We start from the raw sequence: 55,614 nt of genomic DNA on the forward strand, positions 1-55,614 counted from the left end.
CGGCAGCCGCCCGCCGAGCGGGAGGGGAGGCTCGCGGTCGCGGCCGGGCGGCTCGTCGGGCAGAAGGGGTTCGACCTGCTGATCCCCGCGTTCCGGCAGGTCGTCGACCGCCACCCGGACTGGCGGCTGCGCATCTACGGCACCGGCCCGAAGAAGGACAGGCTGCGCGAGCTCCTGAAGGAGCACGCGCTGGGGGACAACGTCACCTTGATGGGACGGACCGAGCACCTCGACGAGGAGCTGGCCAAGGCGTCCTTCTACGTGCTCAGCTCGCGGTTCGAGGGGTTGCCGATGGTGATGATCGAGGCGATGGCCCAGGCGCTGCCCGTGGTCGCCTTCGACTGCCCGACCGGCCCGGCCGACGTGCTCACTCCCGGCGTCGACGGGCTGCTCGTCCCGCCCAAGGACGTCGACGCGCTGGCGGCGGCGATGGTCCGGCTCATCGAGGACCGGGAGTTGCGGGAGCGGATCGGGGCCGCCGCGATCGTCACCGCGCGCGACTACACGCCCGAGGTGGTCATGCCGCTCTGGGAGAACCTGTTCGCCGAGCTTCTGGACCGCGCGCCGGAACGGTAATACTTACCTGCTTTGCCCGACTTTCCGCTTTTAAGGGAAATGTCGCTCTGGTTCATATTTCACATTTTTCGTCGCTGTGCCGTCGCGTTTTCGTGCGAGGCCGCGGGTGTGTCCGGGCGCCCGGGATATGGGCGTGTCCGGGACGACCGGGGAGCGTCCGGGATCGGCCGCCGGCCTGTCCGGGGCGCGCCCAGGTCGCGAGGACGTGACCTGGGCCCGTTTCGCGCGAGGGGTTTCCGCGTCGCGGCGCCGGTCGCCGAGGATGCGTGATGCCGTGTCTGTCATGACGGACACCCCGGCCCGCGGAGCCCGTCGTATGCGTGCGGTGCCGCGATGAACAAGACATTCAATGTTTTTCGGGCATTTGGCGATGGCGACTTTTTTAATTGCCGGCCGGATCGTAGTCAATGCTTGACAGGTTATTTAAGGACCTCCCAATATTGAGGCGTCCACGATGGCGGTCCGTATCCGGCTCCGCGCATCGGGGGGTCAACGATTCTGCCGTTTCTGTCGCGGGTAATTGACGTTCCCCCCTGGCTGTTTCATGTCTTTTTCTCCCCTGTCAGATACGAGTACGGATCGGTGGTGTGTTGTGACGGAGTTCGAGGCTGGCCGGTCGCAGCTGAGCTTGAGTACGGACGCCGCGCGTAACCTGGCGACGACGACCAAGTCGACTCCCCAGATGCAGGAGATCACCTCACGGTGGCTGCTGCGGATGCTCCCCTGGACGCAGGTCTCGGGCGGCACCTACCGCGTCAACCGGCGGCTGAGCTACACGATCGGTGACGGGCGGGTGAGCTTCACCAACTCGGGGTCGCAGGTGGCGGTCATCCCGGCCGAGCTGTGCGAGCTGCCCCTGCTGCGCGGATTCGACGACTCCGACGTCCTCGACGCGCTGGCGGGCAGGTTCGTCCAGCGCGAGTTCCAGGCCGGCGACGTGCTCGTGGAGGCGGGACAGCCGGCCGACGAGGTCGTGCTCATCGCGCACGGCAAGGTCAACAAGCTCGGCACGGGTCCGTACGGCGACGAGATCGTGCTGACCGTGCTCGCCGCGGGCGACCACTTCGGTGACGACGCGCTCGTGGGTGACGAGGGCGAGTGGCCGTTCACCGCCAAGGCGGTCACCAGCGGCACGGCGATGGTCCTGCCCCGGCACGCGTTCCTTGAGCTGGCAGGGCAGGCCGAGCCGCTCCAGGCCCACCTGCGGCAGCGGGAGACGGCCGAGCGCGGGCCGCAGAACAAATACGGCGAGGCGGCCGTCGAGGTGGCCGCCGGGCACGCGGGAGAGGCCGACCTGCCGGGCACGTTCGTCGACTACGAGCTCACCCCGCGCGAATACCAGCTGAGCGTCGCGCAGACGGTCCTGCGGGTGCACACCCGGGTGGCCGACCTCTACAACGACCCGATGGACCAGATCGAGCAGCAGCTCCGGCTCACGATCGAGGTGCTGCGCGAGCGCCAAGAACACGAGCTGATCAACAACCGCGAGTTCGGGCTGCTGCACAACGCCGACCTCAAGCAGCGGATCCACACCCGCAGCGGCCCGCCCACCCCCGACGACCTCGACGAGCTGCTCAGCCGTCGCAGGAGCACGAGCTTCTTCCTCGCCCACCCGCACGCCATCGCCGCCTTCGGCCGCGAGTGCAACGCGCGCGGACTCTACCCGCAGGGCGTCGACGTCGGCGGCAGCGGGGTGCCCGCCTGGCGCGGCGTCCCCATCTTCTCCTGCAGCAAGATCCCCATCACCTCCACCCGCACCACCTCGATCCTGGCGATGCGCGTCGGCGAGGACAACCAGGGGGTCATCGGCCTGCACCAGACCGGCATCCCGGACGAATACCAGCCGAGCCTGTCGGTTCGCTTCATGGGCATCAGCGAGAAGGCGATCATCTCCTACCTGGTCAGCGCCTACTACTCCGCCGCCGTCCTGGTGCCCGACGCGCTCGGCATCCTGGAAGACGTCGAGATCGGCCACTGAGGACGGGCCGGGCGACCCACCACCTTCGGACCGGCCGCTGAGCGAGGGAGAGCAAGGATGACGACCATCGAGATGTCGACGAACGGGCGGTCCGCGAGTGAGGTGCTCGCCTGGAGCCGGGACATGGTCGAGGCGACCCTGCGCCCGGCGGCCGACACGCTCCCCGCCTCGATGCGGCGAATCGCCGGATACCAGTTCGGCTGGTGGGACGAGCAGGGCAGGCCGTCCACGATCGGCGGGGGCAAGGCGCTCCGTCCCGCGCTCGCCCTGCTCTCGGCCGAAGCCGTCGGGGGGACCGCCGTCTCGGCCCTTCGACCGGCGGCGGCCGTCGAGCTGGTGCACGACTTCTCCCTGCTGCACGACGACGTGATGGACGGTGACCGGACCCGCCGCCACCGCCCCACGGCCTGGGCCGTCTTCGGCGTCAGCCCGGCGATCCTGGCCGGTGACGCGCTGCTGACGCTCGCCTTCGACGTGCTCGCGACCGGAGGGCACCCGGCGACCGCCGAGGCGACCCGGATATTCAGCACCGCCGTGCAGGAGCTCCTGGACGGCCAGAGCGCGGACGTCGCCTTCGAGGATCGCCGGGATGTCGGGCCGGCCGACTGCCTGAGCATGGCGACCGGTAAGACCGGGGCCCTGCTGGGGTGCGCGTGCGGGCTCGGCGCGCTGTTCGGCGGTGGCACTCCCCAGCAGGTCGAGCACCTCGTCGCCTTCGGCAGGGACCTGGGGCTCGCGTTCCAGCTCGTCGACGACCTGCTCGGCATCTGGGGAGATCCCGCGACGACCGGCAAGCCCGTCCACTCGGATCTGCGCAGCCGCAAGAAGTCCGTCCCGGTCGTCGCGGCCCTCACCTCGGGCACCCCGGCCGGACGGGAGCTGGCCGGGCTCTACCACCGGGAGCAGCCGCTCTCCGACGACGAGCTGGTCCACGCGGCCACGCTCGTCGAGGCCGCGGGCGGGCGCGACTGGACGCGGGTGGAGGCCGACGAGCTGCTCGCGCGGGCACTGCGTCACCTGGAGGCCGTGGGTGCGCCGCCCCGCCCCGCCGCGGAGCTGGCCACCCTCGCTCGTCTCGTCACCCGCCGCGACCACTAGACGGTGCGGAGGCGGGCGGGCGCCTCCGCGTTCGTCTCCTCGGCGGAGCCCTCAGACGAAGGCGCCGATGCCGGTGATCGCCCGTCCCACGATCAGGGTGTTGATCTCCCGCGTCCCCTCGTAGGAGTAGATCGCCTCGGAGTCGGCGACGAACCGGCCGACGTCGTAGTCGAGGTCGATGCCGTTACCGCCCAGGATCTCCCTCGCCCACCCCACGGCCTCGCGCATCCGCGCCGTGCAGAAGGCCTTGGCCATCGCCGAGTGCTCGTCTTTGTAGACGCCCGCGTCCTGGAGTTGCGCCAGCCGCACCACCATGCCCAGTGAGCAGGTGATGTTGCCCAGCATCCGCACGAGCAGGTCCTGCACGAGCTGGAACCCCGCGATCGGCCGCCCGAACTGCTCGCGCGTCCCGGCGTACTCCAGCGCCAGCTCGTAGGCGCCCATCATGCACCCCACCGCCTGCCACGCCACGCCTCCCCGGGTCTGCCGCAGGATGGCGCCGGTGTCGCGGAAACCGTTGGCCTTCTGCAGCCGGTTGATCTCCGGCACCAAGCAGTTGGTGAGGGTGATGTCGGCGTTCTGGACCGTCCGCAGGGCTGTCTTGTTCTCGATCTTCGTCGCGGCGAAGCCGGGCGTACCCTTCTCGACCACGAATCCCTTGACTGCGCCGTCGGCGCCGTCGGTTTCGTCCTTCGCCCACACCACGATCAGGTCGGCGAAGGTCGCGTTGCCGATCCAGCGCTTGGCCCCGTTGAGCACCCACATGTCGCCCTCGCGGCGGGCCGTCGTGCGCAGTCCGGCCGCGACGTCGGAACCCCCCTCGGGTTCCGTCAGCGCGAACGCGCCGATCTTCTCCATCGCCGCCATCGGCGCCAGCCACCGCTCCCGCTGCTCCTCCGAGCCCAGCCGGTCGACGCTGCCCATCGCGAGGCCGTTGTGGACGCCGAAGAACGTGCCCATCGACGGATCCACCCGGTTCATCTCCAGGACCACGAAGCCGGTCAGCAGGCTCCGCGCTCCCCGATAGGACAGGCCCGCGATGTCAAGCTTGGCGAACCCGGGAACCAGTTCGTGGGGAAAGCGGGAGTTGGTCCACGACTCGTTCGCGATGGGCGCGACCTCGCGCGCCATGAACTCCCGCACCCGGAGCACGATCTCCTTCTCGTGCTCCTCCAGCAGGTCGAAGTAGTCGTAGAAATCACCGGTCGTCATCGGCGCGGCTCCCCTCCGGTAGTCGTGTCCCTCTGTTGGCCGAATGCCCGAAAGCCGGGGCATCAAGCGGAACACGCCGGAGACGATGAAGGCCCGGGGGATCCCCGGGCCTTCACGTCGGTCGCCGTCAGGCGTCACCCGGCCGCGACGCGGCCTCAGGCGGGACTACCAGCGGCGGGTGTAAACACGCACCCCGTCGGTCCGGCTGCGGCTCTCCTCGAGCTTGTCGGTGCCGTCGAAGATCGCGCGGTAGTCGCCGCTCTTGGTCGCGCGGGCCTTGGCGCGGAACTTACCCTGCCAGTTCGTGTCGGCGGAGGTCACGTACTTCCAGGCGCTGGAGCCGCGCTTGCGGAAGTAGATCTCCACCTCCTCACCGCGTACGCCCTTCCAGCGCCTGTCGTCGACCTGGAGACTGCCGGTGAAGTAGACCGAGCGGCCCTTGCGGACGCGCTCGGGGTTCGCGGAGAACCGGTAGACGCGGGTCTCGGCCTTCTCGGCCTTCTCGTGCACGACGGAGAAGTTGACCTCGTCGGTCACCTTCTTGCCGTCCTTGTCGTACGCGTCGGCGATCGCGACCCAGCGGCCCTCGAAGTCGCTCTCGTCGAAGCTGGTCGTGAAGCGCCACAGGTCGCCCTTGTGCAGGAGCCTGGGCTCCTGGGCGGCCATGGTGCGGGCCTGGTCGGAGACCGGCCTGAGGCGAAGCTCGACGCGGGTGGCCTCGGTGGTACGGACCTCGATGGAGACCCTCGTGTCGTCGTCTCCCTTCACGACGACCGGGTTCGGGTCGATGTTGTCGATGCGCACACTGAGAGCGACTCGCTCCGCGGAGGCCGTTCCCGCGGACAGGAGCAGAGAGCTGCCCACCGCGGTCGACAGCAGGCCGATGGCGATTCGTTTCATCAAGACGCTTTCCTTTTCTCCCCGTTTCAGGAGACGGCCAGGGTTGACCGTTCCCGCATCCATAAGACGACACAGAAGCGGGTGATGTTGCCAAAAATCTTCAAAAAAGGAGGTTTAAGTCTCCGTAAGGTAACGTTTCTAGGCGGGAACGGCCAGGTCAGGCGTCGGACGCCGGGTCCCGAAAATTTATTTGAAGCAAGTCTGTTATGTCTCATTTGTCGGAATTCCTCTTGTGGGGCGGAGGGGTTGCGGGCGGGTTCGATGTCATTAACCGGACATAACGGACAATTAGGTTGTGGTGTCGCGGTGTCGCCGGACGGATAGCGTTTGCGTATGAGTGCCACCATCGTCGCCAAGGACCTGGCCGCCGGACACGGCGACCGCGCGCTTTTCACCGGGCTCGACCTGGTGGTCGCCCCCGGTGACATCGTCGGCCTGGTCGGGGTGAACGGCGCGGGCAAGTCAACCCTGCTGCGGATCCTCGCGGGGCTGCTGCCCGCCGAGCACGGCTCCGTGCGGCTCAGCCCGCCCTCGGCGTCGGTCGGCTACCTGCCCCAGGAGCGTGAGCGCCGCGCGGGCGAGACGATCGCGGAGTTCCTGGCCCGCCGTACCGGGGTGGCCGCCGCGCAGCGCGCGCTGGACGCCGCGACCCAGGGGCTTGTGGAGGGCGCCCCGGGCGCCGACGACGACTACGCCACCGGTCTGGAGCGCTGGCTCGCCCTGGGCGGCGCCGACCTGGAGGACCGGGCCGCCGAGGTCGTCGCCGAACTCGGCCTCGCCGTGGAGCTCGACCGGCCGATGACGGCGCTCTCCGGCGGCCAGGCCGCGCGGGCGGGCATGGCCTCCCTGCTGCTCAGCCGATACGACGTCTTCCTGCTGGACGAACCCACCAACGACCTCGACCTGGAGGGGCTGGAGCGGCTCGAACGCTTCGTCACCGGGCTGCGCGCCGGGACCGTCCTGGTCAGCCACGACCGCGAGTTCCTGGCCAGGACCGTGAACAGGGTCGTCGAGCTCGACCTCGCCCAGCAGCTGGTCAGGGTGCACGGCGGTGGCTACGAGGCATACCTCGCCGAGCGCGAGGTCGCCCGTCGGCACGCCCGCGAGGAGTACGAGGAGTACGCGGGCACCGTCGCCTCCCTCAAGCAGCGCGCGGGGATGCAGCGCGCCTGGATGGAGAAGGGCGTCAAGAACGCGCGGCGAAAGGCGCCCGACAACGACAAGATCGGCCGCAACCTCCGTACCGAGACGACGGAGAAGCAGGCGGCGAAGGCCCGCCAGACCGAGCGGATGATCGAGCGGCTGGAAGAGGTGGAGGAGCCCCGCAAGGAGTGGGAGCTGCGCATGGAGATCGCGGTGGCGCCGAGGTCGGGCGCCGTCGTCGCGACGCTGCGCGACGCCGTGGTCCGGCGCGGCACGTTCACCCTCGGCCCGGTGAACCTGGAGGTCGGCTGGGCGGAGCGGGTGGCGATCACCGGCGCGAACGGCTCGGGGAAGTCCACCCTGCTCGCGGCGCTTCTGGGCCGGCTCCCGCTGGAGGAGGGCAACGCCTCGCTCGGTCCCGGCGTGGTCGTCGGGGAGGTGGACCAGGCGCGCGGGCTCTTCCTCGGTCACGAACCCCTGGTGGACGCCTTCGGCGCGGCCGTGCCCGACATGGTCCCCGGTGACGTCCGCACGCTGCTCGCCAAGTTCGGCCTGCGCGCCGCGCACGTGCCGCGCCCGGCCGCCACCCTCTCGCCGGGGGAGCGGACCCGGGCCGCGCTCGCGCTGCTCCAGGCGCGCGGGGTGAACCTGCTCGTGCTGGACGAGCCGACCAACCACCTGGACCTGGCCGCGATCGAGCAGCTGGAGTCCGCGCTCGCCTCCTATCCCGGTACGCTGCTGCTGGTCACCCACGACCGCCGGATGCTGGAGGCGGTGCACACCACCCGGCGGATCCACGTCGACGAGGGCCGGATCGCCGAAAGGTGACCGAGACGCCGCGGGACCTGACTGATGACGTAACTTTCGCAAGTCTCTGCAAGTAATTGCTTCTTTTGCCTTATAGTTTCATCATGACGCGACGGCTTGCAGAAGTGGCCAAGAAGGTCGGGATGAGCGAGGCGACGGTCAGTCGCGTGCTCAACGGGAAGCCCGGCGTGTCCGAGGCGACCCGTGAGGCCGTCCTCACGGCGCTCGACGTGCTCGGCTACGAGCGGCCGACCCAGCTGCGAGGTGACAGGGCGCGGCTGGTCGGGCTCGTCCTCCCCGAGCTGCAGAACCCCATCTTCCCCGCCTTCGCCGAGGTGGTCGGGGGCGCGCTGGCCCAGCAGGGCTTCACCTCCGTGCTGTGCACCCGGACCCTGGGCGGCGTCTCCGAGGCGGAGTACGTCGATCTGCTGCTCCAGCAGCAGGTGTCGGGGGTCGTCTTCGCCGGAGGCCTGTTCGCCCAGGCCGACGCCCCCCACGACCACTACGAGCTGCTGCGGGAGCGACGCCTGCCGACCGTGCTGGTGAACGCCGCGGTCGCGCACCTCGCCTTCCCGCAGGTCTCCTGCGACGACGTGGCCGCCGCCGAGATGGCGCTCGGCCACCTGCGCTCGCTGGGCCACGAGCGGATCGGCATGGTGCTCGGCCCTCCCGACCACGTGCCCTCGCGGCGCAAGCTGGACGCGGCCGACCTCGACCCCGAGTTCGTGGAGCACACCATGTTCTCCCTGGAAGGGGGGCACGCGGCGGCCGCCCGGCTGATGCGAAAGGGCGTGACCGGCGTCATCTGCGCGAGCGACGTGATGGCCCTGGGCGCGATCAGGGCGGCCCGCAGGGCCGGGCTCTCCGTGCCCGACGACGTCTCGGTGATCGGCTACGACGACTCCGCGCTGATGAACTGCACCGACCCGCCGCTGACGACGCTGCGCCAGCCGATCGACGCGATGGGCCGCGCGGTCGTCGACCTGCTCGCGGCCCAGATCGACAAGGCCCTCGTCCCGGCCGACGAGCTGCTCTTCGAGCCCGAACTGGTGGTCAGGGCCTCGACCGGCCCGGTCAAACGCTGAGGGGCGCCGATCGCGAGGCGGGGGCGTCGCCCCGCGCCCGGTGAGGCGGCCGACGTCCTTCGATCCCCGGTCCTCTCGCAGGTCGGCCCGCCGGAGCTCCGGGGCGGGGCATCCTTGGTGCTCGGGCGACGACGCCGCGCCGCAGGACCCGTTTCAGATCACACCACGGACGATCTAGCGGTTGGACATCATTATATTCCGAGCCTGTGTTTATTTATTACGAACATATGTCGTGAAAAGGTGTCAGAACATCCCCGTTCTTCCTGAGGGGCGCCCGGCGGATCCTCGTCGCCCGCGCTTTCCCGCGGCGGGCTCGGGTCTCTCCATCGAGCCCGACGACAACCGGCTGCCCGGATGGAACCGGCGGCCGAGCCGGTCGTGCCGGCCGCCGCCCTCGGCATCGTGGTGCGCCGCAGGCGCCGGGCCGCCGCCTCGGCGAGTTGGTTCTCCCGCCGAGGTTGCGGCCCGCGGCCCGGTGGCCGTGCCGGGCGGGGAGACCCCGCCCGGCGCTCACTTCGAGACGTAGAGGATCTTCCAGCTGCCCGCGTACAGGCAGTTCAGGGAGGGCTTGGAAGCCTTGCGCTCGGAGCAGACCTTGAGCTCGACCTGGTAGAGGTCGTGCTGGGTGAACGAGAACGACTTCGGGGTGCCGTAGGAGCAGTCGACGACGCTGCGGTGCTTGAACGGCAGGTTCTTGCCGTCGGGGGTGCGGTAGGTGAGACGGAAGACCGCCCAGCCGCAGGAGGAGTCCCTGGTCAGGTCGTAGACCTTACCGGAGATCTTGCCTCTCTCGGCGGCGGGGATGTCGGCGTGGTCCTCACCGTAGACGGTGATCGAGCCGTGCGCCTTGGCCCTCCTGCCGGGGGCGTAGTAGGTGCCCCACGGGCCGGCGCCCTGCTCCGCCGTCGCGTCGGCGGCCGCCGGGCCGCTCCGCGTCGGGGCGGTCGCCGCCTGTGCGGTCGCCGGGGCGATGGAGACGAGTGCGGTGGCGAGGGCGAGTCCGGTGAGAAGGCGGCTGATCGTCATGGGAGGGATTCCTTTCCGGCTGTTGTGACCACAGTGTGTGATGGACCGCTTTCAACCGGGTTGACCGCTCACTGCAAACGAGTATCAGCCACTTATAAGAGGGAATGTGGAGTCAACAGGAGGTAAGTGCATGGAAGCGCTGGGAATAGACATCGGCGGGTCGGGGATCAAGGGTGCGCCGGTGGACGTCGCGAGAGGGCGGCTGACGCGGGAGAGGCTGCGCGTGCCCACGCCGAGCCCCGCCAAGCCCGAGGCGGTGGCCGAGGTGGTGGCGGAGATCGTCAAGCACTTCGCCTGGGACGGGCCGGTGGGGGTCACCTTCCCCGGGATCGTGCTCGACGGGGTCGCCAGGTCGGCCGCCAACGTGGACAAGGACTGGATCGGCACGGACGCGCGGAAGCTGTTCTCCCGGGTGACGAGGTTGCCCGTCACCGTGCTCAACGACGCGGACGCGGCCGGTCTGGCCGAGGTGGCGGCGGGGGCCGCGAGGGGCAGGCCGGGGGTGGTGATGATGCTGACCTTCGGCACGGGGATCGGCAGCGCCCTGCTCATCGACGGCCGCCTGGTGCCCAACACCGAGCTCGGGCATCTGGAGATCAGGGGCAAGGAGGCCGAGAAGCGCGCCTCCGACCACGCGCGCGAGGCGCACGACCTCGACTGGGCCGAGTGGGCCGAGAGGGTGCAGGAGTATCTGGAGCACGTCGAGGCGCTGTTCTCTCCTTCGCTGTTCATCATCGGAGGAGGGGTCAGCAAGAAGGCGGACAGATTCCTGCCCCTGATCAAGCTGCGCACCCCGATCGTCCCCGCGGCGCTGCAGAACGAGGCAGGTATTGTGGGCGCGGCCATGGCGGCCGTGTGAAGACGCCGTCTCACCCCGGTGTAGCCGCCCCGTCGGCCCGGATGTGGACGTCGATCGGCGCGCCACCACGTACCAGCGTGTTGTAGATCGGGCAGCGCGCGCTGAAGTCGTCGACGTACCGCAGGCCCTGTTCCTCCGTGACGTCCGCGAACCTGAAGTGGAGCTCGATCCGTTCGAAACGGGTGCTGTCGTTCTCGTCGACGAGGTACGAGCCGGTCACCTCCAACCGCGGATACGGCAGCTCCTACTCCACCGAGCGTGCCGCGATGATGTTCAGCGCGCACCCGGCGAGGCTCGCCAGGAAGTACTCCGCCGTGCCCGGATGCGCCGGGTTCTCCAGCAGCTTGCCGTTGTCGATCGTGAACGTCGCCGGCCGACTCCAGCGCGGCGAGCAGCACGTATGCGCCGGTCGAACCGCGGGTGCTCACGGCGACCTTCTTGCCCTTGAGATCGGCGACGGTCGAGACGCCGGCATCGTTTCGCACGACGATGCCCTGGTTGTTGCCGTTGTTGAGGCTGAGGGCGAAGGCCACGAGCGGCGACGCGGTGTCGGCCTCGTTGAAGAAGGTGGCGACGGAGTTCGACGTGAAATCGATCCGGCCGGCCTTGGCCGCCTCGGATGCCTCGACCGGCGCGAGCGGACCGTTCCACTCGACAGATCCGCCGACGCTCTTGAGCGTGTCGGCGACCGCGTTGCTGTCCTCCGCCAGCGTCCACAGGCTCGTGCCGCCGAAGTGCCCGACCCGGGCGACGACCGGCTCGCCGTTCGCCGCCTGCGCTGTCTCCGTCGCGGTGGCCGAGGGTTCGGTGCCGCCGCCGCAGGCGCTCAGCGCGAGTGCCGCCACAAGGGTGAGGCCGCCGAGCAGGCGATGCCGGCCGTGGACGCGGAGGGAGGTGTTCATCAGGGGTTTTCTTACTTTCTTGAACCAGCGGACCGGGGAGCGTCCGATGTGGTGCTAAACGCCGCTGTGGGCCTGCCGCCAGCGGAAGATCCTGCGTTCGAGCAGCGCGACCAGCGCGTCGGTCACGAGTCCCAGCACCGCGTACAGGACGACGCAGAGGATGACGATCTCGCCCTGGCCGTACTGGCGGGCGTTCGTCAAAAGGAACCCGATGCCGGTTACCGCGTTGAGGCTTTCGGTGAGCACGAGCACGGCCCACGTGATGCCGAGGGCGTACCGGATGCCGATGAACACCGAAGGCAGGGCGCCGCGAAGCAGCACCCGGGTGGAGAGTCGGTACGCGGTGAGGCCGTACACCTTGCCCGCCTCGACCAGGCGCCGGTCGACGTTCCTGATGCCGCCGAAGGTGTTGAAGTAGACCGGGATCGCGGTGGCCAGGATCACGAGGAGCACCTTGGTCTCCTCGCCGATGCCGATCCAGAGGATGAGCAGGGGGGAGCTTGGCGGTGAACGGGACCGCACCGCCGCCAGGCCCGGCGGGGGAGTGGCTCGCTCAGGTGGTGAGGAGACCGTGGGCTTCCGCGAGGAGTTCGAAGGAGCGCAGCCAGGCCGTCCGGTCGGGGGTGGCGGAGACGGTGATCAGCTCGTCGGCCTGGGCGTGTTCGGCGAAGCGGTCGAGGTAGTCGGTCACCTCGGCCGGGGTCCCGATGGCGGAGTAGGTGGTCATCTGGAGGATCTGCCGCCCCGCGGGGGAGGCGAGGATGCTGTCCGCCTCCTCCGGCGTGAACTTCCGGCCCCGGCCGAGCAGCAGGCCGACCCGGCTCCGCTTCATGGCCAGGAACTGCTCCTGGGCCTCGGCCGTGGTGTCGGCCGCGAGGACGTTGACGCCGGCGATGATGTACGGGCGGTCCAGCTGCCGGGACGGCTTGAACTCGCGCCGGTAGAGCGAGACGGCGTCCTGGAGCGCGGTCGGCGCGAAGTGGGAGGCGAAGGCGTACGGCAGCCCGAGTGCGGCGGCGAGCCGGGCTCCGAACAGGGAGGAGCCGAGGATGTACAGCGGCACGTCGGTGCCCTTGCCCGGCGTCGCGTCGACACCGGGGATTCTGGACTCGCCGGTCAGGTACCCCTGCAGTTCCAGGACGTCCTGCGGGAAGTCGTCCGCGGACATCGGGTCGCGACGCAGGGCTCGTGCGGTCTGCTGGTCACTGCCCGGCGCCCGGCCGAGACCGAGGTCGATGCGCCCCGGATGCAGGGTTTCGAGGGTTCCGTACTGCTCGGCGATGGTCAGCGGGGAATGGTTGGGAAGCATGACGCCGCCGGCTCCGAGGCGGATCGTCCGGGTGTGCGCGGCCACATGGGCGATGAGCACGCCGGTCGCCGAGGACGCGATGCTGGGCATGTTGTGGTGCTCCGCGTACCAGATCCGCCGGTAGCCCAGCTCCTCCGCGCGCCGGGCCAGGGTCACGGTGGCCCGCAGGCTGTCGGCGGCCGTCTCTCCCTCGCCGATGTGCGCCAGATCAAGGATGGAGAGTGGAAGAGCCATGGAGAGCAAGCCTTTCGTCACGGGGAGAAAGGAGCGTGCACCCCCCTGAGTGCTGTGCAACGGTGCCGATGCCGCGGTTATTTCAACGCCGCAGGCCGGCTCTGGCCCCCAGGGCGGGCGGCGCGTGGTGATCGCCTGTCTCGGCCTCGGTGAGCGCGGTGGGCCCGCCTGTGCAGCCGCCTCGGGACGGCGTGTCTTCAGGCCGGTGTCGTCGGGCAGGAAGCGCGCGGCGCGTCCGTCTCGATGACCGCCGGCAGGCCGCCCGGGTTCGGTGCCGGGTGGATGTCGTGGAGCACCCGGTCCGGGTCGGCGGCACATGGTGCGGCTCGGGTGTGTGCTTCATGGAGGCGATCCGGAGGCGGGGCGGAGAGATTCGCGGTGCCCCGGGGGCCGTTCACCGGTGGCCGCGCACCGTTTTGGAGCACTTGAGGACAGAGGTCTGAAACTTTCATCGGGTTCGAAACCCGTTCGGTGAGGTCAGCGGCCGGGAGGGTGCCAATCCAAGGGCTCCGACGTGCAACAAGCTGTACACATCCTCGAAACATCCGGACTATGGGAGCGCTCCCACCATCGTCCTGGAGATGATTACGAATGACAGTCAATCCGCGCCGCCATACCTGGCGCAACCGGGTGGCGACCATGGCGGCCATGTTCGTGGCCGCCGCCGGTCTCGCCACCGGGCAGGCCGCCACGGCGCACGCCGCGGTCGCCTGCGACGTCGCCTACACCACCAATGACTGGCAGGGCGGATTCACCGCCAACGTTACCCTGAAGAACCTCGGTGACCCGCTCACGAGCTGGACCCTGGGCTTCACCTTCGGCGCCGGGCAGACGATCCAGCAGGGCTGGTCGGCCACCTGGGCACAGTCGGGCGCCCAGGTCACCGCGAAGAACCTCGCCTGGAACGGCGCCCTCGCCACCGGCGCCTCCACCAGCCTCGGCTTCAACGGATCGTGGAACGGGAGTAACCCCAAGCCCACCTCCTTCACGGTCAACGGCGTGACCTGCGGCGGGCAGCCCCCGGTCAACCAGCCCCCCACGGTCAGCCTGACCAGCCCCGCCTCCGGCTCCACCCACCAGGCCGGTGCCGCCGTGCCGCTCGCCGCGACCGCGAGCGACGACGGCTCCATCAGCAAGGTGGAGTTCTACGTCGACGGCACGCTGGTCAACACCGACACCACCGCCCCCTACTCCTACTCCGCCACCGGCCTGGCGAGCGGCTCGCACACCGCGAGTGCCAAGGCGTACGACAACGCCTCCCCGGCGCTCTCCACCCAGACCGCCGCGGTGCCCTTCACCGTGGGCGGCGGCAACACGACGCCGTCGATCGTCGCCTCCCCGACCTCCCTCAGCGTCCCCGAGGGCTCGTCGAGGACGGTTGGTTTCCGGCTCAGCCAGGCGCCGACCGGCAACGTCACGGTCAGCCTGGCCAAGACGGGTGACAGCGACATCACCATCGCGCCCAGCACGCTGACCTTCACCACCGCCAACTGGAACACGGCGCAGAACGTGACGGTCTCGGCGGCCCAGGACGCCGACCAGACCAACGGCACCGCCACCATCACGGCCACCGCCACAGGACACACCTCCGCCACCGTCGCCGTGACCGAGGCCGACGACGACGGCACCGACCCGACGCCGGTGCACGTCGACAACCCCTACGACGGCGCCGACGGCTACGTGAACCCCGACTGGTCCACCAAGGCCGCCGCCGAGCCCGGTGGCACCGCGGTCTCCAAGATCTCCACCGCCGTGTGGCTGGACCGGATCGCCGCCATCGAGGGCACCTCCTCGGGCAGGGGCCTGCGCGCCCACCTGGACGAGGCCCTGCTGCAGGACGCGGCCAACGGCAGCAAGCCGCTGACGATCCAGATCGTCATCTACAACCTGCCCAACCGCGACTGCTCGGCGCTCGCCTCCAACGGTGAGCTGCTCATCTCCGAGAACGGCCTGAACCGCTACAAGACCGAGTACATCGACCCGATCGCCGCGATCATGGCCGAGTCGAAGTACGCGGGCCTGCGGATCTCGACGATCGTCGAGATCGACTCGCTGCCGAACCTGGTCACCAACCTCAACCTGGCGAAGTGCCAGGAGGCCAAGAGCAGCGGCGCCTACGTCGACGGCGTCCGCTACGCCCTGAACAAGCTGCACGCGATCAAGAACGTCTACACCTACGTCGACGCCGGACACCACGGCTGGCTCGGTTGGGACTCCAACTTCGGTCCGTCCGCCGACCTGTTCGCGACCACCGTCGCCGGCACCACCGCGGGCTTCGACAGCGTGGACGGTTTCATCACCAACACCGCCAACTACTCGGCGCTGCGTGAGCCGCACTTCACCATCAACACCAACGTCAACGGCCAGAGCGTCCGCCAGTCCAAGTGGGTCGACTGGAACTTCTACGTCGACGAGCTCTCCTTCGCCCAGGCCTTCAGGACCACGCTGATCCAGAAGGGCTTCAAGTCCAACATCGGCATGCTGATCGACACCTCCCGCAACGGCTGGGGAGGCTCGGCCCGCCCGGCCGCTCCCAGCACCTCGACGAACGTGGACACCTTCGTCAACCAGTCGCGCGTCGACCGCAGGGTCCACGCCGGCAACTGGTGCAACCAGGACGGTGCCGGACTCGGCGAGCGCCCGCAGCCCAACCCCGCCCCCGGGCTGGACGCCTACGTCTGGGTCAAGCCTCCGGGTGAGTCCGACGGCTCCAGCAAGGAGATCCCGAACAACGAGGGCAAGGGCTTCGACCGGATGTGCGACCCGACCTACGGCGGTAACGAGCGCAACGGCAACAACCCCACCGGCGCCCTGGGTGACGCCCCGGTCTCCGGCCAGTGGTTCTCCGCCCAGTTCCGCCAGCTGCTGCAGAACGCCTACCCTCCCCTCCCGTAACCCGCTGACCCCGGATCCCGCCCCGGCGGGATCCGGGTGAGGCTCGACACGACGGCCCCGTCACCCCGAATTCCGATTTCGGGGAGGCGGGGCCGCCTCCTTTCCTCCTGAAGTCCCGGCCTCCCCTCGGGGCCGCCACCTTCCCGAGGGTCTCCGGTCGCCTTTCCCCGGCCTCCCGCCACCGCGCGCTCGTCTTCGGCACGGGGATCGGCCCTGAGGCCGAGGGCGGGCCTCCGTACGGTCCGATATTGGGATGCGGTGGCGCGGTGTCTCGGGCAGCATGGGCGGTTGGGCCTTCGCACAGGGGCCTTCAGGTGTGGAGCTTCACACGCGTCTCACGACCGCGGGTGAGCCTTCACACGTGGGCCGAAAGTATCCTGGGTTCAGTATGGGAACGCCTCCTTTGACATCGTCTCTCTCCGACCTGCACGCACGCCTGCCCGAGCTCACGCTGCGTGACCAGCGGCGGCTTCGCCGCAGGCTCGACGGGGCACGCAGGGTCAGAAACCGCGCCGCGCAGCAGAAGATCGCCACGGAGATCACCTCCGACATCGAGCGGGCCGAACGGCGCGTCGCCCGGCGCCGCGCCGGTGTCCCCGCGATCACCTATCCGGAGGCGCTGCCGGTCAGCCGGCGCAGGGACGACATCCTGGAGGCGATCCGCGACAACCAGGTCGTGATCGTCGCCGGAGAGACCGGCTCCGGCAAGACCACCCAGCTGCCGAAGATCTGCCTTGAGCTGGGCAGGGGCGTGAGGGGCCTGATCGGGCACACCCAGCCCCGCCGCATCGCGGCCCGCACCGTGGCCGAGCGCGTCGCCGAGGAGCTCGACACCCCGCTCGGCGACGCCGTGGGCTACAAGGTGCGCTTCACCGACCAGGTGGGCGACGGCACCCTCGTCAAGGTCATGACGGACGGCATCCTCCTCGCCGAGCTGCAGAACGACCGCGACCTCGACCAGTACGACACGCTCATCGTCGACGAGGCGCACGAGCGCAGCCTCAACATCGACTTCATCCTGGGCTACCTCAAGCAGCTGCTCCCGCGCCGCCCCGACCTGAAGGTGATCATCACCTCGGCGACGATCGACCCCGAGCGATTCTCCCGGCACTTCGGCGACGCGCCGATCGTGGAGGTCTCCGGCCGGACCTACCCCGTCGAGGTGCGCTACCGGCCGATCGCCGAGGACGACGACCAGATCCAGGCGATCGGCAAGGCGGTCGACGAGCTGTGCGCGGAGGGACCCGGCGACATCCTCGTCTTCCTCAGCGGCGAGCGCGAGATCCGCGACACCGCCGAGGCGCTGTCGAAGCGCGAGGACGCGGAGATCCTGCCGCTGTACGCCAGGCTGTCCGCCGCCGAGCAGCACCGGGTCTTCCAGACGCACACCAACCGCCGGGTCGTGCTCGCCACCAACGTGGCCGAGACCTCGCTGACCGTGCCGGGCATCAAGTACGTGGTCGACCCCGGCTTCGCCAGGATCTCCCGATACAGCCACCGCACCAAGGTCCAGCGCCTGCCCATCGAGGCGATCTCCCAGGCCTCGGCCAACCAGCGCAAGGGCCGCTGCGGCCGCGTCTCCGAGGGCGTCTGCATCCGGCTGTACGAGGAGGACGACTTCGTCACCCGGCCGGAGTTCACCGACCCGGAGATCCTGCGTACCAACCTCGCCTCGGTCATCCTGCAGATGACCTCGATCGGCCTGGGCGACATCGGCGCCTTCCCGTTCGTCGAGCCGCCCGACCAGCGCCAGGTCAAGGACGGCTACGACCTGCTGCTTGAGCTGGGCGCCTTCGACCAGGGGCGGCGGATGACCCCGCTCGGCCGCAAGCTGGCGGGCCTGCCGGTCGACCCGCGACTGGCCCGCATGGTGCTGGAGGCCGACCACAACGGCTGCGTCCGCGAGGTCATGGTCATCGCCTCCGCGCTGTCGATCCAGGACCCGCGCGAGCGACCGGCCGACAAGCAGCAGGCCGCCGACGAGAAACACCGCCGCTTCGCGGACAAGGAGTCCGACTTCGTCTCGTACCTGAACCTGTGGGAATACCTGCAGGAACAGCAGAAGGAGCTCTCCTCCAGCGCGTTCCGGCGACTGTGCAAGGCCGAGTTCCTCAACTACCTGCGCGTCCGCGAGTGGCAGGACGTCTACGGCCAGCTCCGCCAGATGTCGAAGACCCTGGGCGTCACCCTCAACAGCACCCCCGGCGACGAGCAGAAGATCCACATCTCCCTGCTGTCGGGTCTGCTGTCGCACGTCGGCGTCAAGGACATCGACAAGAAGACCGCCGACGCCGCCGGCGGCGGTCGCCGCCCCCCGAACGAACCGCGCAGGCCCATGACCGAGTACGTCGGCGCGCGCAACGCCCGGTTCGCGATCTTCCCCGGCTCCGCGCTCGCCAAGAAGCAGCCGCTCTGGGTGATGTCGGCCGAGCTGGTGGAGACCTCCAGGCTCTGGGCCCGGGTGAACGCCAAGATCGAGCCCGAGTGGGTCGAGCCGCTCGCCCAGCACCTGATCAAGCGCACCTACTCCGAGCCGCACTGGGAGAAGAAGCAGGGCTCGGTGATGGCCTACGAGAAGGTGACGCTGTACGGCGTCCCGATCGTGGTCCAGCGCAAGGTCAACTACGGCCGCATCGACCCCGAGCTGAGCCGGGAGCTGTTCATCCGGCACGCCCTGGTCGAGGGCGACTGGGAGACCCACCACGCCTTCTTCACCGAGAACCGCAGGCTGCTCGAAGAGGTCGAGGAGCTGGAGGAACGGGCACGGCGCCGCGACATCCTCGTCGACGACGAGACGCTGTTCGACTTCTACGACCAGCGCGTCCCCGCCGACGTCGTCTCCGGACGCCACTTCGACTCCTGGTGGAAGAAGGTTCGCGCCGATCAGCCCGACCTGCTCAACTTCGAGAAGTCGATGCTGATCAGCGAGACGGCGGGCGACGTCAGCAGACGCGACTACCCCGACGTGTGGCGCCAGGGCGGCCTGCGCTTCCCCCTCACCTACCAGTTCGAGCCCGGCACCGACGCCGACGGCGTCACCGCGCACATCCCGCTCGCGCTGCTCAACCAGGTCAACGTCGAGGGTTTCGACTGGCAGATCCCCGGGCTGCGCGAGGAGTTGCTCACCGCGCTCATCCGGAGCCTGCCCAAGCACATCCGGCGCAACTTCGTCCCCGCCCCCAACTACGCCAAGAAGGCGCTGGAACGGGCCGAGCCCACCCAGGAGCCGCTGCTCGCCGTGCTGGAGCGCGAGCTGCTGAACCTGACCGGCGTCCAGGTGCCGCGCGAGGCATGGCAGCCCGACCTCGTCCCCGACCACCTCAAGATCACCTTCCGGGTGATCGACGGGCGCAGGCACAAGCTGGCGGAGAGCAAGGACCTGGCCGAGCTGAAACGGCGGCTCGCCCCCAAGCTCCGCCAGACCCTGTCCAAAGCCGCCGGCCTGGAGAAGACCGGCCTGACGGGATGGACCGTGGGCGCGCTGCCCAAGACGTTCGAAGAGCGCAGGATGAAGGCGTACCCGGCGCTCGCGGACGAGGGCGCCACCGTGGCCGTACGGATGTACGAGACCGAGACCGAGCAGCGCCGGGCGATGTGGGAGGGCACCCGCAGGCTGCTGCTGCTCAACACCCCGTCACCGGCCAAATGGGTGCTCGGCCGCCTCGGCAACCAGTCCAAGCTCGCCCTGAGCCGCAGCCCGCACGCCGGTGCCACCGCGCTGTTCGACGACTGCATCGCCTGCGCCGCCGATCACCTCATGGCCGAGCACGGGGGCCCGGTCTGGGACGAGACGGCCTTCACCACCCTGCACGACAGGGTCAGGGCCGAACTGTTCGACACCACCGCCGAGGTGGTCGCCCGTGTCGAGAGCATCCTCAAGGTCTGGCACACCGTCTCGACCCTGTTGCCCGAGTCTCGCTCCACCCCCGCGATCGAGGACATCCGCGACCAGGTGGCCAACCTCGTCTACCCGGGTTTCGTCACCGACACCGGTTACAAGCGACTGCCCGACCTGCTCCGCTATCTCAAGGGGGCCGAACGGCGGCTGGAGAAGGTGCACGAGGACGCGTTCCGCGACGGGGAGCGGATGGACAGGGTGCACGACATCGAGGACGAGTATCACGAACTGGTCGAGAAGCTCCCACCGGCCCGCCGCTCGGACGACGACGTCCGCCAGATCCGCTGGATGATCGAGGAGCTCAGGGTGAGCTACTTCGCGCAGACCCTCGGAACTCCGTACTCGATCTCCGACAAGCGCATCCGCAAGGCGATGGAGAAGCTGTGAAGGGCTGTCCCGGGAGGAGCCGCCGGCGTTCGGCTCCGGAGTGCGTTGCCGCAGGCCGAGGCTCCGCCGGGGCGGGGAGCTACAGGAAGATCGAGGTGTCGAGGTCGAAGTCGACGGGGGAGGGGATGCGCAGCGGCTTGCCCATCTCGGTGTGGGTCATGGTCCGGTAGGTGCCCTCCTCGGGGTCACTCAGGACCGTGACCATCGGCGGGGAGGCGACCGGGTCGACGATCATCATGATCGGGACGCCGCAGCCCGCGTAGATCCTGGGCTTCGTGGCGCGGTCCATCTCCATGCTCCCCGGTGAGACGATCTCCGCCGCCAGGATGAGCCCCGAGGAGAGGATCTCACGCTCACCCCAGAGCGGAGCGTCCACCGGGACCAGGCAGTAGTCGGGAACCAAGGTGTCACGTGGCCCCTCGATGCAGACGTCGACATTCCCCGCGAAACTCTCCCAGCTGTTTTTCTCCAAAATCGGCTGCAGGGCGAAGGCGAGGCGCATGGCGATTCGGCCATGTTGTGGAATGCCGGATGGGCTCACGATGAGGTTCCCGTCGATGATCTCGGCGCGAAGGCACAGGGTTGGGGGAAGGGACTCGAAGATGTCCCTTGGAGTACGAGGGAGCGGCTGCTCTTCTGGGACGGAGGGCTGAGGGGGTGGCTGGGTCGCGGTGCGCGGGACGGATCGCTGAGACGCTGTCATCACCATCGGCTTTGTATCCCTCCGTGTCCGAACATGCACTCTGAGTGTGCCACAAGGCCCCCTGCGGTGGGAGAGAAATGATCCCTGTACGCGGGCCGGAACCGAGGTTCCGGCCCGGATGTGGAGGCTTTCATGAACAAGGAATCCGAAACGAGTGGAACGGTCGAAGGCGCTGCGGCTGCGCGAGCCGGATGCTGGGACCTTTCGCGACCGGGGCGCTGAGGTCGCCGTCCGGTGGGTGGCCGGTCGCGTTACAGGAAGATCGAGGTGTCGAGGTCGAAGTCGACGGGGGAGGGGATGCGGAGCGGCTTGCCCATCTGGACGCGCGTGACGGTCTGGTAGGTCCCGTCCTCGGGATCGCTCAGGACCGTGACCGTGGGAGGGGTGGCGATCGGGTCGACGAGCAGCATGAGGGGCACCTCGCCCGTGGCGTAGATGTGAGGCTTGTCGTCATGGTCGACCCGCGTGCTCTCCGGGGAGACGATCTCGGTGACCATGATCAATCCAGAGGATCGTAGCTCCAGTGTGCCCCAGCGTGGGCAGTCGGCGGGGGCGAGCACGAGGTCGGGGACGAGACTGTCTCGGGGGCTTTCGATGCAGACGTTCACCCCGCCCAGGTGGGCGTGCCACTTCCGCTCCATGACGACCGGCTGCAGCGCGTACGAGAGGAGTGTCGCGCTCCAGCTGTGTTCGGGGGTGCCCACGGGGCTCACGATCAGGTTCCCGTCGATGACTTCGGCGCGAAAGCCGGGGGTGGGGGGCAGGGTTTCGAGAAGATCCCGCGCTGTGTGAGCCGACGACGGATTCTTCCGGGGAACATGGGGAGCGGGACGGCCGCGTGCCGTTGTCACCATGAGATCTCTCCCTCCGTGTTCGGGCGATGACTCTAAGTCTCGCATGGTGGTGTGGTGCGGCGCGACGCGTATGGTCCGTGGTCGCGGGTCGGCCTGGCGGCGACGTGGCGCGGGCGTGGAGGCGAGGCCGGGAGCATGGGGGGTGCGGGGTTCCCGGTTCCGTTTGGTGAGGGAGATGGGTGACGCGGTCCCGCTCGGTGTCGTCTCGAGCGGCCGGACTACGATCGGGGGCCTGAAAAGGAGAGGGAGGCACCGTGGTCCGGGCGCTGGTGTTCGACGTGGGTGAGACGCTGATCGACGAGACGCGCATCTGGTCGCGCTGGGCCGACCGGCTGGGCGTCACCCGGTTCACCATGCTCGGCGTGCTCGGCGGCATGGCCGCGCTCGACCGGTCGTTCGAGGACGCGTTCCGGCTGCTGAGGCCCGGGTTCGAGGTCGAGGCCGAGCAGGAGGCGTGGAAGCGCGACGACCCCACCGGGCTCCGGGTGAACTTCGACGCCGACGACCTCTATCCGGACGTACGGCCCGCCCTCGCGGCGCTGCGCGACCTCGGATACGATCTGATCATCGCGGGCAACCAGCCTCCGCAGGCGCGCGACGCGCTCGCCGCGATGGACCTGCCCGTCGACGCGATCCACACCTCCGACGGCTGGGGTGTCTCCAAACCGGCCCCGGAGTTCTTCGCCAGGGTCGTCGCGGTGTCGGGTCGCGAGCCCGGCGAGATCCTCTACGTGGGCGACCGGCTGGACAACGACGTCCTGCCCGCCCGAGCGGCGGGCATGCGGACCGCACTGATCCGCCGGGGGCCCTGGGGGCATCTCCACGCGGAGCGTCCCCGCGCCGCCGAGGCGGACCACGTGGTCGACGACCTGCACGCCCTGGCCGCCGCCCTCGCCCGCTGACCGCCCCGGAGACGAGACCGAGCCGACCTCGGGGCCTGACCGCATCGCCGAGTTGCGGCTTCGCGGGGCCCCGAGGTCCTCATGTGTCGCGGTGCCCGAGCGGGTGGCGTGCTCCCGGCGCTCAGGTGTCGCGGTACTCGATGTCCGGCTCGATGTGGACGGCGCGTTCCTCGGCCGACAGGTCGCCGTCGTCGGAGCCCACATCCGAGGCGTACTCCTCGGACGTCTCGTCGGGGCTCAACCCCTCGTCCGGTGCCACCAGGCGGGTATCCTCGCGCGGCGCCCGCTCGCGGTCCGGTGCCTCGCGCCGGAGGCGCTCGTCGAGGGTGTCACGGTGCTCGTCGTCGTGTTCGACGATCTCGTGGTTGAGGCCGAGGTCGTCGGTCCACTCCTCGACCTCGACCGCCTGCTCGTCACTCAGACCCTCGCGGTCTGGGGGCATTTCACTCATACCGCGGCCCTACCCGTTTTGTCGCCTTGAATCCCAGGCCAGGTGTTCGTCCCCGTACCTCGGCGGGGCCCGCGACCGGGTGGCTCAGCCGCCGGTGTCCGAGAGGCCGCTCGGCAGGTAGACGGGACGCTGGCTCTCGCGGGCGAGGCGCCCCGCGGCGAGGCGTGGGGCGATGTCCCCCGGCAGGAGGGACATCGCGATGTCCCAGGGGAGGAACGCCGCCTCGTCGAGTTCCTCGGCCTGCAACCGGATGTGGGCGGAGTCGTCCAGGACGCCGCCGTCGAACATGAAGTGGATCACCGGGCGGGGACGGTCCTTCGCCGGTGGTGTCCACTGGACCACGAGCAGGTCGCCCGCCTTGACGGACACCCCGAGCTCCTCGGCCACCTCGCGCGTCGCGCCGTCGTGGGGTGCCTCCCCCTCCTCGACGATCCCGCCGGGGAAGTTCCAGCCGGGCCGGTAGTTGGGCTTGACCAGCAGGACACGGTCCTCCGCGTCGGTGATCAGCATGCAGGCCGAGACGAACACGGTGGGCAGGGACGCGTACCATTCGGCGGGGTCGAGATAGGACTCGCTCATTCGCGTCACGCTACCTTCGCCGGCGGCCGGTCGTGGCCGGAACCCGCCGACGCGCGGCGGTCGTCCGCTCGACGGCCTGCCGCCGAACGGGCAGGGTGTTCCGGCCGTCGGTGCCGCTTCCCGCTCAGCCGAGTTTCTTGACCAAGATCTCGAATTCCAGGTCGTCCCTGGTCGGCAGGCCGAAGCTCTCGTCGCCGTAGGGGAAGGGGGCCGTCTCACCGGTGCGGGAGTAGCCTCGGCGTACGTACCAGGCCAGGAGCTCCTCGCGGACCGAGATCACGGTCATGCGCATCTCGCGCACGTCCCAGGTCTCGCGGGCGAAGCGCTCGGCCTCGGAGAGAAGCGCCTTGCCGAAGCCGCCGTTCTGCAGGGTGGGGCGTACAGCGAACATCCCGAAATATGCGTATTCGCCGCGGTGCTCCACCTGGCAGCAGGCGACGAGCTCGCCGTCCACCTCCATGAGGATCATGTGGTTTTCCGGCTTCTCCAACTCGGCGGTCACGCTCTCCACGTCCGTCCGCCGCCCGTCCAGCAGGTCCGCCTCGGTCGTCCACCCGGCCCGGCTCGACTCCCCCCGGTAGGCGGAATGGACCAGGCGCACCAGGGCGGGCACGTCCGCGACGGTGGCCGCGCGGAAGACCGGTCGCGTGGTCCGGGAGGGGGTGTTCATCCGAGGAGTCCTTTCTGCGCAGGAGAACCCCGCCTTCCGGCGTGAAAGGGAAGGCGGGGGTGATCGCCTGAACAGGCGGTGACACGTACGGTCATCGAGTCGCCTGATCCTGCGCATCATAGTCAAACGGGCTGCTCAGCTCACTTGGCCGCCTGGAAGGCACGGCCCGCGGGGGTGGCGACGCCGTTGCTCAGGAACAGGCCGCTGTTCGGCTCCTTGTCCGAGGAGGGCAGGCCGAACCAGGCGTAGCGCTGCACGTACGGCAGGGAGGCCAGCATCGCGGTGGACGCGGTGACGAAGGCGGCCTGCTGGGCGTCGGTGGGGAAGCGGACACCGTTCGAGAAGTCGATCAGGGCGTACTCGGTGAGCCAGATCGGCTTGCGGTAGCGCTCGTACACGGCCTGGAGGTACGACTTGAGCTGGCCGACCGCCGCCTCGGTGCGGAAGTCCCCGCCGTACCAGTGCAGCGTGACGAAGTCGACGCGGTAGTTCCTCTGGGCCGCCCCGGACATGAAGCGGTCCAGCCAGCCGCCCGCCCGGTCACCGCCGTAGGCGACGGCGGGACTGCCGATCTTCTGGCCCGTCGCGGTGAGCCTCGGCCACAGCGACAGCGCCTTCTCCACGGTCATGTTGGACTGTTCGGCCATGTCCGGCTCGTTGAAACCGAGCAGATAGGGGCCGGCGTTCTTCGCCTGGGCGAGATTCTGGTCGGTGACGCTGTCGGCTCCCCAGATCATCGGGACGAACTCGGCCGACTTCGGAGTCGTGACACCGTTGTGGTTCGTGGACCACGTGTAGTACCAGCTCGCGCCGGAGGCCGCGAGGGCCGCGCTGACACCGGGCGCCTGCCACACACCCACACCCTTCTTGGCGGAGGTTCCCACGGGAACCTCGGGGACCGGTGTGGCCGGGGTCCTGCTGGGGGCGGGACTCGGCGTCGGTGCGGCGGTCGGGGTGCGACTCGGGCTTGAACTCGGCGTCGGCGCGGTCGGGGTGACGCCCGGTACGGGGGCGGCCGAGCCCTTGCCGAAGACCTGGAACTCCCAGAGCGAGACACCGTACCGGCCGGCCCGCTGGGTGGCGTGAAGCCGCACGTACCGGCCGGTGGCCGACACGTCGATGGTCTGCACGCCGCCCCTGCCCGCGGTCGTACTGTGGATCGTCTTCCACCGGCCGTCGCCGTTGGACGTCTGGATCCGGAACGCGGTGGCGTAGGCGTGTTCCCAGTTCAGCACGATCTTGTTGATCGCGGTGGGCCTGCCCAGGTCAACCCGCAGCCACTGCGGGTCGCTGAACGCGCTGGACCAGCGGGTGTCGCTCCTGCCGTCGACCGCGGCCGCGGCGGACAGGTCGCCTCGCTCGACCGAGGAGGCGACGGCACTCCGGCCCTGCGACACGGGGGTCTCGGCCGCGCCGGCCGGGAGGGCGCCGTTCACCATCGAGGCGCCCAGGACGGCCACCAGGACGCCCGCGAGCGCGGCGCGGCGTACCTGGCGACCTGTTGCGCGAACCGCTGCGGTACCGCGCGGAACAGTCTCACTCATGTGGATGAGGCCCTTCGTACGGGGGAGTGGGGATCGGATGCTGTCGGTGTACTGGAGGCATGACGGTCGGGCCGGGTCGCGGATCTCTTGGCCGGACGTGTTCGCTCCCGTACAGGAGACCGGCGGGCGGACCGGGGACAACGGAAACGTGGTGGTCGATCTGGGATACTCCGCGAGTGCGACGTTCGTCCCGCAGCACTCTCCGGTTGATCGCCGACATCGCCGTCTCACTCGTCGTCGGGCTGTATCTCGTCGCCCTGGTGATGGACGAGGCGGTGGCGCGCCCGGGACCGCTGGTGGTCCTCGGGATGATCGCGGGCGCGGCGCAGGGCGTGGCGCTGTGGTGGCGGCGTTCCCATCCGGTGACGGTGATGGCGGTCGCGCTCGCCGGAGGGCTTGTCGTCCACTACCTCGCGCCGCAGGGGCTCTTCCCGTTCGCGGGCCTCTTCGCGATCGGCTCGCTGGCCGCGCTCCGCCCGCCCCGCGTGTCGCTGCCCGCGCTCGCGGCGCTGCTCGCCCTCACCGCGCTGAACTTCCGCACCGCTCCCAGCCAGGACGCGCAGTTCGCGATGGCGTTCCCCGTCCTCGCCTGGGCGCTCGGCGAGGTCGTACGCAACCGGCGTGTGGCGATCGACCAGGAGTCGCGCAGGGCGGTCAGCGAGGAGCAGGCGCGGATCGCCCGCGAGCTGCACGACGTGATCGCGCACAGTGTCTCGGTCATCGTGGTACAGGCGGCCGCCGCCGACGACGTCTTCGACGAACATCCCGACCAGGCACGCGCCGCGCTGCGCTCGATCGAGGCGGCGGGGCGTGAGGCGCTCGGGGAACTGCGCGGGTTGCTGGCCGTGGTGCGGCCGGGCGCGGAGGCCGCTTTGCAGCATCCCCAGCCGGGACTCGACCGGCTCGGGGAGCTCGTGGAGCCGTTCCGCGCCGCCGGTCTGCAGGTCGCGGTGCGCTGGGAGGACACCGGTGCCGACGGCGCGCTGCCGCCGGGGGTCGATCTCGCCGCCTACCGGATCGTTCAGGAGGCGCTCACCAACACGTTGCGCCACGCGGGCGCCGGGCGCGCGGAGGTCACCGTCAGGGTCGGCTCAGGGATGCTCGAACTGGACATTCTCGACGACGGGCGCGGTGGCGGAGGCGGTGACGGTGTGGACAGCGGTGGTGGCGGGAGCGGCGGAGACGGTGACGGCAGCGGTGGCAACGGGAGCAACGGAGGCTTGGGCGGTGAAGACGGGAGCGGTGACGGCATGGGCGACGGTGGCGGCGGTCACGGGATCGCGGGGATGCGCGAGCGCGCCGTGATGCTGGGCGGCACCCTCGACGCGGGTCCGCGACCCGGAGGCGGATTCCGCGTTCGTGCCCATCTGCCGTTGGGAGCGCCGCGATGAGCGTCCGGGTGGTCCTCGCCGACGACCAGGCGTTGGTCCGCGGCGGTTTCCGGATGATCCTGGAGGCGAGGGCGGACCTTGAGGTGGTCGGCGAGGCCGGGGACGGCGAGGAGGCCACGGCCCTGGTCGAGCGGCTGAGGCCCGACGTCGTCCTGATGGACGTGCGGATGCCCGGCGTCGACGGCCTGGAGGCGACCAGGAGGATCGTCGCCTCGGGGAGTCCGGCCCGGGTCATCGTGCTGACCACCTACGACGTCGACGAGTCCGTGTTCGCCGCCCTGCGCGCCGGGGCGAGTGCCTTCCTGCTCAAGGACGTGCGGCCCGCGGAACTGGTGGAGGCGGTTCGCGTGGTCGCGCGCGGCGACGCGCTGCTCGCGCCGTCGGTCACCCGCAGGCTGCTCGACCGGTTCGTCACCGTTCTGCCTGATCCCGGTGCCACGCCGCCCGACCTCGGCTCGCTGACCGGGCGGGAGGTCGAGGTGCTGCGGCTGGTCGCGCTCGCGCTGTCCAACGCCGAGATCGCCGAGCGACTCGTGCTCACCGAGGCGACGGTCAAGACGCACGTGTCCTCGATACTGCGCAAGCTCGGCCTGCGCGACCGGGTCCAGGCCGTCGTCCTCGCCTACGACGTGGGACTCGTGCGCCCGCGCTCCCTTTGAGATCCTCCTCGGCCGGAATCCGTCCGAGGGGGGAGAGGTACGGCCCGGCTCCGTCCTGGGAGGGGGATGAAGGCCACTCCCGCGTTCGATGTGCTCGGAGGGCGTCCGGACCTAGCGTCGCCGCCATGACCGGAAATCCTCCCGACGACCGACGGCACGCGACCCAAACTGACCGAACGGCTCGGATCTCCGAGCCCTCCAGGACCGCCGAGGCGGCCCGGACCTTCGAGCCGGCCCCGACATCTCGGACGCCTCAGACGGCTGAGGCGGACCAAGCAGCCAGGGGGGCGCGGCCGGCTCAGGCGGCCCCCGGCGGGCGTCCGGGGCCGTTGCGTCGGGTCGCGCCCGCACTCGGGCTCTTCCTCCTCTCCCCGCTGGTCGCGGAGTACCTGCTCGGCAACGTTCCCCCGTCCGAGCTCTGGGGCCTGGTCGTCCTCGCGCCGATGTACGGCGGTGGCGCGATCATCATCCGCGAGGTCGCGCGCCGCGCCGGGCGCGGCTGGCCGACGATCATCCTGCTCGGGTGCGCGTACGGCGTGCTGGAGGCGACCCTGATCGACCAGACCCTCTTCAACCCCGCCCCGCTGTTCGAGGGGGACGTCTCCCGCAGTTCCACCCTCATCCCGGCACTGGGGTTCAGCGCGGTCAACGCTCTGGGATTCACCGCGGGACACGCCGTCTGGAGCATCGGCGTCCCGATCGCCGTCGTCGAGACCCTGGTGCCCCGCCGCGCCACGACTCCCTGGCTGGGCATACCCGGCCTGCTCTTCGCCTGCGTCGTGTTCGTCCTCGGTTCCCTCGTGCTCTTCGGCGGCATCCGCGACGACAGCGGATTCATGGCCTCGCCGCCACAGAGGATCGGCGCCGCCGCCGTGGTCGTGCTCCTGGTCGTCGCCGCGTTCCTCGTCGGACGGCGCTCCCGGTCGGCGAAGGGTGCGCGGTCGCCGAAGCCCTGGCTGGCGGGTACGGCGGGATTCGTCGCGTCCGCGGCGTTCGTCGCCCGTCCCGAGGACTGGTGGGGGACCGCCGCGGGCATCGTACTGATCGCCGTGACGGCGGTCGTGATCGGCCGGTGGTCGCGAGGTGACGGCTGGGACGCCAGGCACCGGCTCGCGCTGGCGGGGGGCGCGCTGCTGACTCAGGCGTTCCTCGGTTTCCTGCTGTTGTTCCTTCACGGCACCGCGACCACCGCCAACCTGATCGGCCAGACGGTCCTCGTCCTCGGCGCGCTCGCTCTCTTCCTCGTGGCCCGCCGTAGCGCGCGGAGAGCGGGCGCGGGAGGGTGAGGAACCCGCCTACGGGTCGGTTCCGGCCCCGTGCGGATCCACGCCCCGCGCGTTCTCCGTCACGTGCAGTTATCGTCGATAACGGAACGTGGGGAATCGGGGGATGACGTGGGGAGGCGGGGGATGCGACACACGCGTGCGGCGGTGATGCGGGCGGCGCTGCGGCTGCTCGACGAGGTCGGACTGGACGGTCTGACCACGCGCGGGCTCGCGCAGGAGCTCGACGTACGCTCACCGGTCCTGTATCGCCACTTCGGCAACAAGCGGGAACTCCTCGACCACATGGCCGCGACCATGATCGAGGACGCGTTCGCGCACCTGGCCCGCCCGGGGCCCGGCCAGGACTGGGCCGACTGGCTCGCCGAGCGGGGGCGGGCGCTGCGCCGGAGCCTGCTCACCTATCGCGACGGCGCGCGGCTGCACGTCGGTGCCCGGCCGGTCGGGAACCAGGCCGCGACCTCCGACTCCGTGGTCGAGGTGCTGGGCGAGGCGGGGTTTTCTCCCGAGGAGGCCCGGCGGGTGATTCTCGTCATCGGCCGCTACATCGTCGGGTGGGCTCTTGAGGAGCAGGCGAGCGTCGGTCGCCCTGTGGAGGGGGTGTCGCGCGAGGCGGCCGACGCCGACTTCGAGTACGGGCTGAACGCGATCCTGGCGGGTCTGCGCGCGAGTCTGGACGGTGTTCGCGCGAGCCCGGACGGGGAGATCCGCTGAAGGGCGTCCCCGTCCGGGTCCGCGTGGCACCGGGCGCGGTCGGCGAGACCAGGTGAGGCGGGCGGCTCCCTGTCCAGGCTCGTGCGGTGCCGAGCGGCCACCTCGCGCGGCCTAGCCGTCGCCGTACGGGGACGCGGTCCGCCGTTCTTTCAGGCGGAGGTTTCTCCGTTCTCTCCGAGCCAGACGAGATCGGAGTGGAGCCGGTACGCGGCGCTGTTGGCGCTCCGCCAGCTGCCGAACCCCCGGGCGGTCACCCCGACGGTGGCCGCCTCTCCGCCCGGCAGTGCCAGCCCGTACGCCACCACCTCGGGGACGTCCTCGCCGAACTCCTGGACCAGGGCGAACACCCGAGGCAGACCACCGGCCAACGCCCTCACGTCCTCCCTGGTGGTGCCGACGTTCTCGGGAAAGGTGTCTCCCTCGCTTCCGTTTGCCGCCTTCTGAGAGCCTGTGCCGTGGTAGACAGTCGAGTGGTTGGAATCGTCGAAGTGCTCCATCTTGAGTGTTTCCTTTCCGGCCGCCGGGGCCTGGGCGGGCATGGCCTCCAAGCGAAGTCTGCCCAGGTCCCTTTTCTGGTTCTTGGTGTTGACGTGACCTCATGACTCCGTAATTGGTCGTCAACTGTCGCTTTTGCGTACTTGTTGTGATCGCTTGATTACTTTCGGTATAGCGGCACAGCCGCAAGGGCTCGACAAGTTGTCTGGCCTCATCGATTGGATAGTGCCTCGATTTGTGTGACCGGTTCGGAAGGAATGGGTATGGCTGCTCCGAAGTGGATCACTTTGCGTTCCCAGTGGCTCGGTCAGCAACTTCGAGAACTGAGGGAGGCCAACGATCTTCTGCTCAAGGACGTGGCCGAGTATCTGCAACGTGATCCGGGCACCATCAGCCGCTTCGAGTCCGGCGGATACCCCATTCGGAGGCCAGACCTGTTCGCGCTCCTCGACTTGTACGGCGTCGCGGACGGTCATCGCCGTGAGGCGCTACTGAAACTGAGCCAGGAAGTCTGGCAGAAGGGCTGGTGGGACGGGTACGCCGGCGCGTTCGTCGACTATGTGTGGCTGGAGTCTCGGGCGCGTGAGATACGGGCCTTCGACAACACTCTGCTGCCCGGCCTGCTCCACACCCCGGAGTATGCGCGGGCAGCGATCACGGCGGCCGAGTATGACGCGAAAGACGAGCAGATCGACCGCTGGGTCGAGCTTCGCACGACTCGTCAAGGGATCCTCGCGGGAGACAACCCACCCCGTCTGTTGTCGATCATCGATGAGTCTGTGCTGCACAGGCAGGTCGGTGGTGCCGTATGCCTGGCGAAGCAACTCGGAGAACTGGCCAGGCATGCCGCTCAGCCCAACATCGAGGTCCGCGTCCTGCCATTCAGCGCTGGGGCGCATGCCAGTCCGGCCGGTGCGTTCCGGATTTTCACGATGGAGAAGGCGTTTCCTGAGATCGGCTACGCGGAGACTCCGAAAGGGGCTATTTATATTGAATCGCCAGATGCTCAGCGTTTCGTGCGGACGTACGATGAACTGCGGGAGCTGGCTCTGACTCCCGAGGAGTCGGCTGTATTGATCTCCGCGACAGCAGAGGAGCTATTGCGGTAAACGCGAGGGAAGGGTGTGAAATGCCTGATTCCATGAGTTTGGCCGACGTTGCCTGGCGCATCAGTACGAAGAGCGACAACGGCGGCGGGAGCTGCGTTGAGGTTGGTCCGTTGGGGGACGGTAGTGGGCGGGTTGCGGTGCGGCATAGTCATCGGCCTGATGGTGAGGTGATCGTTTATACCCGTGCGGAGTGGGAGGCGTTTGTCGGTGGTGTCAAAGATGGGGAGTTCGACTTCTCCGCCCCGTGAGACATCGTGGAAGCTCGCCGACATTGGAGGGGGCCGAGGTGAACGCGATGGAAGGGTCCGAGGTGCTCGGTCCCGGTGATCTGGCCGGTGTCGCCTGGCGCATCAGCACGAGAAGCGAGAACGGCGGCGGGAATTGCGTTGAGGTTGGTCCGTTGGGGGACGGTAGTGGGCGGGTTGCGGTGCGGCATAGTCATCGGCCTGATGGTGAGGTGATCGTCTATAGCCGTGCGGAGTGGGAGGCGTTCGTCGGTGGTGTCAAGGACGGGGAGTTCGACTTCTCCGCCAGATGAGACACGCGACGGTGGCCTGAGCGGGCCGTGACGCGGGCGACGTCACGAGTCACCGCATGAACGTCTCCATGTCTCACGCCAGTGAACGTTCATCGATCAAGACACGCCCGAACGGCCGCGAGAGATGACCGGACACCGGGACACGAGGACGGAAGAAGGCGGCCGCTGGATGGTCAGACCGCAGACGGGGTGGTGATGCGCCCACCGAGGAGCGGCCCTTCGAGGTGTGCGGGGATGAGCATGACGCCACTGATCCTCGATGCCGGTTTTTCGCTACAGCTGCGAACCTACCGACGCTCCGAGAGCGTGTACGACCAAAGGTGAAACTCTGTCGGGAGTGATGATTTCACGGTGTTTCAACCGGCACAGGGTTGCCTTGCTGATCGACGACGACCCTTCCCTCCAGTGGGCGATCTATTCGTACGGTTCCGCTCTTCAGCATGGCGAAGGCCGGCCGATCGCAGTCGGGCTGCGCGGTGCTTGGCTCACCGGTAAGGATCACCACGGCGGACTGGAGTTGGCCGGCTTCGAAATGATCGTCGCCGGTTGATCCATCGCAGGAAGTCGGAGCGACGGTGACTTTAAAGGAAAGTGAGGTTCTCGACGTGTCCAGGGAAACACCGTCGATCGCCGCCGAGCGCCTTGTCTGACCTAGGCGCCAAAACGCGTCAGGGGTTACCGCCGGCCAGCTTACCGACCCTCCGTTGTCCGTGCGGAAGCTCCATGAGGGAAGCGACAGCGAGCCCCTGTCCGTCATCCATTCCAGCTGGCTCAGGCGCGCTTCGACGACGGTCATGGTCTCTCCGGGTAACCCCCGAAGCCGCTCAGAAAGGCGATCGAAAGCATCTGCGGCCGATATCCGGGTTAGGCTTACCTTGTCTCCGTCGAGCAGGACATCCTGGCTCCCCGGCGGATCGTCGGACAGTTTTTCCTGTAAAGTGAACCGCGTTCCGGGCTTGGCGTCACCAACGAGTTTTGGGAGATCGTCAACGATGATTATCGGGCGTGGATCGCGTGTGTATGGAAAATCGCGCCATTGATCCGCCGCCGTGCTGGAGTCGCTGCCCGGTCCCGCTTGTCCGGAACAGGCCGACATGAACGCGATTGCGGAGCACAGCAGGATCATTTTTTTGGCGGCGTGAACGTCACCCATGCCCGGAACGCTACTTCGTGGTCGAATGTCTCGCCAGTGCTGAATAAGTGACTGCGTATATCGAGGGGCGCGCACGGTGTTTCGGCGGTGATGGGCTCTTTTCGTCCGGTCGCGGCTCTCCGTACGGTGGGGCGGACGGGGAGCCGGTGGTGGGATCCGGCGGGTAGCGGCGCGTGGTTTGCTTTCCCCATGGATGAATCGCGGATTACTCGTTACCTGGACAGATTGGGCGTGAACCGCCCCGCGGAGCCGGACGCCGAGAGCCTGCGGACCCTGCAGCTCGCACACCTCAGGGCGGTACCGTTCGAGAATCTGAGCATTCATCTCGGTGAGCCGATCTCGCTCGACCTCGACGCCCTGTACGACAAGATCGTCGTTCGCCGTCGAGGTGGCTTCTGTTACGAGCTGAACGGACTGCTCGCCGAGTTGCTGACCGCGCTCGGCTACCGGGTGACGCTGCTCGCCGCCCGCGTCTTCGGCGGCGGTGGTGTGCCGGGGCCGCTCTTCGACCACCTCGCGCTGCGCGTCGATCTCGACGAGCCGTGGCTGGTCGACGTCGGGTTCGGTGACTTCTCCGACGAGCCGCTGCGGCTCGACGGGCGCGCGGAGCAGAGGAACGGCGGGGGCGCGTTCCTGGTCGGGCTCGCCCCCGGCGACCACGGCGACCTCGACGTCACGCACAACAGTGACCCCGGTTACCGGCTGACCGCCCGGTCCTACGAGCTGGCGGACTTCGTCCCGATGTGCTGGTGGCAGCAGACCTCTCCGAAGTCACACTTCACCAGGTCGCCGGTCTGCTCGATGCGCACGGCCGAGGGCCGGATCACGCTCCGCGACCGCAAGCTGATCCACACCGTGGACGGCGAGCGTACGGAACGCGACCTGGACGAGAGTGAACTCCTCCCCGCCTACCGCGACCACTTCGGGATCACCCTCGACCGGATCCCATCCGCCAAGGCGTGACCTTTCGGCTGCCTGGTCACGAGCAGGGAAGGGGCATCAGGCGGTCTGGCGGTCTTCGCTTCTGCTCGTGCGGATCTGCTGAATCCGCTGCTTGCTCAGTCCCAGCAGCTCCCCGATGTCGGGGTCCGACAGGCCGAGTCCGGCCAGCTGGTCGACACGGGCCCTGGCGGTCCTGGTGTAGTCGTCGGCGATCGCGGCCGCCCGTCGCTGAAGCTCGGCGAAGTCGTTCAGGTCGTCTTCGGTGAGACCGGGCAGGGTGTAGTGGAACACCGGGACGGGCGGCTGGTCGCGGTCGGCGAAAAGGAAGGGAAACCCTTCGGCGATGTCGCCGTGCAGCTCTTTCAAAGACCGTGCGGACATGCCGCCCGCCACGCCCTGCACGGTCGCGAGCCACAGCGCGCCGGTTTTGGTGACGTGAACGTCAACGCTGTCCTGGGCGCCCATCAGTCCTCCAGCCAGTCATCACCGAACAGGAACGCGAGCCCTCGTTCGAGATTGTCCACAACGTGAGGTGTCTCGCCCGGATACAGCGGGACGATCGCGCGGGCCACGACGCGGCCCTCGGTATCCCACAGCAGCAGGAAACGTTGCCTTCTGGTCGTCTCGGCCCAGTCGCAACGCAGACCGTGGTCGCGGGCGAGAGCCGTGATGCGGTCGCGGATGGCCGCGTAGTCGTCTCGTTCCACCACACGCGGCAGACTATATCCCTTGCTTACCAGCGACAATGCCCCTTGTCGGCATGTTCGTTATGGTGTGTCGCCCTTTACGGCCGGTCATTCCGGGGCAACCGGATCATTTTTTGGTCGCAAGATTCCCGCTGGGGGCCGATGGCTTCGACCGATCACGCGAGGCCGGAAACGGGTGTGGTGACCGAGGCGGGAACGACCGGCCTGGCGGGCTCCGGGGGCGAACACGGCTCGGGTCAGGCGGAGGTGAGGGAGCGGTCGCGGTTGACGAGGGCGGCGTAGGGGCCGTCGGCGGCGAGGAGTTCGTCGTGGGTGCCGCGTTCGACGACGCGGCCGTGGTCGAGGACCACGATCTGGTCGGCGTCGCGGATCGTCGACAGGCGGTGGGCGATCGTGATGGTGGTCCGGCCCCGCGACAGGGTGTCCAGGGCCTCCTGGACGGCGCGTTCGGTCTGGGTGTCGAGGGAGCTGGTGGCCTCGTCGAGGATGAGCACGGGCGGGTCGCGCAGCAGGGTCCTGGCGATGGCGAGGCGCTGTTTCTCGCCGCCGGAGAAGCGGTAGCCGCGTTCGCCGACCACGGTGTCGTACCCGTCGGGCAGTGCGGCGATGTGGTCGTGGATCCGCGCGGCCCGCGCGGCCGCGACGATCTCCTCGTCGGTGGCGGAGGGGTTGGCGAACCTGAGGTTGTCGGCGATGGAGGAGTGGAACAGGTAGGTCTCCTGCGAGACCACGCCGACCGTCTCGGCCAGCGACTCGAAGGTGAGGTCGCGCACGTCCACCCCGTCGATCGTGACCCGGCCGCCGGTCACGTCGTACAGGCGGGGCAGCAGGTAGCTCAGCGTGGTCTTGCCGGAGCCGGTCTCGCCGACCACGGCCAGGGTGGTGCCGGCGGGGACGGTGAGGTCGATGTCGGAGAGGGTCGGGGTCTCGCCGTAGGCGAAGTCGACGTGCTCGAAGCGGATCTCGCCGCGTACGGTCTCCGGTGTGCGGGTGCCGGGGTGGATGTCCACCGGCAGGTCCAGATACTCGAAGATCCGGGCGAACAGTGCGAGGGAGCTCTGCACGTCGACGCCGAGCCGCAGTAGCGACACGGCGGGCCGGAACAGGTTCATCTGCAGCGTGGTGAAGGCGACGACGGTGCCGATGGAGACGACCGAGGTGAGCCCGGTGGCCCAGTAGATCACCGCGGGCATCGCCGCCATGATGATCTGGATGGTGGACTGCCGCCAGCGCCCGGCCATGCTGGAACGGACCTCCAGGTCGGCGAGCTCGTCGGAGGCGGCGGAGAACCGCCCGGCGAGCTCGGGGCCGCGGCCCATCGTCCGGCCCAGCAGGATGCCGCTGATCGAGAGCGACTCCTGGACCATCGACGACATGGCGGCCATCTTCCGCTGCCGCTCAGAGGTGATCTTCCTGCGCTCCCTGCCGACCCTGCGGCTGATCGCGACGAAGACGGGGAGCAGCAGCAGCGACACGATGGTGAGCCGCCAGTCCAGCACGAGCATCGCGATGATCGTCGCCACCACGGTGGTGAGGTTGGAGACCATCGAGGCCGCGGTGGAGGTGACCACCAGCTGCATGCCGCCGATGTCGCCGGCGATGCGCGACTGCACCTCGCCGGTCCTGGTGCGGGTGAAGAAGGCCATGGACATGCGCTGCAGGTGGCCGTAGACGCTGGTGCGCAGGTCGTGCATGACGCGCTGGCCGACCCCGGTGGAGATCAGCGTCTGGACGACGTCGAGCACGCTGGTGACGACGGCGACCGCGACCATGCCGAGCGCGAGCAGCGTGAGCAGGCCGGTCCTGCCGTGCGGGATCGCGTCGTCGAGCACCGCGCGGAGCATGAACGGGGAGGCGAGCGAGACGAGGGAGGACAGTCCGATGAGGATGCCCACGATGGCGAGGCGGCCCTGGTAGGGGCGGAACAGACCGATGACGCGTCGCAGGGGGGCGCGAGGTTCGTCGTTCACCTCAGGTGTTTCGTGCCGTATGGCACTTTTGGTTTGTTCCTCCATGGAACTCCTTTCTGATGTAGTCTCAAACAGAGGTTAGCTCACATTCATTCCATGTGGCACTGGGATAGGTTCGGCGCTGTGGAGACGGAACTGGCCGACCTGGTGCACGGCGTCGGCCGTCGGCTGCGGCAGGGGTACGGTGAGCGGCTCGGGCCGCTCGGCCTGAGCCCTGGTCAGGCGCGGGCGCTTCGGGTCATCGTCGACTCCGAGCCGCCGCTGAAGATGGTGCAGCTCGCCGAGAGGCTGCGGATCGTGCCCCGCTCGGTGACCCCGGTGGTCGACGCGCTGGAGGAGGCCGGGCTGGTCCGCCGCGAGGTCGATCCCGCAAACCGCCGCTCCACCCTGCTCGTGGTCACCGGTGAGGGCAGGAAGCGGTACGAGCAGGTGCGTGAGGCGCGCAGGCGGGTGGCCGAGGAGCTGTTCTCCGTGCTCACCCCCGAGCAGCAGGACCGGCTCGGGGAGCTGCTCGGCACGGTCGACGCGCAGTCCGTCTGACCCGGCCGCCACCGGGGGCGCGGATCGCGGGCCCCGGGTTTCCTGCGTTTCGGTGGGAGCGGGTGACAACCTTTCAGCTGGTTTTCAGCCGGTCCGGTGGAGGTGGCCGGCGGTTTTCAGCCGGTCCGGTGGAAGCGGGCGACGGCGAGGGCGAGCATGAGCAGGCCCGCGCCGCCGACCAGCAGGAGTTCGAGCGCCACCGGGACGGTCCATCCCGACCAGGACACCCCGGGACCGTACACGGCCATCACCTCGGGCGGGACGGACAGGTGGGCGAAGACGACCTGGCGAGCGGGGTCGACCGCGTACGTCAGAGGGTTCAGCAGCGTCACGGTGCTCATCCACCCGGGCAGGTTGGTGAGCGGGAACAGCGCCCCCGACAGATACATGAGCGGCATGATCGCCATCTGGGCGATCCCCTGGAACGACTCCATGCTCGTCATCCGCGCGGCGACCAGCACGCCGAAGGCCGACATGGTGAAGGCGGTCAGGAACATCACCCCGACCAGCGAGACGATGAGGACCGGGTCGTAGGGTACGCCGACCAGTCCCGCCATGGCCACGATCACCAGGCTCTGCAGCGTCGCGACCAGCGCGCCGCCGAGTATCTTGCCGACCACGATCGCGGTACGGCTCACCGGTGCCACGAGCATCTCCCGTAGGAAGCCGAACTCGCGGTCCCAGACGATCGACGAGGCGGAGAACATCGCCGTCAGGATCACCGTCATCGAGATCACGCCGGGGAACATGAAGGTCTTCAGGTCCACGCCGTCGGGAACCCCCGGCATCAGGGACCCGAATCCCGTGCCGATGATGAAGATCCACATGAATGCCTGGAAGAGCATCGCCGTGACCCGCTTGCCGTCGGTGGCGAAGCGGATCAGCTCCCTGCGGAGCACCACCTTCACCGCGCGCAGGTTGTGGGCGGCGCCGCGCAGCGGGACGCGGGGCGTGGCCGTCTCAGCCGCGACCATGGGCCGGCACCTCCTCGTCGTGGGCCTTCCCGCCCACGGTGTGCTCGGCTTCGGCGTTCGCGTCGTCCCCGATCTCAGAGGAGGACTTCGCGCCCACGATGTGCTCGCCTTCGCCGTTCGTGCCGTCCCCGGTCTCCGCGTGGGCCTTCGCGCCGGCCTGTTCGGGGCCGCCGGTTCTCCCGTTCTCCCCGGTGTCCTCCGCGTCGCGGATGGTCGAGCCGGTGTAGGAGAGGAAGACGTCGTCCAGGGAGGGGCGGGTCATCTGGACGGAGAGGATGGGGACGCCCAACTCGGCGAACAGGCGCGGGACGAACTCCTCGCCGCTGGGGACGGAGAAGGTGAGTCCCCCGTCGCGTGCCACGGCCTCCACCGAGAGGCGTTCCCGCAGCATGACGGTGGCGGCCGGGTCATCACCGGTCTGGATGCGGATCCGGTCCCTGCCCACCGCGGCCTTGAGCGCTTCCGGGGTGTCCAGCGCCACGACGGAACCGTGATCGATGATCGCGATGCGGTCGCAGTGCTCGGCCTCCTCCAGGTAGTGCGTCGTCATGAAGATCGTGATCTTCTCCAGGTCGCGGAGTTCGGTGATGTACCCCCAGATGGCCGCGCGGGTCTGCGGATCGAGCCCGACCGTCGGCTCGTCGAGGAAGAGCACCCGGGGGGAGTGCAGCAGGCCGCGGGCGATCTCCAGGCGCCGTCGCATGCCGCCGGAGTAGGTGTGCACCCGGTCGTCGCGGCGCTTCCACAGGCCGACGATGTCCAGGACCCGCCTGATCCGGTCGTCGATGGCGTTCTTCGGCAGGCCGTACAGCTCGGCGTGGAAGCTCAGGTTCTGCGCGCCGGTGAGGTATCCGTCGACGGTCGGTTCCTGGAAGACCAGGCCGATGTCGCGCCTCACCTCGTCGCGCCGCCGCACGATGTCGTGCCCGCCGACGGTCGCGCTGCCCCCGCTGGGCCGGATCAGCGTGCACAACATGTTGATCGTCGTGCTCTTGCCGGCGCCGTTGGGACCCAGCAGGCCGAACACCTCGCCGGGGGCGACGTCGAAGTCGACGCCCCTGACGGCCTCGATCTTCCCGTACTCCTTGCGCAGTCCCCTCACGGACACCGCCGCGCCGTCGTCCACCTCACCGCCCCCCGCGAGGGGAGAAGAACGGCAGGAAGGGGGAAGTGCTCCCAGCGCCCCCGGTGCTTCCGGTGGCCTGCGACATGGCGAGCAGGACGCCCGCGCCACCCGTCGCCAGGTCCATGGAGATCCGGAAGCCCCTGGTGCCGGTGAACGCGAGGTGCCCCTGGAAGGAGACGGCGTGCTCGCACAGGTCCCGCAGCCGCCGGTCCTCCGCCGCGTCGCCCGTCATGTCGCCCGTCATGTTGTCCGCCCCGCTGTCGGGTGTGCCGTTCGCGAGCCGGGAGAGTACGGCCACCTGCCCGGCCATGCCGCGGAAGAGGTCGGCCTGCAGCGAGACGCGCGTCCGGCAGGCGCGCAGCAGGCCGGGGAGACTCGCGCGGATCCTGTCGTCCTCGCGGTGGGCGAGGAGTTCGGCGGCGACGAGGGCGATGCCCGCGCTGCCCACGTCGAGGTAGGGCATCGTACGCACCCCCGCCTCCTCGACCACGAGCCAGCCGTCCGCGGTCGTCACGCACCGGTCGAGGTCCAGCCCGACGGCTCGGGCGGCGTGGTCGAGGAGGGCGGGGTCGCCGGTCCGCTCGAACAGCCGGACGAGGAAGAGGGCCACTCCGCACCAGCCCCGCATGAGGCCGGCCTCCAGGGGCCGGGTGGGGGCCGGGAGCCCCGGGCCGCGTGCCGTGCCGGGGTCTCCGCGTTCCACCGCGTCGGCCAGCCGGTCGGCGACGGCGAGTGCCGCGGTGAGATGCTCCGGCCTGCCCTGGGTGCCCGCGAGGTGCGCCAGCGCCGCCCCGATGCCGGCGTACCCGGAGAACATCGAGATGTTCGCGCGATCGGGCACCGGCTGTCGGTCGAGCAGCTCGGCCGCCTCCTGCGGGTATCCCAGGTGGTCGAGGGTGTAGGCGATGCCGGCGGTCCCGTCGTAGAAGCCGGGGCGGCGCGGTCTGTCGCGCCGCACGGCGTCGAGCAGCCACCTCTCGTGCTCCGGATGCCTGCCGTGGCCGGTCACCTCCAGGGCCCACAGCACCCCGGCGGCGCCGTAGGCGAACCCGAGCCCGCCGGACACGAACTGGTGCACGTCGCCGGGGAACAGGCGGTCCTCGCGTTCGGGGGTCGCGGAACTCAGGATTCCCCTGGCCAGGGACTCGCGCACCGCCCGCCAGTCCACGGCGGGGGCGTCAGGACCGGCGGGCCCCACCTCCACCTCCACCGGTTCGGTGGCGGGGGAGTCCGGGAGTCCTCGCGAAGGAGCGAGGTGGGAGAGGATCGTCTCGGCCCAGCCGGCGGGAACCGGGAAGTTGTCGCACATCGTGCGTACGAGCCGGTGGACCCGGTCGGGCCGCAGTGCGGTGATCTTGCTGAACGGCAGGAACACGGTGAGGCGCAACGCGGCGAGGGCGTACAGGTCGCGGGCCACACCGTTGGTGTCCCGGCCGGCGAAACCGGTCGCGGCCAGTCCCGGCCGCCAGTCGGTGTCCGCAGCGTCGAACGCCAGTTCGAAATCGACCAGGGTCACCGTCTCGTCGGGCCGGACGATGACGTTGCCCAGGTGCAGGTCGCCGAAGACCACCCCGCGGGCGTGTATCTCGGCGATCAGCGCCTCGACGCGGTCGGTGATCTGCACGGCCCTGCGGGTGTAGGACTCGATGTCCTCGGCCGTGGGCTCGGCCATGACCACCCAGGGATGGGCGGTGCCGCACCACACGTTCAGCGGTTGCCCCTCGACGTACTCCTCGACCAGGAAGCGGTGCCCCGCCACGTCGAGCTCGTCGTACAGGGCGGGGACCCCGGGGATGCCGCGCAGCGCGGTGAGGGCCCAGCTCTCGCGTTCCATCCTCGTCGTCGCGTCGTGATGGTTGGCGTCCACCGCCGCGTGCGGGCGGGCCTCCTTGAGCACGACCTCCCTGCCGTCGGTGCGGCGGGTGGCGAGGTAGACGCCCCCGGCGTTGGAGAAGTGCAGGGCCCGGCGCACCAGGTAGGGGAGCTCGGCGCCCGCGCCGTCGCGACGGGAGTCCAGGTGCGGCTGGAGGAAGCCGGGCAGTTCCACCCATTTGGGCGGGTCGAAGAACGGCCTGCGCCGGTCGGGCAGCAGGGTGCCGTCGGGGTGACGGATCGCGAAGACGGTCTCGCCGTGCTCGTCCACGCACGTCATCTCGGTGAAACCGCCGTAGCGGACGTACAGCGGGCCGTCGCCCCAGCGCAGGTCGCTGAGGATGTACGGACCCTGCTCGCCCTTCAGTTCCGCCGACAGGTCCGTCAGCACGGCCCGCAACTCCTCCTCGTCGCGCGGGTAGACGGTGACCAGCTTTCCGCTGGAGCCGCGCGGCGAGTACTTGGCGTTGAAGACGAGCAGCATGTTGCGGTCGCGCAGGTGCTTGAAGGGGATGCCGCGCTCGACGCAGTAGTCCCAGGCGGCGGAGCAGAGCCGGTCGGCGTTCTCCAGCGTCGCGGACAGGTGGACCTTCCAGCCCTGCTCGGCGGTGGTCTGGCCCTGCGGGCGCAGGGACACCCAGACCCCGCGCTCCTTGCGCACCCACCCCTCGGGAACGGCCGTGCCCGACACGGTGAACGCGTGGTCCCGGATGAAGCCCACCCCGCCCGACCAGCGGGTGGGCTCCTCGAAGAAGAGGGGGTCGGCCAGGGTGTAGATCTGCATCATGTCCTGCACGCGTGGTGCTCCTCGCCCGTGCTCGTCGCTCCCGCGCCGTCCCCGCCGCGCTCGCCGCCACCGTCGCTCTCGCGGTCCCCGTTGCTCCTGCCGTCCGCTTCGCTCTCGCGGTCCCCGTTGCTCCTGTCGTCCGTGTCGCTCTCGCCGTCGGCGGAGAGGGACCCGCGCAGTCGTTCCAGAAGGCCGATCATCGTCGACAGCGGGGGCGCGCCCGCCGCGTCCTGGCGTCCGGTGCTGAGGCTCCTCGTCGCCCGTACCGGCGCCACCACGACGTTGCGCCGTTCGGAGAGGGTCCGCAGATGCCCCCGCAACGTCGGGTTGTCCATCGCCCCGGGGGGCAGCGAGGGCGCCACCGCGATGGGGGCGGAGGTGCACTGCAGGGACAGCAGCGCGGGGGTGTCGGCGAGCCCGAGCGCGAGCCTGGAGATGAAGTTCACGCACGCCGGATAGACGATCACGCTGTCGCTCCACTCGGTGAGCCGCACGTGCAGGGCGTCCGGCCGCGCCTCCTCGGGCCACCGGTCCCGCACGACCTCCCGGCGGACGAGCACGCTCAACGCCTCCCCGCTCACGAAGCGCTCCGCGCTCGGGGTGAGGACGACCTGCACCTCAAGGTCCCGGTACGCCGTGATCAGCCAGTTGAGCCAGAACGGCAGGTACATCGCGGCGATGGCGCCGGTGCCGATCACGAGCAGGCGCTCGCCGCCGAACTCGGGGGGCCGGCGGTCGGCCGGTGTGTCGGTCACCGCGCGTACTCCTTCGGGCTCGTGGCGGGCTTCGGCCTGGTGACGAGCCACCTGAGGTGGTGGATGAGCGCCCTGATGCCCCTCGGACGCTCGGCCTCTGGCCCCCGGACCAGCCGGGTGAGAACATCCGCGCCCTGCTTTTCCCACATATGCCGATAAATGGCGTAGAAATGCACGTCCCAGAGGCATCCCCGGAAGAACATGTGCTTGGGGAGGGTCGCCTCCTTGGGAATGAGGTCACCGACCCAGCCGATCCGGTCGATACTGGCGTCCGTGGTGACGAAATATACTTTTCTTATGTCTTCCCAGGTGGCGAACGCGTAATTCACCAGAAGCATCATCGCCTCGCCGCCGAGGCCGTATCTGGCCTTGTCGGTGTCGGTGAATATACCGACCTGGATGTGTCCGGCGGGGTCCATCTCGTGCAGGGTCCCGAATCCGACGGTCTCCCCGCTGTGCCGCAGCCTGATCGCGAAAATCGCGGAGATGTCCTGCTTTTTCAGCTGGTCAACGAATACCTTGAGCGGCGGCATGCTGTGCAGTCCCAGGCCGAGAAGGAGCTCGTAGAGGGCGACCCCGTCCGACGGGTCGGCGATGGTGAGCGCCGTCCGCTGAGTCTCGACATGGGGAATGAGCACGACTGTGTCACCTTGAATTCTTTCGGCGGCGATGGTTTCCGGACCCGATGGTCCCGTGGGGATCGAACCGTCCTGAGCTCGTCGATATCTGGACACTAGGTTTGGCGTTCCCAGGTCGTCAACGTTTCGCTATCCGGGGCTATGAGAAAGCGGCGCGCCCGTGAAATGCGGAATCGTCATCCGGCGTTGTCTCGCCGGCGGGACGGGGCAGCCAGCCGAGTTCCTGAGCCCGCAACGCCAGCTGAAACCTGCTGGTCGCGCCCGCCGAGCGCATCAGCCCGTTCACCTCGCGCCTGACCGTCCGCTCCGCGACGCCCAGCCGGGCCGCGACGCCGCCATCGGTCAGTCCCTCGGCCAGGAGGCTCAGTACGGCGCCGCGCCGTTGCCCGGCCCCGGTCTCCTGGGGTGGTGGAACGTGCGCGGTGCCCCACAGATGGCCGAAGATGGCCAGCAGCGTGGAGAGGTGACCGGCCCGCGTCACCAGGGTCACGGGCGCCACCTCCCCCGGTGGGGGCCGCAGGCTCAGCAGCGCCACCCGCCGGTCGGCGATCACCGCCGACAGCGGGACCGAAGGCAGCGTCCTGGTCCGGGCGTGCCGGGGATCGAGGGAAGGGGCCGCGAGAGGTTCGGTCTCCTCGCCGCCCCCGGCGCGCACGACGGACACCGGGCAATTCCCCTCGACGAGCAGCTCTCCCACCCGGCCGGACAGGAAGCGCCCCAGCGGATCGTCGGAGAGCACCGCCAGGACTTCCCGATACCGGCTCTCCGTCATCCGGGAAAACACTTCACGCAGTTCCTGTGGTGTGATTATCCGATCCTCGCTGCTGTTTGTATCGGCGTGGCGCATGAAAATATAATGTCATGGCTAAAGTCTCGGGACCGTCGTCGTTTCCGACTTATGGAAACGCCGGGGATGGCCGTTTTAGGACAGGCCGTTGCGCATTCCGGGGTTCCATAACTATGTTTCGTCAGCGGAACGGCCGGGATTAACGCCTTTATGGCGCTTTCGCTCGTCATCGTTTTTCGGTGCAGGTGTCACGGTGCAGACTCCGTGAAATCCGTGGAATGCGCGCGGTTCACCCTCCGAAGCCGGCGAGGGCGGCGGTGTGTCAGAGAGGAAGACCCGGCCGGCCCGGGGCCGCCACACGGCCGGTCTGACTTTCGAGCCCTCGAAGGAGGTGTCTTAATGGACCTGTCCAACATTCTTGAGCTGCAGGAGATCGACGTCGCACCCGAGTACGCCGATCTCCCCAGTAGCACCATCAGCAACAGCACCTGCTGATTCCTCCGTGTTCGCGGGGGGCGGTCCCGTGCCTCCCCCCGCGTTCGCGGTCACCGGCACACCCGGTGGACGCGGATCTCGCGGCCGGGCGCCGGGTGCCCTCCCCGAGGCGGGGCACCACACTCCGTGACGGGCCGCGCGACCGCCGACGAGACGGCAAAACGCGCCGCGATCCTTTCCGATTTTCTCTCGCCTTGTGCCCCGAGAAGGGGCCGTGTTCAATTGGGCCCCATGAGCGACATCATTCTGGCGTGCGAAGGACTGCGTAAACGTTATGGCCAGATGGTCGCGGTCGACGGAGTCGGTTTTTCCATTGCGGAGGGCGAGGTCTATGGCCTGCTCGGTCCGAATGGGGCGGGAAAGACGACGACGATTTCGATGATTGTCGGAGTTGTCGAGCGCGACGAGGGCACGGTTCTCGTCGACGGGCAGCCGCACGACGCGCGGAACACGAAGACGAAAGCGCTGATCGGTTACGTGCCCCAGGAGCTCGCGCTTTACCAGGATCTCACGGCACGTCAGAACCTCTGGTTCTTCGGGCAGCTGTACGGCCTGCGAGGACGCCAGGGCAGGAGCAAGGTGGGCGAGGTGCTTGAGACGATCGGGCTGGCCGACCGCGCCGACGAGGCGGTCTCCGCCTACTCGGGAGGCATGGCCCGCCGCCTCAACATCGGGATCGGGCTGCTGAACCGGCCACGCCTGCTGATCCTGGACGAGCCGACCGCCGGAGTCGACCCGCAGAGCCGCAACTCCATCCTGGAGAGCGTGCGGCGCCTGGCGGGGGAGGGGGTGGCCGTGCTCTACACCACCCACTACATGGAGGAGGCCGAGCGGCTCTGCGACCGGGTCGGCATCGTCGACGAGGGCCAGATGAAGGCCGAGGGCACCCGCCGCGAGCTGGTGGACATGGTGGGGGAGAACGACCAGGTGGTCCTACAGGTGGACGGCGACCTGGACCGGGTGAGGCGCGCGCTCGCCGAGCTGCCGCGGGTCCGCAAGGTGAGCGGCGAGGGCCCGCACATCGAACTGCTCGTCGAGGGGGCGAGGGCGATCCTGCCCCGGCTCTTCGAGGCCGTGGCCGGCCAGGACGCGGCGATCCGGTCCGCGGAGGTGCGCGAACCCGACCTGGAGGCGGTCTTCCTGCACCTCACCGGTAAGGCGCTTCGGGACTGAGTGGGACGGGGCCTACGGTGCGTGGAATGATCATCATCCTGCTGAAGGACCTGCGCCAGCGGGCGAAGGACAGCACCCTGATCGTTTTCGCGATCGTGCTGCCGCTGGGCATGGCGTTCATCCTCAACGCGGTCCTGGGCGGCACGGGCGGCGGCTTCACGGCCCGCTACGCGGTGGCCGACGCCGACCGCGCCGCCGGCGGCGGGTTCGTCCAGCAGGTCCTTGAGCCGATGCGCGACTCGGGCATCGTCACCCTGCGGCCGGTGGCGACGGCCGAGGAGGGACGGGCGCTGACGCAGCGCGGCGAGGTGGAGGCCACCTTCGTCATCCCCGCCGGCTTCTCCGCCGACGTGCGGGCGGGACGCGCCGCCACCCTGGAGATCATCGGAAGTGTCGCCGCGCCCGTCGCGGTCCAGGTCGCCCGCGAGGTCGGGCAGGCCTACGCGACCGGGCTGCGCTCGGTCCAGCTGGCCGTGGCCGTGGTCTCCCCCTCGGGGACGGCGCCGGACGCGGAGCGGGCCGCCCGGCTCGCGGAGCGGGCCGGCGCGCTCCCGGTGCCGGTGTCGGTGCGCGAGGACGCCTCCGCCGTACGGCGGCAGCTGGACGTCACCACCTACTACGCCGCCGGCATGGCGATGTTCTTCCTCTTCTTCGCCGTCGTCTTCAGCATCACCAGCGTCTTCGACGAGCGCAGGGCGGGGACGCTGACCAGGATGCTGGCCGCCCCGATCTCCCGGCCGGCGATCGTCCTGGGCAAGCTGCTCAGCGGCGTCCTGGTGGGCATCGTGAGCATGACGATCCTCGTCGTGGTCACCACCCTCGTCATCGGCGCCCGCTGGGGCGATCCGCTCGGCGTGGCCGCGCTGGTGGTCTCCGGCGTGCTCGCCGCCACCGGGCTGATGGCCGCGCTCGCCACGTTCGCCCGTACCGCCGAGCAGGCGTCGAACTGGCAGTCGGTGGTGGCGATGGTGCTGGGCATCCTCGGCGGGGTGTTCTTCCCCAGCGCGCAACTCGGCGGGCTCACCGCGCTCGGCTATCTCACGCCGCACAAGTGGTTCATGCAGGGGCTGGCCGACCTGGCCGGCGGAGGGTCGGTGCAGGCCGTGGCGGTCCCGGTCGCGGCACTGCTCGGCTTCGCCGTACTGGGCGGCGCCCTCGCCCTGTCCCGTGTCGGAAGGATGGTGCACGCGTGAAGGCCCTCGCCATAGGGATGGTCAACCTCCGCCGGGTCTTCAGCGACCGCACCAACATCTTCTTCGTGATCGTCGCGCCGTTCCTGATGGTCTTCGTGCTCGGGCAGATGTTCGGCGTCGACCAGCAGCTGAGGCTGGGCGTGGTGAGCGGTCCGGGACCGCTGACGCAGCAGCTGGTCGGGGCGCTAGGCTCCGGCGAGCGCGTCACGGTCGAAAGGACCGGGGACGAGTCCGCGCTGCGCACCGCGGTGGAGCGCGGCGAGCTGCGGGCCGGCGTGGTCGTCCCGGCCGACTACGACGCCCGGATCCGCGAGGGCGACCAGGTCGAGGTGCGCTACCTGACCCGGCAGCAGGATTCGGGAGCGGCCGAGATCGGCACCTGGGTCCGCTCCGTCGTCCCCCAGCAGGCCGCCCTGCTGCGGGCCGCCCGCTTCGGGCAGCAGGAGGGGGCGGGAAGCTTCGACGAGAGCCTGAGCAGGGCGGGGCAGGCGAGCGTCGCCGAGGTCCAGGTGCGCGTCACCACCACGGGCCGGAGCCTGTTCCCCGAGGGGTTCAACCCCTTCGCCGCCTCGGCTCCGCCGCTGCTGCTGCTGTTCACCTTCCTCACCTCGCTGACCGCCGCGATCGGGCTCGTCGAGACCCGGCTGCTCGGAGTGGCGCGCCGGATGTACGCGACCCCGATCTCGGCCCGCGCCATCGTCGCCGGAGAGGCGCTCGGCCGGATGGTCATCGCGCTGACGCAGGCGCTGCTGATCATGCTCGGCTCCGCGCTGATCTTCGGGGTCGACTGGGGCGACCCGCTGGCGGCGGCGGCGCTCGTCGTCGTCTTCTCCCTGGTCGGGAGCGGGGCCGCCATGCTCCTGGGATCGGCGTTCAAGACGCCGGGAGCGGCGATCTCCGTCGCCATGATCCTCGGACTGGGGCTCGCCGCGCTCGGCGGCTCCATGCTGCCCCTGGAGTCGTTCGGCGGCGTGATGCAGGTCGTCGCCCACCTGACCCCGCACGCCTGGGCCTACGAGGCCTTCGCCGAGCTGGTCAGGAACGGCGGCACCATCGTCGACATCCTGCCCCAGTTCGGTGTCCTGAGCTGCTACGCGGCCGTCCTGTTCGCCCTCGGCGTCTGGCGCATGCGCCGTGTCCTCACCCGGTAAAGCCGAGACCATTGGAGATGACATGCGTTTCCTGCCCGATCGGGAGAACATCACTGCCGCGGTCCTCGGCCTGGGATACGTCGGCTCGTGCGTCGCCGCCGTCCTGGCCGACCGCGGCGTGAACGTGATCGGGGTGGACACCGACCCCGTACTCGTCGAGGAGCTCAACGCCGGGCACTGCCGGTTCAGCGAGACCGGGCTGCCCGAGCTCGTGGCCCGCCACGCGGGCACCGGCCGCCTGCGTGTCACCACGAGCTACGAGAGCGTCTCCGAGGCGGACGTCGTCATCGTCGCGGTCGGCACACCCACCGGCGAGCGCGGGGTGATGAAGGAGAGCCAGCTGCGCGGCGCCTGCGAGGAACTGGGCCGGCACATCAGGCCGGGCCAGCTCCTGGTCTTCAAGAGCACCGTCCCGCCGGGGGTGACCCGCTCGCTCGCCCTGCCGCTGCTGGAGCGCGGCGGCCTGGTCTGCGGTGCGGACTTCGGCCTCGCCTTCTGCCCGGAACGCCTCTCCGAGGGGACCGCGCTGCGCGAGCTGCTCAGCTTCCCCATCATCGTCGGCGGGTGGTGCGCCGACAGCACCCAGGCGGCGGTGACGTTCTGGCGCCGGGCCGTCGGGGTGGAGGTGATCCCGGTGGCCTCCCTGGAGGCGGCCGAGATGGTCAAGCTCGCCGACAACTGGTGGATCGACCACAACATCGCCCTGGCCAACGAGCTCGCCCGGCTCTGCGCCGCGCTGGAGGTCGATGTCCTCGACATCATCTCCGCGGCGAACTCGATCCCCAAGGGCAACGGCAACGTCAACATCCTGCTGCCGAGCGTGGGAGTGGGCGGCTCCTGCCTGACCAAGGACCCCTGGATGGTCTGGCGAGCCGCCAGGCAGCGCGGCATCGACCTGCTGACCATCCCGGCCGCCCGCGAGGTCAACGACTCCATGCCGCACTACACCAGCGACCTCATCGTGCAGGAGCTGGCCAAGCTCGGCAGGTCGCCGGCGGGCGCGAAGGTGGCGGTCCTCGGGCTCGCCTTCAAGAACAACACCGGCGACCTGCGCGAGACACCGGTCAGACCGGTCGTCGAGGAACTACGCAAAGCGGGCGCGGAGGTGAGCCTGTACGACCCGCTGGTCGACGGCGACGAGGCGGAGAAGCTCTTCGGGCTGCCGAGGGCCTCCTCGCTGGAGGAGGCCGTGCGCGGAGCCGACTGCCTGGCGGTGCTCGCCTGGCACCGGGAGTTCGAGGACATCGACCTCGCCGCGCTCCGCGAGCGGGTCGCCCCCTCGTGCGCGGTGGTCGACGGCCGCGCCTACTATCCGCGCGAGACCATAGAGCTGCTGCGCGAGGCCGGATTCGCCTACCGCGGGATCGGGAGGTAGGGGCCGTGGCGAACGTGGTGGTCACCGGCGGTCTCGGTTTCCTCGGCGGTCATCTCGCCGACGCGCTCTCCCGGCGCGGGGACGAGGTGACGGTCTTCGACGCGGTCTTCGACGGTGGGCCGCCCCCGTCCGGCCGCGGCGGCGACGCCCCCCGCCACGTCGGCGGCGACATCAGGGACGCGGAGGCGCTCGCGGGCGCGATCACCGGCGACGTGGACACCGTCTACCACCTCGCCGCCGTGGTCGGCGTCGACCGCTACATCGACCGGCCGCTCGACGTCATCGACATCAACCTGTCGGGGACGAAGAACGTCCTGGAACTCGCCCAGAAGGCCGGTGCCCGGGTCGTCCTGGCCAGCACCAGCGAGGTGTTCGGCAAGAACCCGGCCGTCCCGTGGGCCGAGGACGACGACCGCGTCCTCGGCAGCACCGCCACCGACAGGTGGAGTTACTCCTCGAGCAAGGCGCTGGCCGAGCACCTGACGTTCGCCTACATGCGCCAGCGCGGGCTCGACGCCACCATCGTGCGCTACTTCAACGTCTACGGGCCCGGCCAGCGGCCGGGTTTCGTGGTCAGCCGCAGCGTCCACCGCGCCCTGCGCGGCCTGCCGCCGATCCTGTACGACGGCGGCGGGCAGACGCGCTGCTTCACCTTCGTCGACGACGCGATCGAGGCCACGATCGAGGCGGGCACCGCCGCCGCGGCGCTGGGGGAGTGCTTCAACATCGGCAGTTCCGTCGAGACGACCATCCGCGCGGTGATCGAGCTCGTGGTCGAGCTGACGGGCGGGGACGAGGCGGTCCCCGTCGACCCGCGCGACGGCTTCGGCGACGCCTACCAGGACCTGTCGCGGCGCGTTCCCGACACCTCCAAGGCGCTCGCCGTGCTCGGGTGGCGCAGCACCACCACCCTGCGGGACGGCCTGGCCAGGACGATCGACTGGGCGCGGGCCAACCCCTGGTGGCTGGAGCAGCCCGACAGCGGTTCCAGCTGACCGGCGGCCGGGCGGCGCCGGTCCGTGAGGGGCCGGCGCGGCCATGGTCGCGGTACGGCACAGGCTCCTTGGCGAGGATGCCGGTCCCGGACCGCCTGACGATCGGCCGCGACTTCATGGCGCAGGCTCATGGCGGGCCAGGGGAGTATCGCTCGCGCCGCGGGCTCGGGGCGCAACCGGTGCCGGGCGCCTCCGCTCAGAGGCAGGCCGCGCGGGTCGCGGCGACGACCGCGTCCACCGCCCGGTCGTCGAGGTGCGGGCCGATCGGCAGGCTCAGCACCTCGTCGGCGAGCCGCTCGGCCAGCGGCAGCGATCCGGGCGCGTATCCCTCGCGGGCGTAGGCGGGGGAGCGGTGCACCGCGATCGGGTAGTGCACGAGCGTGCCGATCCCGGCGGCGGCGAGCCGCTCCTGAAGCTCCCGCCGGCGGGCGGTGCGGACCACGAACAGGTGCCAGACCGGCTCGGCCCACGGGGCCGGCACGGGCAGCAGCAGGTCGCCCACCCCCTTGAGCTCGTCCAGGTAGCGCGCGGCCACGGCACGGCGGCGATCGTTCCACTCGTCCAGCCACGCCAGCTTGACCCGCAGCGTGGCGGCCTGCATCTCGTCCAGCCGGGAGTTGGCGGCCACGACCTCGTGCCGGTACTTCTCGCGGGCCCCGACGTTGCGCAGCAGCCGCACCCGAGCCGCCAGCTCCGCGTCCCCCGTCACGACGGCGCCGCCGTCGCCGAGGGCGCCGAGGTTCTTGCCGGGATAGAAGCTGAACGCGGCGGTGGCGCCCGACCCCACCCGGCGTCCGTGCTCGCGCGCGCCGTGGGCCTGTGCCGCGTCCTCCAGGACGCGCAGACCGTGCCTGGCCGCGATCCGCTCGACGGCCCCCAGGTCGGCGGGGTGGCCGTACAGGTGCACCGGCATGATCACCTTGGTGCGGGGGGTGACCGCCTCCTCGATCCGCGCGGGGTCCAGGGTGCAGGTGCGCTCGTCCGGCTCCACCGGCACCGGCCGCGCGCCGACCCTGGAGATCGCCACCCAGCTCGCGATGAACGTGTGGGACGCGACGATCACCTCGTCGCCCCGGCCCACGCCCATCGCGCGCAGGGACAGCTCCAGCGCGTCGCAGCCGCTGCCCACCGCCACGCAGTGCGCGTTGCCGCAGTAGGCCGCGAACTCCGCCTCGAACGCCTCCACCTCGGGACCCATGAGATACCAGCCCGAGCTCAGCACCCGCTGGAGCGCCGCGTCGAGGTCGTCCCGCAACTCCTCGTACGGGGCCCGCAGGTCGAGGAAGGGGACCTTCACGCCCCGCTCCGCGCGTCTCGCAGGAACTCGTCGTAGTCGCGGTAGTAGTCGCCCTCGTCGTAGGGCTCGGAGACCAGCCACAGACCGACCGTCCCCGGCGCGAAGTCGACCATGTCCCGCCAGACCATCGGGGTCATGTAGAGCCCCAGCCGGGGATGGTCGAGCACGAACGTGCGCCGGTTGAAGCCGTCGTCCACCTTCACCTCGAAGCGGCCGTGCACGGCTATGATCAGCTGCCGCAGGCGGCGGTGGCCGTGCCCGCCGCGCCGGGTGCCCGGCGGCATGTCGAACATGTAGTAGGCCCGCTTGACGTCGAAGTCGATCTCCTTGCCGGACTCGACCACGCACAGGCTGCCCCGAGGGTCGACGATCTCCGGAAGCTCGACGAGGCGGCATGGCTCGACCCTGCCGACCGCGAGGTCCTCGCCGCCGTTCACCGAAGAACTCATCGAGCCTCCACCCTCCCTCGGACGAGGGGTCGTTCCGCCCCGTCCCGTCTCGCCAGCGGGACAAACGCTATTTTTCGAGAACCCGGCGGTCAAGTGATTCTCGGCGCCTTGGAAGCCCTCCGGAAGAACGAATGCAATGGACTAACGAGATTTATATAATTACTCTCCGGCGAAGGCCGTGCGATCCAAAGACCGGAGGGTCGGAATATGACCAGCCTCCCCCAGATATCACATTCTCTGCGCCGGGAGAATAACGAATTCAGAGCCCGCCTCACTAAATCGTCCATGGCCAGGGACAGCGCCGTCCTGCCGCTCGCCGAGTTCAGGGAGTGGTTCGCCGAACGCCACCGCACGGAGCGCGCCGAGGTCACCAGGATCCCCTTCGCCGACCTCGACGGCTGGAGCTTCACGCCGGGCAGCGGCAACCTGGTCCACCGCAGCGGACGGTTCTTCTCGGTGGAGGGGCTGCGGGTCAGTACCCGCTCGGACCCGGCGGAGGGCTGGTCACAGCCGATCATCAACCAGTCCGAGATCGGCATCCTCGGCATCCTCGCCAAGGAGATCGACGGCGTCGTCCACTTCCTCATGCAGGCCAAGATGGAGCCGGGGAACGTCAACTCCGTGCAGCTGTCGCCCACGGTGCAGGCCACGCACAGCAACTACGTGGGCGTGCACCGCGGCGCGGGCGTGCCCTACCTGGAGTACTTCACCCGGCCCCGGCCCGGCAGCGTGCTCGTCGACGTGCTCCAGTCCGAGCACGGCTCCTGGTTCTGGTGCAAACGCAACCGCAACATGGTCGTCGAGGTGACCGAGGACGTCGAGGTCCGCGACGGCTTTCGCTGGCTCACCATCGGCCAGCTGCAGGAACTGCTGCGTGTCGACAACCTCGTCAACATGGACTCCAGGACCGTGCTCGCGTGCGTCCCCTTCGACGGCGCGATCCTCGCCGACGGTGGCGGCAGCGGCGAGGACTGCGAGGATTTCGTAGGAGCGCTGCGCCGCTCGGTGGTGAGCGGCGGGGCCGCCCTGCACACCACCTCCAGCCTGCTGAGCTGGTTCACCGCGGCGAGAAGCAGCAAGCTCGTCGACCGCTGGTGCGTGAACCTGGAGCAGGTCACCCGCTGGAAGCGGTCCCGCGACGAGATCGCCCACGAGGAGGGAAAGTACTTCACGGTCGCCGCGGTCGCGGTGAGCGGGGCCGGCAGGGAGGTCGGCTCGTGGAGCCAGCCGCTGTTCGTGCCGGTGGGCCAGGGCGTGGTCGCCTTCGTCGTCAAGCGGATCCACGGCGTGCTGCACGTGCTGGTCCACGCCAGGATGGAGGGCGGCCTGCCGGACATGGTCGAGCTGGCCGCCACCCTGCAGTGCGCGCCCGAGAGCTACGAGGGGGTGCCCGCCGACCGGCGCCCGTACTTCATGGACTACGTGCTGAACGCCGACCGCTCCCGGATCCGCTTCGAGTCGCTGCTGTCGGAGGAGGGCGGGCGCTTCATGGGTGCGGTGATCAGATACCTGGTGATCGAGGCCGACGACGACTTCCCCGTCGAGGTGCCCGAGGACTACACCTGGGTCACCGTCGGCCAGCTGTCCGGGCTGCTGCGGCACAGCTACTACCTCAACGTCCAGGCCAGGACGCTCGTCGCCTGCCTGCAGGGACTCTGGGGAGGAGAGCGTTGACGACGACCTCACCCGTGCGCATGGGCGTGCTCTCCTGCGCGGACATCGCCTGGCGGCGCACGCTCCCGGCGATGGCGGAGGCCCCGGCCGTGCTGCCGGTCGCGGTCGCGAGCCGCGACGCGGCCAAGGCCGAGACCTTCGCCCGGCGCTTCGGCTGCGACGCGGTGACCGGGTACGGAAACCTCCTGGAGCGCCCCGACGTGGAGGCGGTCTACATCCCGCTGCCCACCGGGCTGCGCGCCGAGTGGGTCGACCGCGCGCTGCGGGCGGGCAAGCACGTGCTGGCCGAGAAACCGCTGGCCACCAGTCGTGCCGAGGCCGAGAGGCTGCTCGCCCTCGCCGAGGAGCGCGACCTGCTCCTCGTGGAGAACCTCGTCTTCCCGCACCACTCCCAGCACGAGGAGGTGGGCCGGCTGCTCGACGACGGGACGATCGGGCGGCTGCGCTCCTTCACCGGCGACTTCGGCATCCCCCCGCGCGCCCCCGGCGACTTCCGCTACCGGCCAGAACTCGGCGGCGGCGCCCTGTTCGAGGTCGGCGTCTACCCGATCCGCGCCGCGCGGCTCTTCCTCGGCGACGACCTCGAGGTCTGCGGCGCGTTCCTGCGCTACGACGCCGCCAGCGGGGTGGACGTCGAGGGAAGCGCGCTGCTGTGCTCGCCCGGGGGCATCACCGCGCAGATCAGGTTCGGGTTCGAGCACTCCTACCGCAGCTCGTACGCGCTGTGGGGCTCGGAGGGGTCGATCCTGCTGGACCGCGCCTACACCCCTCCGGACTCGATGCGCCCCGTCGTGCGGATCGAACGGCAGGACCTCGTGCAGGAGCGGACGCTCGCCGCCGACCGCCAGTTCGTCAACATCCTGGAGTCCTTCGCGCGATCCGTGCGGGAGGGCGACGGGCAGGCCGAGCACACGAAGCCGGCCCTTGCCCAGGCCGAGCTCGTCGACGCGATCCGCGAGCGGGCCCGGCGGATAACGATATGAACATGAAAAGCGAGGAAAGTGGCCGCCGGCCGCGTCCCCGTGCCCTGATAAAACGCTGCCGCGCCTCTTTGTTTCGCACGCAGGCGGCGGGCCGCGCTGCGATTTACAGCTGATTCACCCCGTGCCATCCAGAATCGAGGAGCAAAGTATGTCTGCCACGTCGCGGTGCCGTGTCTGCGCCGGATCCCTCGCTGAATTCTTCGACTTCGGGCGCCAGCCGCTCTCCGACGCGTTCGTCCGCCCCGGCGATTTCGCGGACGAATTCTTCGTGCGGCTCGCCGTCGGGATATGCGAGGCGTGCACGATGGTTCAGCTCATGGAGGAGATCCCCCGCGACCGCATGTTCCACCAGGACTACCCGTACGTGTCCTCGGGGT

52 protein-coding genes and 1 pseudogene (2 of these 53 running past the window's edge) are annotated in these 55,614 nt (G+C 69.5%); 27 read left to right on the forward strand and 26 right to left on the reverse strand.

Annotation, left to right across the window (positions count from 1 at the left end; translation table 11 throughout):
• The 3 genes from ACFY3D_RS27160 to ACFY3D_RS27170 form a co-directional block, all read left to right on the forward strand.
• Nucleotides 1–576 carry the final stretch of a glycosyltransferase family 4 protein gene (locus tag ACFY3D_RS27160; RefSeq protein ID WP_389984112.1) on the forward strand. The gene continues 618 nt to the left of window position 1, outside the view, so the window shows 576 of its 1,194 coding nt (coding positions 619–1,194); its start codon lies beyond the left edge, outside the window; it ends in the stop codon at nt 574–576.
• Between the two features lie 544 nt (nt 577–1,120).
• Nucleotides 1,121–2,554 carry a family 2B encapsulin nanocompartment shell protein gene (locus ACFY3D_RS27165; RefSeq protein ID WP_389984115.1) on the forward strand — a complete coding sequence of 478 codons (1,434 nt, stop codon included), beginning with the start codon at nt 1,121–1,123 and terminating at the stop codon, nt 2,552–2,554.
• A gap of 57 nt (nt 2,555–2,611) precedes the next feature.
• A complete protein-coding gene (locus ACFY3D_RS27170; protein ID WP_389984118.1) occupies nt 2,612–3,652 on the forward strand; it encodes a family 2 encapsulin nanocompartment cargo protein polyprenyl transferase in 1,041 nt (346 codons plus the stop codon).
• Nucleotides 3,653–3,703: 51 nt separating this feature from the next.
• Here the strand turns inward: ACFY3D_RS27170 and ACFY3D_RS27175 are convergent, their stop codons facing one another.
• Complete coding sequence (locus ACFY3D_RS27175) at nt 3,704–4,864, reverse strand: acyl-CoA dehydrogenase family protein (RefSeq protein WP_389984121.1); 1,161 nt, start codon at nt 4,862–4,864, stop codon at nt 3,704–3,706.
• A 165-nt stretch (nt 4,865–5,029) separates the two neighbouring features.
• A complete protein-coding gene (locus ACFY3D_RS27180) occupies nt 5,030–5,764 on the reverse strand; it encodes a hypothetical protein (protein ID WP_350946058.1) in 735 nt (244 codons plus the stop codon).
• Between the two features lie 333 nt (nt 5,765–6,097).
• Between ACFY3D_RS27180 and ACFY3D_RS27185 the strand changes: the two genes are divergently transcribed.
• The gene (locus tag ACFY3D_RS27185) at nt 6,098–7,735 is read left to right on the forward strand and encodes an ABC-F family ATP-binding cassette domain-containing protein (protein ID WP_389984124.1); all 1,638 of its coding nucleotides are present in this window, start codon (nt 6,098–6,100) and stop codon (nt 7,733–7,735) included.
• 83 nt (nt 7,736–7,818) lie between these two features.
• Complete coding sequence (locus ACFY3D_RS27190; protein ID WP_362902182.1) at nt 7,819–8,799, forward strand: LacI family DNA-binding transcriptional regulator; 981 nt, start codon at nt 7,819–7,821, stop codon at nt 8,797–8,799.
• 510 nt (nt 8,800–9,309) lie between these two features.
• On the opposite strand, the gene ACFY3D_RS27195 is transcribed toward ACFY3D_RS27190, so the two are convergent.
• Nucleotides 9,310–9,825 (reverse strand): hypothetical protein, encoded by a 516-nt coding sequence (locus tag ACFY3D_RS27195; protein WP_389984127.1) that lies wholly within the window; start codon nt 9,823–9,825, stop codon nt 9,310–9,312.
• A gap of 130 nt (nt 9,826–9,955) precedes the next feature.
• On the opposite strand from ACFY3D_RS27195, the gene ppgK reads away from it, so the two are divergent.
• Nucleotides 9,956–10,684: a polyphosphate--glucose phosphotransferase gene (gene ppgK / locus ACFY3D_RS27200; protein ID WP_389984130.1), complete on the forward strand. Its 729-nt coding sequence runs from the start codon at nt 9,956–9,958 to the stop codon at nt 10,682–10,684.
• Nucleotides 10,685–10,694: 10 nt separating this feature from the next.
• Here the strand turns inward: ppgK and ACFY3D_RS27205 are convergent, their stop codons facing one another.
• The 4 genes and pseudogenes from ACFY3D_RS27205 to ACFY3D_RS27220 all read right to left on the reverse strand — a co-directional run bounded on the left by ACFY3D_RS27205 (nt 10,695) and on the right by ACFY3D_RS27220 (nt 13,129).
• Complete coding sequence (locus ACFY3D_RS27205) at nt 10,695–10,904, reverse strand: OsmC family protein (RefSeq protein WP_389984133.1); 210 nt, start codon at nt 10,902–10,904, stop codon at nt 10,695–10,697.
• Between the two features lie 208 nt (nt 10,905–11,112).
• Nucleotides 11,113–11,586 (reverse strand): annotated as a pseudogene (locus ACFY3D_RS27210) (ABC transporter substrate-binding protein); the annotation flags it as partial.
• Nucleotides 11,587–11,640: 54 nt separating this feature from the next.
• On the reverse strand, nt 11,641–12,108 hold the full coding sequence (locus ACFY3D_RS27215) for an ABC transporter permease subunit (RefSeq protein WP_389984135.1): 468 nt from the start codon (nt 12,106–12,108) through the stop codon (nt 11,641–11,643).
• A gap of 31 nt (nt 12,109–12,139) precedes the next feature.
• Nucleotides 12,140–13,129, reverse strand: coding sequence for an LLM class flavin-dependent oxidoreductase (locus ACFY3D_RS27220; RefSeq protein ID WP_389984137.1), 990 nt, complete (start codon nt 13,127–13,129; stop codon nt 12,140–12,142).
• 591 nt (nt 13,130–13,720) lie between these two features.
• Here ACFY3D_RS27220 and ACFY3D_RS27225 point away from each other — a divergent pair.
• Nucleotides 13,721–16,024 carry a glycoside hydrolase family 6 protein gene (locus tag ACFY3D_RS27225; protein WP_389984140.1) on the forward strand — a complete coding sequence of 768 codons (2,304 nt, stop codon included), beginning with the start codon at nt 13,721–13,723 and terminating at the stop codon, nt 16,022–16,024.
• Between the two features lie 388 nt (nt 16,025–16,412).
• Entirely contained in the window at nt 16,413–20,309 is a 3,897-nt protein-coding gene (gene hrpA, locus ACFY3D_RS27230) for an ATP-dependent RNA helicase HrpA (RefSeq protein ID WP_389984143.1), read from the forward strand.
• A 79-nt stretch (nt 20,310–20,388) separates the two neighbouring features.
• Here hrpA and ACFY3D_RS27235 read toward each other — a convergent pair whose 3' ends face one another.
• A complete protein-coding gene (locus ACFY3D_RS27235; protein WP_389984146.1) occupies nt 20,389–21,018 on the reverse strand; it encodes a Uma2 family endonuclease in 630 nt (209 codons plus the stop codon).
• Between the two features lie 245 nt (nt 21,019–21,263).
• The gene (locus ACFY3D_RS27240) at nt 21,264–21,911 is read right to left on the reverse strand and encodes a Uma2 family endonuclease (protein WP_389984149.1); all 648 of its coding nucleotides are present in this window, start codon (nt 21,909–21,911) and stop codon (nt 21,264–21,266) included.
• Nucleotides 21,912–22,120: 209 nt separating this feature from the next.
• On the opposite strand from ACFY3D_RS27240, the gene ACFY3D_RS27245 reads away from it, so the two are divergent.
• On the forward strand, nt 22,121–22,768 hold the full coding sequence (locus ACFY3D_RS27245; RefSeq protein WP_389984152.1) for an HAD family hydrolase: 648 nt from the start codon (nt 22,121–22,123) through the stop codon (nt 22,766–22,768).
• A 121-nt stretch (nt 22,769–22,889) separates the two neighbouring features.
• Here the strand turns inward: ACFY3D_RS27245 and ACFY3D_RS27250 are convergent, their stop codons facing one another.
• The 4 genes from ACFY3D_RS27250 to ACFY3D_RS27265 all read right to left on the reverse strand — a co-directional run bounded on the left by ACFY3D_RS27250 (nt 22,890) and on the right by ACFY3D_RS27265 (nt 26,012).
• Entirely contained in the window at nt 22,890–23,219 is a 330-nt protein-coding gene (locus tag ACFY3D_RS27250) for a DUF5709 domain-containing protein (protein ID WP_389984155.1), read from the reverse strand.
• 84 nt (nt 23,220–23,303) lie between these two features.
• Nucleotides 23,304–23,798, reverse strand: coding sequence for an NUDIX domain-containing protein (locus tag ACFY3D_RS27255; protein ID WP_389984157.1), 495 nt, complete (start codon nt 23,796–23,798; stop codon nt 23,304–23,306).
• A 124-nt stretch (nt 23,799–23,922) separates the two neighbouring features.
• Nucleotides 23,923–24,468: a GNAT family N-acetyltransferase gene (locus ACFY3D_RS27260; protein WP_389984160.1), complete on the reverse strand. Its 546-nt coding sequence runs from the start codon at nt 24,466–24,468 to the stop codon at nt 23,923–23,925.
• Nucleotides 24,469–24,608: 140 nt separating this feature from the next.
• Nucleotides 24,609–26,012, reverse strand: coding sequence for a glycosyl hydrolase (locus ACFY3D_RS27265; RefSeq protein WP_389984163.1), 1,404 nt, complete (start codon nt 26,010–26,012; stop codon nt 24,609–24,611).
• Between the two features lie 176 nt (nt 26,013–26,188).
• On the opposite strand from ACFY3D_RS27265, the gene ACFY3D_RS27270 reads away from it, so the two are divergent.
• From ACFY3D_RS27270 to ACFY3D_RS27285, 4 genes are all read left to right on the forward strand, one after another.
• Nucleotides 26,189–27,403: a sensor histidine kinase gene (locus ACFY3D_RS27270; protein WP_389984166.1), complete on the forward strand. Its 1,215-nt coding sequence runs from the start codon at nt 26,189–26,191 to the stop codon at nt 27,401–27,403.
• Nucleotides 27,400–28,062 (forward strand): response regulator, encoded by a 663-nt coding sequence (locus ACFY3D_RS27275; RefSeq protein WP_389984169.1) that lies wholly within the window; start codon nt 27,400–27,402, stop codon nt 28,060–28,062. Before ACFY3D_RS27270 ends, ACFY3D_RS27275 begins: the two co-directional genes overlap by 4 nt.
• 329 nt (nt 28,063–28,391) lie before the next feature.
• Nucleotides 28,392–29,348 carry a hypothetical protein gene (locus tag ACFY3D_RS27280; protein ID WP_389984172.1) on the forward strand — a complete coding sequence of 319 codons (957 nt, stop codon included), beginning with the start codon at nt 28,392–28,394 and terminating at the stop codon, nt 29,346–29,348.
• 123 nt (nt 29,349–29,471) lie between these two features.
• Entirely contained in the window at nt 29,472–30,059 is a 588-nt protein-coding gene (locus tag ACFY3D_RS27285) for a TetR/AcrR family transcriptional regulator C-terminal domain-containing protein (RefSeq protein ID WP_389984175.1), read from the forward strand.
• Between the two features lie 149 nt (nt 30,060–30,208).
• Here ACFY3D_RS27285 and ACFY3D_RS27290 read toward each other — a convergent pair whose 3' ends face one another.
• A complete protein-coding gene (locus ACFY3D_RS27290; protein ID WP_389984178.1) occupies nt 30,209–30,556 on the reverse strand; it encodes a hypothetical protein in 348 nt (115 codons plus the stop codon).
• A 261-nt stretch (nt 30,557–30,817) separates the two neighbouring features.
• Between ACFY3D_RS27290 and ACFY3D_RS27295 the strand changes: the two genes are divergently transcribed.
• The 3 genes from ACFY3D_RS27295 to ACFY3D_RS27305 are packed head-to-tail and all read left to right on the forward strand — an operon-like array spanning nt 30,818 to nt 32,201.
• A complete protein-coding gene (locus ACFY3D_RS27295; RefSeq protein ID WP_389984181.1) occupies nt 30,818–31,663 on the forward strand; it encodes a helix-turn-helix domain-containing protein in 846 nt (281 codons plus the stop codon).
• Between the two features lie 20 nt (nt 31,664–31,683).
• Nucleotides 31,684–31,911, forward strand: a complete 228-nt coding sequence (locus tag ACFY3D_RS27300) for a DUF397 domain-containing protein (protein ID WP_389984184.1) — start codon at nt 31,684–31,686, stop codon at nt 31,909–31,911.
• A gap of 47 nt (nt 31,912–31,958) precedes the next feature.
• Nucleotides 31,959–32,201, forward strand: coding sequence for a DUF397 domain-containing protein (locus ACFY3D_RS27305; RefSeq protein WP_389984263.1), 243 nt, complete (start codon nt 31,959–31,961; stop codon nt 32,199–32,201).
• Nucleotides 32,202–32,547: 346 nt separating this feature from the next.
• On the opposite strand, the gene ACFY3D_RS27310 is transcribed toward ACFY3D_RS27305, so the two are convergent.
• Nucleotides 32,548–33,354, reverse strand: coding sequence for a hypothetical protein (locus ACFY3D_RS27310; RefSeq protein WP_389984187.1), 807 nt, complete (start codon nt 33,352–33,354; stop codon nt 32,548–32,550).
• 231 nt (nt 33,355–33,585) lie between these two features.
• Here ACFY3D_RS27310 and ACFY3D_RS27315 point away from each other — a divergent pair, with 231 nt between their 5' ends.
• Nucleotides 33,586–34,317: an arylamine N-acetyltransferase gene (locus ACFY3D_RS27315; RefSeq protein ID WP_389984190.1), complete on the forward strand. Its 732-nt coding sequence runs from the start codon at nt 33,586–33,588 to the stop codon at nt 34,315–34,317.
• A 36-nt stretch (nt 34,318–34,353) separates the two neighbouring features.
• Here ACFY3D_RS27315 and ACFY3D_RS27320 read toward each other — a convergent pair whose 3' ends face one another.
• The 3 genes from ACFY3D_RS27320 to ACFY3D_RS27330 all read right to left on the reverse strand — a co-directional run bounded on the left by ACFY3D_RS27320 (nt 34,354) and on the right by ACFY3D_RS27330 (nt 36,973).
• Entirely contained in the window at nt 34,354–34,761 is a 408-nt protein-coding gene (locus ACFY3D_RS27320) for a hypothetical protein (protein WP_389984193.1), read from the reverse strand.
• On the reverse strand, nt 34,761–35,006 hold the full coding sequence (locus ACFY3D_RS27325) for a hypothetical protein (RefSeq protein ID WP_389984196.1): 246 nt from the start codon (nt 35,004–35,006) through the stop codon (nt 34,761–34,763). The genes ACFY3D_RS27320 and ACFY3D_RS27325 overlap by 1 nt, the downstream gene beginning before the upstream one ends.
• A 233-nt stretch (nt 35,007–35,239) precedes the next feature.
• Nucleotides 35,240–36,973, reverse strand: coding sequence for an ABC transporter ATP-binding protein (locus ACFY3D_RS27330; RefSeq protein ID WP_389984199.1), 1,734 nt, complete (start codon nt 36,971–36,973; stop codon nt 35,240–35,242).
• A 123-nt stretch (nt 36,974–37,096) separates the two neighbouring features.
• On the opposite strand from ACFY3D_RS27330, the gene ACFY3D_RS27335 reads away from it, so the two are divergent.
• Complete coding sequence (locus ACFY3D_RS27335; RefSeq protein WP_350946086.1) at nt 37,097–37,513, forward strand: MarR family transcriptional regulator; 417 nt, start codon at nt 37,097–37,099, stop codon at nt 37,511–37,513.
• Between the two features lie 116 nt (nt 37,514–37,629).
• Here ACFY3D_RS27335 and ACFY3D_RS27340 read toward each other — a convergent pair whose 3' ends face one another.
• The 6 genes from ACFY3D_RS27340 to ACFY3D_RS27365 all read right to left on the reverse strand — a co-directional run bounded on the left by ACFY3D_RS27340 (nt 37,630) and on the right by ACFY3D_RS27365 (nt 44,437).
• On the reverse strand, nt 37,630–38,487 hold the full coding sequence (locus ACFY3D_RS27340; RefSeq protein ID WP_389777108.1) for an ABC transporter permease: 858 nt from the start codon (nt 38,485–38,487) through the stop codon (nt 37,630–37,632).
• Entirely contained in the window at nt 38,474–39,613 is a 1,140-nt protein-coding gene (locus ACFY3D_RS27345; protein ID WP_389984204.1) for an ATP-binding cassette domain-containing protein, read from the reverse strand. The genes ACFY3D_RS27340 and ACFY3D_RS27345 overlap by 14 nt, the downstream gene beginning before the upstream one ends.
• A 1-nt stretch (nt 39,614) precedes the next feature.
• Nucleotides 39,615–42,272 carry a class III lanthionine synthetase LanKC gene (gene lanKC / locus ACFY3D_RS27350; RefSeq protein WP_389984266.1) on the reverse strand — a complete coding sequence of 886 codons (2,658 nt, stop codon included), beginning with the start codon at nt 42,270–42,272 and terminating at the stop codon, nt 39,615–39,617.
• The gene (locus ACFY3D_RS27355; protein WP_389984207.1) at nt 42,269–43,027 is read right to left on the reverse strand and encodes a flavoprotein; all 759 of its coding nucleotides are present in this window, start codon (nt 43,025–43,027) and stop codon (nt 42,269–42,271) included. Before ACFY3D_RS27355 ends, lanKC begins: the two co-directional genes overlap by 4 nt.
• Nucleotides 43,024–43,665 carry a GNAT family protein gene (locus ACFY3D_RS27360; protein ID WP_350946090.1) on the reverse strand — a complete coding sequence of 214 codons (642 nt, stop codon included), beginning with the start codon at nt 43,663–43,665 and terminating at the stop codon, nt 43,024–43,026. Before ACFY3D_RS27360 ends, ACFY3D_RS27355 begins: the two co-directional genes overlap by 4 nt.
• Before the next feature lie 139 nt (nt 43,666–43,804).
• Entirely contained in the window at nt 43,805–44,437 is a 633-nt protein-coding gene (locus ACFY3D_RS27365; protein WP_389984211.1) for a response regulator transcription factor, read from the reverse strand.
• 414 nt (nt 44,438–44,851) lie between these two features.
• Between ACFY3D_RS27365 and ACFY3D_RS27370 the strand changes: the two genes are divergently transcribed.
• The 6 genes from ACFY3D_RS27370 (at nt 44,852) to ACFY3D_RS27395 (ending at nt 50,834) form a co-directional block, all read left to right on the forward strand.
• Nucleotides 44,852–44,947 (forward strand): class III lanthipeptide, encoded by a 96-nt coding sequence (locus ACFY3D_RS27370; protein ID WP_350946092.1) that lies wholly within the window; start codon nt 44,852–44,854, stop codon nt 44,945–44,947.
• A gap of 282 nt (nt 44,948–45,229) precedes the next feature.
• Nucleotides 45,230–46,120 (forward strand): ABC transporter ATP-binding protein, encoded by an 891-nt coding sequence (locus ACFY3D_RS27375; protein WP_389984269.1) that lies wholly within the window; start codon nt 45,230–45,232, stop codon nt 46,118–46,120.
• A gap of 26 nt (nt 46,121–46,146) precedes the next feature.
• Nucleotides 46,147–47,313, forward strand: a complete 1,167-nt coding sequence (locus tag ACFY3D_RS27380; protein ID WP_389984214.1) for an ABC transporter permease — start codon at nt 46,147–46,149, stop codon at nt 47,311–47,313.
• Entirely contained in the window at nt 47,310–48,464 is a 1,155-nt protein-coding gene (locus tag ACFY3D_RS27385; protein ID WP_389984217.1) for an ABC transporter permease, read from the forward strand. Before ACFY3D_RS27380 ends, ACFY3D_RS27385 begins: the two co-directional genes overlap by 4 nt.
• Nucleotides 48,465–48,486: 22 nt before the next feature.
• The gene (locus ACFY3D_RS27390; RefSeq protein ID WP_389984220.1) at nt 48,487–49,839 is read left to right on the forward strand and encodes a nucleotide sugar dehydrogenase; all 1,353 of its coding nucleotides are present in this window, start codon (nt 48,487–48,489) and stop codon (nt 49,837–49,839) included.
• Nucleotides 49,840–49,844: 5 nt separating this feature from the next.
• On the forward strand, nt 49,845–50,834 hold the full coding sequence (locus tag ACFY3D_RS27395) for an NAD-dependent epimerase/dehydratase family protein (protein WP_389984223.1): 990 nt from the start codon (nt 49,845–49,847) through the stop codon (nt 50,832–50,834).
• 196 nt (nt 50,835–51,030) lie between these two features.
• Here ACFY3D_RS27395 and ACFY3D_RS27400 read toward each other — a convergent pair whose 3' ends face one another.
• On the reverse strand, nt 51,031–52,131 hold the full coding sequence (locus tag ACFY3D_RS27400; RefSeq protein ID WP_389984226.1) for a DegT/DnrJ/EryC1/StrS family aminotransferase: 1,101 nt from the start codon (nt 52,129–52,131) through the stop codon (nt 51,031–51,033).
• Nucleotides 52,128–52,580: an FdtA/QdtA family cupin domain-containing protein gene (locus ACFY3D_RS27405; protein WP_350946099.1), complete on the reverse strand. Its 453-nt coding sequence runs from the start codon at nt 52,578–52,580 to the stop codon at nt 52,128–52,130. The genes ACFY3D_RS27400 and ACFY3D_RS27405 overlap by 4 nt, the downstream gene beginning before the upstream one ends.
• A 285-nt stretch (nt 52,581–52,865) precedes the next feature.
• Between ACFY3D_RS27405 and ACFY3D_RS27410 the strand changes: the two genes are divergently transcribed.
• From ACFY3D_RS27410 to ACFY3D_RS27420, 3 genes are all read left to right on the forward strand, one after another.
• Nucleotides 52,866–54,254, forward strand: coding sequence for an NDP-hexose 2,3-dehydratase family protein (locus ACFY3D_RS27410; protein WP_389984229.1), 1,389 nt, complete (start codon nt 52,866–52,868; stop codon nt 54,252–54,254).
• Nucleotides 54,251–55,237 carry a Gfo/Idh/MocA family protein gene (locus ACFY3D_RS27415; protein ID WP_389984232.1) on the forward strand — a complete coding sequence of 329 codons (987 nt, stop codon included), beginning with the start codon at nt 54,251–54,253 and terminating at the stop codon, nt 55,235–55,237. Before ACFY3D_RS27410 ends, ACFY3D_RS27415 begins: the two co-directional genes overlap by 4 nt.
• 148 nt (nt 55,238–55,385) lie before the next feature.
• Nucleotides 55,386–55,614, forward strand: partial view of a methyltransferase domain-containing protein gene (locus tag ACFY3D_RS27420; protein ID WP_389984236.1) — the start only. It continues 998 nt past the right edge of the window; 229 of the gene's 1,227 nt are visible here — the first part of the coding sequence; its start codon is at nt 55,386–55,388; the stop codon falls past the right edge of the window.

This window comes from Streptosporangium sp. NPDC000509 (genome assembly GCF_042898365.1).
In the GTDB taxonomy this organism is placed as follows: Bacteria; Actinomycetota; Actinomycetes; order Streptosporangiales; family Streptosporangiaceae; genus Streptosporangium.

What these genes read in the sequence shown, in the direction of transcription:
- ACFY3D_RS27165 (WP_389984115.1), top strand. Translation starts at nt 1,121, where the DNA reads ATGTCTTTTTCTCCCCTGTCAGATACGAGTACGGATCGGTGGTGTGTT.
- ACFY3D_RS27170 (WP_389984118.1), top strand. Translation starts at nt 2,612, where the DNA reads ATGACGACCATCGAGATGTCGACGAACGGGCGGTCCGCGAGTGAGGTG.
- ACFY3D_RS27175 (WP_389984121.1), bottom strand. Translation starts at nt 4,864, where the DNA reads ATGACGACCGGTGATTTCTACGACTACTTCGACCTGCTGGAGGAGCAC.
- ACFY3D_RS27180 (WP_350946058.1), bottom strand. Translation starts at nt 5,764, where the DNA reads ATGAAACGAATCGCCATCGGCCTGCTGTCGACCGCGGTGGGCAGCTCT.
- ACFY3D_RS27185 (WP_389984124.1), top strand. Translation starts at nt 6,098, where the DNA reads ATGAGTGCCACCATCGTCGCCAAGGACCTGGCCGCCGGACACGGCGAC.
- ACFY3D_RS27190 (WP_362902182.1), top strand. Translation starts at nt 7,819, where the DNA reads ATGACGCGACGGCTTGCAGAAGTGGCCAAGAAGGTCGGGATGAGCGAG.
- ACFY3D_RS27195 (WP_389984127.1), bottom strand. Translation starts at nt 9,825, where the DNA reads ATGACGATCAGCCGCCTTCTCACCGGACTCGCCCTCGCCACCGCACTC.
- ppgK (WP_389984130.1), top strand. Translation starts at nt 9,956, where the DNA reads ATGGAAGCGCTGGGAATAGACATCGGCGGGTCGGGGATCAAGGGTGCG.
- ACFY3D_RS27220 (WP_389984137.1), bottom strand. Translation starts at nt 13,129, where the DNA reads ATGGCTCTTCCACTCTCCATCCTTGATCTGGCGCACATCGGCGAGGGA.
- ACFY3D_RS27225 (WP_389984140.1), top strand. Translation starts at nt 13,721, where the DNA reads ATGACAGTCAATCCGCGCCGCCATACCTGGCGCAACCGGGTGGCGACC.
- hrpA (WP_389984143.1), top strand. Translation starts at nt 16,413, where the DNA reads ATGGGAACGCCTCCTTTGACATCGTCTCTCTCCGACCTGCACGCACGC.
- ACFY3D_RS27235 (WP_389984146.1), bottom strand. Translation starts at nt 21,018, where the DNA reads ATGGTGATGACAGCGTCTCAGCGATCCGTCCCGCGCACCGCGACCCAG.
- ACFY3D_RS27240 (WP_389984149.1), bottom strand. Translation starts at nt 21,911, where the DNA reads ATGCGAGACTTAGAGTCATCGCCCGAACACGGAGGGAGAGATCTCATG.
- ACFY3D_RS27250 (WP_389984155.1), bottom strand. Translation starts at nt 23,219, where the DNA reads ATGAGTGAAATGCCCCCAGACCGCGAGGGTCTGAGTGACGAGCAGGCG.
- ACFY3D_RS27255 (WP_389984157.1), bottom strand. Translation starts at nt 23,798, where the DNA reads ATGAGCGAGTCCTATCTCGACCCCGCCGAATGGTACGCGTCCCTGCCC.
- ACFY3D_RS27260 (WP_389984160.1), bottom strand. Translation starts at nt 24,468, where the DNA reads ATGAACACCCCCTCCCGGACCACGCGACCGGTCTTCCGCGCGGCCACC.
- ACFY3D_RS27265 (WP_389984163.1), bottom strand. Translation starts at nt 26,012, where the DNA reads ATGAGTGAGACTGTTCCGCGCGGTACCGCAGCGGTTCGCGCAACAGGT.
- ACFY3D_RS27275 (WP_389984169.1), top strand. Translation starts at nt 27,400, where the DNA reads ATGAGCGTCCGGGTGGTCCTCGCCGACGACCAGGCGTTGGTCCGCGGC.
- ACFY3D_RS27285 (WP_389984175.1), top strand. Translation starts at nt 29,472, where the DNA reads ATGCGACACACGCGTGCGGCGGTGATGCGGGCGGCGCTGCGGCTGCTC.
- ACFY3D_RS27290 (WP_389984178.1), bottom strand. Translation starts at nt 30,556, where the DNA reads ATGGAGCACTTCGACGATTCCAACCACTCGACTGTCTACCACGGCACA.
- ACFY3D_RS27295 (WP_389984181.1), top strand. Translation starts at nt 30,818, where the DNA reads ATGGCTGCTCCGAAGTGGATCACTTTGCGTTCCCAGTGGCTCGGTCAG.
- ACFY3D_RS27300 (WP_389984184.1), top strand. Translation starts at nt 31,684, where the DNA reads ATGCCTGATTCCATGAGTTTGGCCGACGTTGCCTGGCGCATCAGTACG.
- ACFY3D_RS27305 (WP_389984263.1), top strand. Translation starts at nt 31,959, where the DNA reads ATGGAAGGGTCCGAGGTGCTCGGTCCCGGTGATCTGGCCGGTGTCGCC.
- ACFY3D_RS27310 (WP_389984187.1), bottom strand. Translation starts at nt 33,354, where the DNA reads ATGGGTGACGTTCACGCCGCCAAAAAAATGATCCTGCTGTGCTCCGCA.
- ACFY3D_RS27320 (WP_389984193.1), bottom strand. Translation starts at nt 34,761, where the DNA reads ATGGGCGCCCAGGACAGCGTTGACGTTCACGTCACCAAAACCGGCGCG.
- ACFY3D_RS27340 (WP_389777108.1), bottom strand. Translation starts at nt 38,487, where the DNA reads ATGGTCGCGGCTGAGACGGCCACGCCCCGCGTCCCGCTGCGCGGCGCC.
- lanKC (WP_389984266.1), bottom strand. Translation starts at nt 42,272, where the DNA reads ATGATGCAGATCTACACCCTGGCCGACCCCCTCTTCTTCGAGGAGCCC.
- ACFY3D_RS27365 (WP_389984211.1), bottom strand. Translation starts at nt 44,437, where the DNA reads ATGACGGAGAGCCGGTATCGGGAAGTCCTGGCGGTGCTCTCCGACGAT.
- ACFY3D_RS27370 (WP_350946092.1), top strand. Translation starts at nt 44,852, where the DNA reads ATGGACCTGTCCAACATTCTTGAGCTGCAGGAGATCGACGTCGCACCC.
- ACFY3D_RS27375 (WP_389984269.1), top strand. Translation starts at nt 45,230, where the DNA reads ATGGTCGCGGTCGACGGAGTCGGTTTTTCCATTGCGGAGGGCGAGGTC.
- ACFY3D_RS27380 (WP_389984214.1), top strand. Translation starts at nt 46,147, where the DNA reads ATGATCATCATCCTGCTGAAGGACCTGCGCCAGCGGGCGAAGGACAGC.
- ACFY3D_RS27390 (WP_389984220.1), top strand. Translation starts at nt 48,487, where the DNA reads ATGCGTTTCCTGCCCGATCGGGAGAACATCACTGCCGCGGTCCTCGGC.
- ACFY3D_RS27405 (WP_350946099.1), bottom strand. Translation starts at nt 52,580, where the DNA reads ATGAGTTCTTCGGTGAACGGCGGCGAGGACCTCGCGGTCGGCAGGGTC.
- ACFY3D_RS27410 (WP_389984229.1), top strand. Translation starts at nt 52,866, where the DNA reads ATGGCCAGGGACAGCGCCGTCCTGCCGCTCGCCGAGTTCAGGGAGTGG.